Below are 54,401 nucleotides of genomic sequence, written 5' to 3' on the forward strand. Positions count from 1 at the left end.
TTCAGGGCGACGTCAGCAGCAGGGTCAGGGTCAGCCGCTGCTGGCGCAGTTGCAAGCGCGCTCCGGCCAGGTTCACCCGCCACCCCAGTTGCTCGAAGCCCTCGGCTTCCAGGGGGGTGTGCGCAGCCTGCGCCCAAGGCTGGCCACGCAGCCAATCGAACAGGGCTGCCAAGGGCAAGGGCGCGCCGCCCAGGCGTTCGCCCAGGGCGGCGCCCAGGTCGGCCAGGCTGGGGTACGCCCAGTGCTGCTGGCCGTCGAAGAGGCGCAAGCCGTCGGGCCCCCAGCGGGCCGAGGCCAAGGTCGTGCCCAGGGGGCTGGTGAGGTCGAGTTGTCCCGCGCTGGCGTTGCCCTGCAACTCAAAGCTGGCCGATCCGGCCTGGGCGCGTTCGCCCTCGGCGGCTTCCAGCCGGTAGCCCAGCTTCCCCGTCCAGGTGTCGGCGGCGGCCGGGCGGCTCGGCGGCAAGGGCGCGCAGCCGCCCAGAGCGGCCAGCCCGACCAGGGCCAGTCGGCGCTTCAACGCAGTCCCAGGCGCTGGCGCAGCGCCCGCAGGGGGGCGTTGCTGCGGTCGCGTGCCCAAGCCTCGTCGAGCACGCGGCGGGCTTCGTCGCGTTCGCCGCGCACCCAGAGCACCTCGCCCAGGTGGGCGGCGATTTCGGCATCGGGCCGGCCGCGCCAGGCCTGGCGCAACCACTGCTCGGCCTCGTCCAACTTGCCCTCGCGGAAGGCCAACCAGCCCAGGCTGTCGACCAGGAAGGGCTCGTGGCCGCCCAGCTCGATGGCGCGCTCGATCAGCTCGCGGGCCTCGGGCAGGCGCAAGTTGCGGTCGGCCAGGGAGTAGCCCAAGGCGTTGTGCGCGTGCGCGTGCCGCGGGTCGCGGGCCATGACGCGACGCAGCTGCTGCTCCATCAGGTCCCACTGGCCCAGGCGCTCGGCGCTCATCGCGTGCTCGTACAGCAAGGCCAGGCTCGGCTCGTCGCCTTCCTCTTTGAGGGCTGCACTGAGCACCGCGTGGGCCGCGGGCCAGTCGTTGATTTCGCGCAGCAGCTGCGTTTCGGCCAGCAAGCGGCGCTGCGCGGCCTCCGGGGTGTCGCCCGGCAGGGCCCGCAAGCGGGCGCGCGCTGCGGCCACGCGGCCCTGGCGGGCGTCCAGCACCGCCAGCCGGTAGCTGCGCTCGAACTGGCGGCTTTCGTCGTCGACCGCCTCGGCGCTGGCGCGCGCGGCGGCGTAATCGCCCAGCTGCTCTTGGGCTTGCGCCTGCAGCAGACGCGCCGCGTTGCGGCCGGCTTGGTCATCGGGGGCGAGCCGCGCCAGGTAAGCGGCCGCGGCCTCCAAGGCGGCCTGGGGCTGGCGCAACTCCAGCTGCAGGCTTGCCACGGCGTAGCGGTGGGCCGCCTCGTCCGGCTGCAAGACGGCCAAGCGCTCGAACTGGGCCAGGGATTCGGCGGCGCGGTGGTCGCGCGCCAGGGCGCGGGCGTAGGCGGCCAGCAGCGCCGGGTCGCGCGTCAGCGCGTCGGTGACCAGGCCTTCGACCGACGGCTGGTGGCGCATCAGTTCCAGGGCCTGCCAGCGCGGCAGGTCGTGCTCGGGGGCCTCGCTCAAGGCTTGGCGCAACTGGTTGGCGGCCAGCTGCGTGTTGCCGGCCATTTGCGCCAATTGGGCCAGGGTGCTGGCGGCCAAGCTGCGGCGCAAGGGCGGGGCCTTGGCATCGTCGCGCACCGCCGTCAGGCCCGGGCCCAGCAAGTTCAAGCCCTCCGAAGCCTGCGCTCGCAGGAGCCGCGGCAGCATGTCCAGGGCGGCGTCTTGTTGCGAGGTTGACGCGGCTTCGAGCCAGGCCAGCAGGGGCTCGACCATCTCGGGCCATTGCGTCAAGGCGGCGTGCAACTGCACCTGCGTTTGGCGCGCCTCCTGCGAGGTGGGCAGGGCCAAGCGCCAGGCCTTCACGGCGGCCACGGCCTCGCTGCCAGCGCGGGCTTGCAAGGCGATGGACACGCAGCGGCGGAACAGCGACTCGTCGCCGGTGCGGCGGGCCCCGTCCAGCAGCAGTTGGTAGGCGGTGCCGAGTTCGCCGCGCTGCAACTCCAGCTCGCCGATCAAGAGCTGGTACAGGAGCGGCGCGTCGAGCCCGCCCTCGGCCGCGGACCGGGGGGCCGTGGGCTGCGCCAGGGCGGGCGTGCCGGACCACAGGCCGCAGGCCAGGCTCAAGGTGGCGAGGAGGGGGCGAAGGGGACGTGGCATACGGTCTTTCATGGGCGCGAGGCATTGTGCCGCTGCCCTCCTTCCTATGATCGCGCCGCCATGCCCGAGCTTCCCGAAGTCGAAATCACCCGCCGCAGCTTTGCCGAGGCCCTGGACGGCGCGACCGTGACGGGGGTGCAGCTTGGCAAGCCGCTGCGCTGGCCGCTCGGGGTGCCGATCGCCAGCTTGGTTGGGGCCACGCTGGGGCTGGCCACGCGGCGGGCCAAGTACCTGTGGTTGCCGATGTCGGGGCCCGACGGCGGCCTGCTGCTACACCTGGGCATGTCGGGCTCGCTGGCCTTGGGCGAGGAGCGCATGCTGGGCCCGCACCAGCACTTCGCCCTGCACACCAGCCGCGGCAGCCTGGTGCTGACGGACCCGCGACGCTTCGGTGCGGTGGTTTGGTCGGCCGGGCTGGCGGTGGACCCCGCCCGCAAGCTGTTGGCCGGTCTCGGGGCGGAGCCCTTCGACCCCGCGCTGACCGGCGCGACCCTGCGCGCGGCATGGCGCAAGCGGCGCACGCCCATCAAGCAGTTGCTGCTGGCCGGCGAGGGCGTGGTGGGGGCCGGCAACATCTACGCCTGCGAGGCCTTGTGGCGCGCGGGCATTCGGCCCAGCACCCCGGGCGCCCGCCTGAGCGAGGCACGCTGCGAGCGCCTGCGCCTGGCCGTGCGCGAGGTGCTGGGGCAGGCGCTGGCCCTGGGTGGCAGCACCCTGCGCGACTTTTCCGACGCGCACGGCGTGGCCGGGGCGTACCAAACCCAGGCGGCGGTGTACGACCGCGAGGGGCAGCCCTGCCCCCGGTGTGCGGCGCCCATCCAGCGGGTGGTGCAGGCCGCGCGCAGCACCTACTTCTGCGCGCGCTGCCAACGCCCATGAACGAGGACTTCGCCCCCCTGCTGGTGGCGTGGCAGCGCCAGCACGGACGCCACGGGCTGCCCTGGCATGGCACGCGCGACCCCTACCGCGTGTGGCTCAGCGAAATCATGCTGCAGCAAACCCAGGTGGCCACGGTGCGGGCCTACTACCTGCGCTTTCTGGCGCGCTTCCCAACGGTGGGCGAACTCGCCGCCGCGCCGCTGGACGAGGTGCTGGCCCTGTGGGCCGGGCTGGGCTACTACAGCCGGGCGCGCAACCTGCACGCCTGCGCGCAAGCCGTGGCCGCCCTGGGCGGATTCCCGCGCACGGCGGCGGCCTTGGCCGAGTTGCCGGGCATCGGTCCCAGCACGGCGCGGGCCATCGCGGCCTTTTGCTTCGACGAGCGCCTGTCCATCTTCGACGGCAACGTGCAGCGCGTGCTCGCGCGGCTGCTGGCCTTTGACGAGGACTTGAGCGGCACGAGGGCCGTCAGGGCCCTGTGGGCGCAGGCCGACGCCCTGGTGCCGGCGCGCGCCGCCGACATGCCGGCCTACACGCAGGGCTTGATGGACCTGGGCGCGGGCCTGTGCACGCCGCGCTCGCCCGATTGCGCGGCGTGCCCGGTGGCGTCCTTGTGCCAGGCGCGCGCGCAGGGTCGGGTGGGCGAGTTGCCGCGCAAGACCAAGAAGCTCAAGCGCGGTCGCCGCGAGAGTTGGTGGCTGTGGTTGCGGCGCGAGCCCGACGGCGCCTTGTGGCTGCAGCAGCGTGCCGCCACCGGCATCTGGGCCGGCCTGTGGACCCTGCCGCTGTTCGACACGGAGGCCGACCTGCAGGCCGTGGTGCCGGGTGCGGTGCTGGAGCCCTTGCCGCAGATCCAGCACGCACTGACCCACTTGGACTGGTGCCTGCACCCGCGCCGCGCGGCCTGGCAGGGCCAAGCCGCGCCGCTGCCCGAAGGCCGTTGGGTCGCCCCGGCCGATTGGCCGGCCTACGGCATGCCGGCGCCCTTGCAAAAGCTCCTGGCCTAGCGCGCGCCCAGCTGGGAGGCCAAGAACTCTGCCACCCGCGTCCAGTAGTCCAGGCGGTTGGCCTCGCCTGCAATGCCATGGCCTTCGTCGGCGTAGACCTTGCGCTGCACCTGCGCGTTGTGCTTGGCGAGGGCGGCGTGCATGCGGTCGCCGTGCTCGATGGGCACGCGGCGGTCTTGGCGACCATGCAGCATCAGCAGGGGCTGCTTGATCTGCTCGGCGCGGTTGACGGGCGAGTCGGCGGCCAGCATGGCGGCGTCTTTGACACGGTCGCCCATGCGCTCGGGCAGGTAGTGCTGGCGGATGCCGGCGGTCGCATCGCTCCAGGCGCTGGTGTAGAGCAGGTTGAGGTCGGTCACGCCGAAGGATTCGACCCCGCAGCGGAACAGATCGGGGTAGCGCGCCAGGCCCATCAGCGTGGCGTAGCCGCCGTAGCTGCCGCCCATGATGCAAATGCGCTTGGGATCGGTGTGCCCCTGGGCGATGGCCCAGCGGGTGACGTCGGCGAGGTCGTCGATCATGCCCTGGCCCCATTGCTTGAAGCCGGCCTTGGCCAGCCGCGCACCGTAGCCCAGGCTGCCGCGGAACTCGGGCTGCAGGACCGCGTAGCCCTGGGCAGCCAGGTACTGCGCTTCGGCGTCCCAGGCCCACTCGGCGCCGCGCACGAAGGGGCCGCCGTGCACCAGCACCACGGTGGGGGCAGGGCCTTTGGCCTGGCGGGGCAGGGTCAGGTAGAGGGGGATGGGCAAGCCGTCGCGCGCGGGCACGCGCTCGACGCCCATGGCGGCCATGTCCTGGGGCTTGATCCAGGGCCGGGTGGCCGACACAGGCTCGATCTTTTGCGAGGCCACGTCGTACAGGTAATACACGCCGGGCTGGCGGTCGGAGAAGGCCCACACGAGCACGCGCTTGGGGTCGACGCAGGCGCCACAGTCCAGCACGTTGACGGTGCTGCTCAGCAGTTGGTCCACCTTCTGTTGCGCGGCCTTCATCGTGGGGTCGAACCAGTGGCTGCCCCAGGTTTCGGTCAGGTGGTGCAGGCCCACGACCCGGTCGCCGCTGCGCACGAGGCGGCCTTGGAAGTCGTACCCCGGGGCCGAGAGGATGACCTGCGACTTGGCATTGGCCTCGCCCGCCCGCTGGGTGGCCAACACGGTGTGCTCGGCTGGGCCCGCGGCGGCTTGGCGGATGAAGAGCTGCTCGCCCTCGCCCACGGCCAGCACTTCGTAGCCTTCCAAGTCCAGGCCGTACGCGGGCGAGTCGTGCAACACGCGCCATTCGGCCTCGGCGTTGGGTCGGTAGTAGGTCAGGCTGCGATCGCCTTGCGTGCCCACGGCCACGCGCGGCGTGCCCGTGGCGTCGCTCAGCCATTCGGTCACCCGCTCCGGCGCGCCCTTGCTGACCACTTCGCTGCGACCGCTCACGGTGTCCATGCGCATCAGCACGGTGCTGGTCAGCTCTTCGCCCGTGAAGTTGCCGCGCACCACCAGCACCTTGCCCGAGCCGTCGCGCACCACGCTGTGGAAGCGGTGGGTCGGGTCCAGTGCCGTGTCGCGCACCTTGGCGTGCACCGCCTGGCCGGTGACGTTGGCCTCGCCAAACTCGTCCCAGCGCCGCTTGATCAGCACCTTGGCGCTGGCGTTGGGCTCGATGCCGATGGCGTACAGGCCAGCCCCTTCGGTGTGGAACTCGGAGGCCTTTCGGTCGCCCAAGGTGTAGACCAGGCGCTCGCCGCCGACCCAATGGAAGCTGCGCACATCGGCGTCGCGGTGGGCGGCGATCACGCGCGCTTGGCGCTCGCCTTCCAGGTTGACCAGCACCAGCGCATGGCGTTGGATCGACTCGACGTAGCGGGTGGCCGCCATGTGTCGCCCCGTGGGCGACAGCTTGGCCGCCTCCAGCGTGGGTGCGCGGAAGAACTCGGCCGCTGCCGGCGTTTGGGCCGAGGCGAGCGGGAGGCCGCCCGCGCCCAAAAGCAGGCCGGTCAAGCAGGTGGCGATGCGCCAGGCCCAGGTTGGCATCGGGCGTCCTTTCACAATGGGTGGATGTCAGAAGGCCGCGAATCTTCGGTGCGTTGCTTCGCCGTGGGCGAGGCTGCGGCGTGTTTGCAACTTCCGCCCTCGATCCAGGGGGAAGGGCAAGCCCGGCTGCTGGCCTTGGCGCAGCGCTTGCGCGCCGAAGGCGGCTTCGTGGACGTGGTGCCCGGCTGGGGCAACCTCACGGTGCTGGGCGACCCCGCTCGGCACAGCGCAGACCGCCTGCAGGCCGCGGTGCTGGCGGGCTGGCGGGCGCAGGCTGCCCAGGCGCTGGCGCCACCGCGCGAGCGCGTGCTGCGCGTTCGCTACGGGGGCGACCACGGCCCCGACCTGACCGCGGTGGCCGCGGCGGCGGGCCTGAGCGAGGCCCAGGTGGTGCGGGCGCACAGCGAGGCGGTCTACACCGTGGCCTTTTTGGGCTTCCAGCCTGGCTTCGCCTACCTGATGGGCCTGCCGCCGACCCTGCACATGCCCCGGCGCGCCGAGCCGCGGCTGCGCGTGCCGCCGGGCAGCGTGGCCATCGGCGGGGCGCAGACGGGCGTGTACCCCGCGGCCAGTCCCGGGGGGTGGCAACTCATCGGGCGCACCGACCAGGTGCTGTTCGACGCCTCGGCCGCTGGGCCCGAGCAGGCCTGCTGGCTGCAGCCCGGCGATCGGGTGCGCTTCGTGGTGGAGGCGGGGGGTGATTGAGGTGCTGCAGGCGGGGGTGCAAACCACGGTGCAGGACCGGGGCCGGCCCGGCCTGCGGCACTGGGGAGTGGCCCAGGGCGGGGCGGCCGACGCCGAGGCCCTGGCCCTGGCCAACGCCTTGGTGGGCAACCCGCCCGACGCGGCGGGGTTGGAGGTCTGGCAAGGCCCGGTGCGCCTGCGCTTGCACGGACAAGGCACGCTCGCCGTGGCCGGGGCCGATTTCGCGGCCACGCTGGCCGGCCGCGCGCTACGGCCCGGCTGGCGGGCGCCGTGGCGGCCGGGCGACGAGCTGGTGCTGGCCGCGCGGCCTCGGCATGGCGCTTGCGCCGTCCTGGCCGTGGCAGGGGGCGTCGACGTGCCGCTGTGCTTGGGGGCGCGGGGCACGGACCTGGCCGGCGGCTGGGGCGGCTGGCAGGGGCGGGCGCTGCGCGCCGGCGACCGCCTCCCGCTGGCGCCGGGCCGGGTGCTCGCCGGTCACCGGGGGGTGGCGCCACTGCCATGGCGCACCTCGCTGCGCGCACTGCCCGGCCCGGAGCACGACAGCCACTTCGACGCCCGCACGCAGGCCGCGTTCTGGGCCGGCGTCTGGCGCGTCAGCCCCCAAAGCAACCGCATGGGCGCCCGATTGAGCGGTCCGGTGCTGCAGGGCCTGGCGCGCGACGAGATGCCCTCGCAGGCGGTGATGCCCGGCGTCGTGCAAGTGCCCGGCGGCGGCCAACCCATCGCGCTGCGGGTGGACGCGCAGAGCACCGGCGGCTACCCGCGCATCGCCGTGGTGATCGCGGCCGATGCCGCCGCCCTCGCGCAATGGCCTGCCGGCGCCGAGTTGCGTTTCGAGCGGGTGGACGCGTCGACCGCGCAGCGCGCGGCGGCGCAGCGCGAGGCCGAGCACCACGCCTTGCTGCAAGCCTGCCAGCGTTGGCTGCGCTGAGGGACTGACGCGGTCGGTTCCGGCCGCGGTGCAGGCCACGCCGCGGCGGCGACGGCCTGTCGCATCCCGCGTGCGCGCGGCCCCGGTCCTGGGCACATTGGCGCCATCGACGACCCTTTCGGGAGACCGCCATGCACCGCCCTTCGATCCCTGCTCTGCTGTTTTGCGCCAGCCTCGCCGCCGCCACGCCGTGGGCCCAGGCGGCGCCCGCGGAGCGCTCCAAATCCCTCGATGCCGGCCTGCAAGTTCGAGAGGCCGCCAACGAGCAGGCCCTGGGCCTGCCCATCTACCCCGGCGCCAAGGCGCAACGCGACGACGAGGATGACAAGGCCGAGGTCAGCCTGGGCCTGTGGGGCGGGCCCTTCGGGGTGTCGATCGCCGTGCGCAAGCTGCGCAGCAGCGACTCCATGGCCCAGGTGGTCGCCTTCTACCGCCAGCAACTGGCGGCCCACGGCGCCGTCTTGGAGTGCCTGCCTGGCAGCAAGCCGCCGCCGGCCGATGCCCGCAACAAGGCCAGCTTGCAGTGCGACGACGGCCCCACCCAGCCCGGCGGCCTGGTGCTGAAGGTCGGCACGCCGCGCAACCAGCGCGTGGTGGCCTTGCAGCCTCAGGGGCGGGAGGTGCACTTTCAGCTCGTGCGCATCGAGGTGAAGGGCGACTGAGCCTGGGCATACTGCCCGCATGGCCGCGCTCTCGCAGATCGATCTGAACGCCGATTTGGGCGAAGGCGGCGCGGTGGACGCCGAGCTCCTCGCCCTCGTCAGCAGCGCCAACATCGCTTGCGGCGGGCATGCGGGCGACGAGGCCTCCATGCGCCGCACCGTGGCCTTGGCCTTGCAACATGGCGTGGCCTTGGGGGCGCACCCCAGCCACCCCGACCGCGAGCACTTCGGCCGCCGCGCCCTGGACCGCTCACCCGCCCAGGTGCGGGACGACGTGCTGGCGCAAGTGCAGGCCCTGGCGGCGATCGCGCAAGCCCAAGGCGCGCGCTTGCGCCACGTCAAACCCCACGGGGCGCTCTACAACCAGGCGGCGACCGACCCTGCCCTGGCCGATGCCGTGGCGCAGGCGGTGCGAGAGGCCGACCCGTCGCTGGCCTTGATGGGCCTGGCGGGCGGCGCGATGGCCCAGGCCGCGCAGCGCCAAGGCCTGGTCTTCATCGCCGAAGCGTTTGCCGACCGCGGCTACCTGCCTTCGGGGCGCTTGATGCCGCGCGGACAGGCCGGCGCGGTGCTGGGCTTGCGGGAAGCCGTGGCGCAGGCGCAGTCGGTGGTTTTGCACGGACGGGTGCCCTTGCCCGAGGGCGGTTTCTGGCCCGTGCGGGCGCACAGCCTGTGCGTGCACGGCGATGGCGCCGAGGCCTTGCCCTTGATGCAGGCCCTGCGTGCGGCCCTGGCCGGCTGGGGCGTGGCGGTGCGGCCGGCGGCCGGTTTCGGTCGATGATGTTGCCCTGTGCTTACGACCGGCGGATCCCGATGACCCCTCGCATTCGAACCCTCGTTGGCCTGGCCTTGTGCTGGGGCGCGGCGGCCCAGGCCCAGGTGGCCGACAGCGAATTGCTGCGCTGCGCGTCCCTGAGCGACCCGGCGGCCCGCCTGGCCTGCTTCGACGAGCTGGCCGCCGGCGCAAAGGTCCGTCAAACCCCGCAAGGGCGCAGCGCCGCCATCGTGGCCGCGTTCGGGGCCCCCACGGCGGCCGACCAAACGCAAAGCATCGACAGCGAGATCGAGGGCCTCGTCGAAGGCTGGGGCCCCAACACCCAGTTCCGCCTGAAGAACGGGCAGGTCTGGCGCGTCAGCGACAACAGCAGCGCCACGCTGTACCTCAAGAGCCCCAAGGTCACGGTGCGACGCGGGGCGCTGGGCAGCTTCTTGCTGGAGTTCGAGGGCTCGAAGGAAACGGCCCGCGTTCGCCGGGTGCAGTGAGCCTCAGCGGGCGTCCAGCTCGCGGTGCCGCTTGAGCACCTGGCCGTGGTGCGCGAAGAGCTGCGCCAAGGTCTCGACCAAGTAAACCGAGCGGTGCTGGCCGCCGGTGCAGCCGATGGCCACCGTGAGGTAGCTGCGGTGGTCGGCGATGAAGTTCGGCAACCACTGCTGCAAGAAGGCCGCGATCTGGCTTTGCATGAGCTGCACCTCGGGCTGGGCGCGCAAGTAGGCAGCCACCGGCTCGTCGCGGCCGGTTTGCGCCCGCAGCTCATGCACGTAGTACGGGTTGGGCAGCACGCGCACGTCGAAAACGAAGTCGGCGTCGCTGGGCACGCCGGCCTTGAAGGCAAAGCTCTCGAACACCAGGGTCAGGCTGCCGCCTTTGACGCTGACCAGGTCGCGCACCCACGCGCGCAGCTGGGCAGGGCGCAGCAGGCTGGTGTCGATGACGGTGCTCTCGACCTTGATCGCGGCCAGCAGCTCGCGCTCGATCTCGATCGCGTCGACCAGGCCGCGGGTGTTGGCGGCCGCACCGCGCTCCAGCTCCTCGCCGCTGACCGCCCGCAAGGGGTGGGGCCGCCGGGTTTCGCTGAAGCGGCGCATCAGGGCGTCGGTGTTGGCGTCGAGAAAGATCGACCGCACCGGCTGGCCTTGGGCACGCAGTTGCTTGATCAGCGGCAGCAGGTGCGGCAACGAGCCCTTGCTGCGCACGTCCACGCCAATGGCCACGCGGCGCTCGCCGCGGTGGGTCTCGACCTTGAGGAAGTCCAGCAGCAGCTCGGGTGGCAGGTTGTCGATGCAGAAGTAGCCGGCGTCTTCCAGCGCGTGCAAGGCGATGCTCTTGCCGCCGCCGCTGACGCCCGTGACCAGCACCAGGTCGTGAACGATGGTTCCCGTCATGCCGCGCTCCCCAAAAGTTCTTCCGCGTGCGCCACGCTGGCCTGCGAGGGGCTGCCGCCGAGCATCCGGGCCACCTCGGTCACGCGCTCGGCGCCTTGAACGGCCTGCACGCGGCTGACGACGCCCGCGTCGCCGGCCGGCTGCTTGACCACCACCCAGTGGTGGTCGGCGCAAGCCGCCACCTGCGCCAAGTGGGTGACGGCCAGCACCTGGCGCTCGCGGCCGAGCTGCTTCATCAAGCGCCCCACGGTGTGCGCCACGGCGCCGCCCACGCCACTGTCGATCTCGTCGAACACCAGGGTGGGCGCCCCGTGCGTGTCGGCCTGGGCCGTGCACACGGCGATGGCCAGGGCGATGCGGCTGAGTTCGCCTCCCGAGGCGACCTTGGCCAGGGGGCGCGGCGTGGCGCCGGCGTGGCCGGCCACCAGCAGTTCGGCGCTTTCCAGGCCGAAGCTTTGCGGTTCTTCCTGCGGCAGCAGGGCCAGTTCCAGTCGGCCGCCGGGCATGCCCAGCTGCTGCATGGCCTCGGTGACGGCGACGGCCAGCGCGGGCGCGGCTTTGGCGCGCAGCTTGCTGGCCTTTTTGGCCTCGGTGTCGAAGGCCTTGCGGGCGGCGGTCACGGCGGCCTCCAGCGCGGCGAGGTCGCTGCGGGCGTCCAGCTCGCCCAGCTCGCGCTGCCACTGGGCGTGCAGGGCGGGCAGCTCGGCCGGCGGCTGGCGGTAGCGGCGGGCCAGCTGCAGCCAGCTGGAGAGGCGCTCGTCCAGCTCGCCCAAACGGTTGGCGCTCTGCCCGGTGTCGGCCTCGGCGCGGTGCAGGTAGCTGCGCAGGGTGTGGGCGGCGTCGTCGGCCTGGGCCTGCGCGCCAGCGATCGCGTCCACCGCGGCTTGCAGCGCGGGGTCGTAGTCGACGACCTCGCGCAGCGCCTGCTCGGCCGCGCCCAGGCGGGCCAAGGCCGTGCCCTCGCCTTCGCTCAGGGCGTCCAAGGCCAGGCGGCCGGCGTCGATCAGCGCCTGGGCGTGGCTCAGGCGCTGGTGCTCGGCGTTCAACTCGGGCCACTCGTCGGTGCCTGGGGCCAGCTTGCCGATTTCGTCCAGCTGCCACTGCAGTCGCTCGCGCTCGCGGCCCAGGGTGGCCTGGGCCTCGCGGGCCTCGGCCAGGGCCTGCACCGCCTGGCGCCAGCGCGCGTGGGCGGTGGCCAAGGTGGGAGCGTCCACCCCGGCGTGGTCGTCCAGCAGGGCGCGCACGCTCGCTGGGCGGGTGAGCTTTTGCCAGGCGTGCTGGCCGTGGATGTCGACCAGGTGCTCTGCCGCCTGCGCCAGCTGCGCCACAGTGGCGGGGCTGCCGTTGACCCAGGCGCGGCTCTTGCCCTGGGCGTCGATCACGCGGCGCAGCAGCAGGGTGTCGCCCTCGTCGAAGCCCGATTCCTGCAACCACGGGCGCAGGGCGGCGGGCAAGTCGAACTCGCCGCTCAATTCGGCGCGCGGCGCGCCTTCGCGCACCACGCCGCCGTCGCCCCGGCCGCCCAGCAGCAGTTGCAAGGCATCCAGCAGGATGGACTTGCCCGCGCCGGTTTCGCCCGTCAGGGCCGAAAAGCCGGGTTGCCAGTCGAGTTCAAGGCTGGGGACGATGACGAAGTCCCGCAGGGAAAGCCGTCGCAGCATGCCGGAGGAGGGTCAGGAAAAGGGAAGGGCGCGATTGTCGGCGGCCCATGACGCGCTCGGCGACGGTCGGGTCAATTGCCTTCGTACCAACGGAGTTTGCGCCGCAAGGTCGCGTAATAGCTCCAGCCGGTGGGGTGCAAGAACAGGCTCTTGTGCGCGCTGCGCTGCACGGTCACCCGGTCGCCGTGCTGCACCTGGCTCAGGGTCTGCATGTCGAAGTTCACGCTGGCGTCGCGGCCGGCCACGATTTCCAGGCTGACCACGCCACGGTCGGGCAGCACGATGGGCCGGTTGGACAGGCCGTGCGAGGCGATGGGCACCATCACCCAGCCCTCGATGCTCGGGTGCAGCAGCGGGCCGCCGGCGCTCAGCGCGTAGGCCGAGCTGCCGGTGGGGCTGGAGACGATCACGCCGTCGGCGCGCAGGTTGGCGACGAACTCCTCGCCCACGTGGATGCGCAGCTCCACCATGCCGGCGGCGGCGCCGCGGGCCACCACCACGTCGTTCAGGGCCAGGCCGCTGAAGATGCTTTCCCCGTCGCGCCACACGTTGCCTTCCAGCATCGCGCGCTCTTCGGTCTCGCAGTCGCCGGCCAGGATGGGCGTCAGCGCCTCGCGGAACTGCTCGAAGGAGATGTCGGTGATGAAGCCCAGGCGCCCCTGGTTGATGCCCACCAGCGGCGTCCCGTGCTGCGCCACCTCGCGGGCGAAGCCGAGCATGGTGCCGTCCCCGCCCACGACCACGGCCAGGTCGCACTGCCGGCCGATTTCGTCGGGCTCCAGCACCGGGTAGCCGACGATGCCGGCGGCCTCGGCGCCCCGCCGCTCCAGGCTGACTTGGCAGCCCTGCTGCCGCAGGAAGTCGCGGATTTGCTCGATGACCGGGCCGATGCCCGCCGCCGGCTTGCCCACCAGTGCCACGTGTTGAAAGCGATTGCGACCCATGCTTGGGATGTTCTCACAGGGGTTTTTGCCCCGCGGCAGGCGGCAACCCTCATAGAAAATGGCGCCATGCTGGACGACCGATCCCGATCCCTGCTCAAAACCCTGGTGGAGCGCTACATCGCCGACGGCCAGCCCGTGGGCTCGCGCACGCTCAGCAAGGCCTCGGGCCTGGAGCTCAGCCCAGCCACCATCCGCAACGTGATGGCCGACTTGGAAGAGCTCGGTCTGATCGCCAGCCCGCACACCAGCGCCGGGCGCGTGCCCACCGCGCTGGGCTACCGCCTGTTCGTGGACACCATGATCACGGCCAAGCCGGCGTTGTTCGAGACCGAGGTGCGCCAGCTGGAAGGCCAGTTGCAGCCCGACCAGCCCCAGCGCGTCATCGCGCACGCGGCCCAGGTGCTCAGCAACCTTAGCAGCTTCGTCGGCGTGATCACCGCCCCGCGCAAGCCCTCGGTGTTCCGGCACATCGAGTTCCTCCGACTGTCCGAGCGGCGCGTGCTCGTCATCCTGGTCAGTCCCGACGGCGACGTGCAAAACCGCGTCATCGTCACGGCGCAAGACCACAGCCAGGCCGAGTTGGCCGAGGCCGCCAACCGGCTCAACGCCCAGTACACGGGCCTGACGCTCGAGGTCGTGCGCGAGCGCCTGCGCGGCGAGGTGGAGCAACTGCGCGGCGAGATCGCCACCCTGATGAGTGCGGCCGTGCAGGTGGCGGCCGACGACGCCCCCGAGCAGGTCGTCATCAGCGGCGAGCGCAACCTGCTGTCGGTGCAGGACTTCGGACAGGACCTCGGCAGCCTGCGCAAGATGTTCGGCCTGTTCGAGGAAAAGACGGCGCTGATGCGCCTGCTGGACACCAGCAGCCGCGCCGAGGGCGTGCGCATCTTCATCGGCGGCGAGAGCCAGGTCGTGCCTTTCGAAGAGCTGAGCATCGTCAGCGCGCCCTACGAGGTGGATGGGCAGGTCGTGGGCACGCTCGGGGTCATCGGCCCCACGCGCATGGCCTACGAGCGCATGATCCAGATCGTGGACGTGACCTCGCGCATGGTGGGCCAGGCGCTTTCGCAACGCTGACCGCCGGTCGCCCCGGGTATTCGGGGCGGGTTTGCGGCCGGTCAAGCCCGGACGCAGGCCGGGCGCCTAGGCTGGGTGCATGGATGCCTCCCCGCCCGAGCACGACACCGTCCCAGCCGCCCTGGATGCCCTGAGCCCGGCCCGCGCGGGCGCGACGCCCCGCTCTCCGGTGCCCCTGTGTGGCGACCCGGAAAGCCTGTGGGGCGCCTTGCAACGGGCGCCGGAACGGCACGCGCCGCACTTGGGCGAGGCCCTGGTCGAGGCGGGCGTGTTGGGGCGACCACAGCTCTACGAGGCCCTGCGCTACCAAGCCGCGCAACCGACGCCGATGCCCATCGGCGAGGTCTTGGTGCAGCTGGGCCTGCTCACCCCGGCCCAACTGCGCGTGCTTTTGGCGCATTGGATGGGCGTCCCCGCCCTGGACTTGGGTGCTTTCCAGCCCGAGGCGGAAGCCTTGTCGCGGGTGAACGTGCTCATGGCCACCCGCGAGGGCGTGTTGCCCCTGATGGTGCGCGGCGACACCCTGGTGGTGGCGATGAACGACCCCTGGGACCAGCGCCTGCTGGACATGCTGCGCTTCAGCACCGAGCTGCGCGTGCGACCGGTGCTGCCCCAGCCGGGCACCCTGGGCCCCGCCTTGGCCCGCGCCTACCGCACGACGCCCCACGGCGGCGCCTCGCGTGAGGGGACCCGCGACGCCAGTGCGCCTCCGGCCGCCAGCAGCCTGTTCGAGCTCACGGAGGAGCTCAAGCGCTTGAGCGCGGAGTCTGGCGACGCGGTGGTGGATGTCGTGTCCGAGTCGGACAACACCTTGGTGCGCCTGGTCAACCGGCTGATCGCCGACGCCATCGACCTGCGGGCCTCGGACATCCACATCGAGACTTACGAAGCCCCGCAGCCGGTGCGCGTTCGCATGCGCGTGGACGGCGAACTGCGCCGCTACCTCGAGCTGCCGGCGCGTGTGCGCTACGCCCTGGTGGCCCGCTTGAAGATCATGGCCGACCTGGACATCTCCGAGCACCGCCGCCCCCAGGACGGCAAGGTCGACTTCGCCCGCTTTGGCGGCCAGCGCATGGAGCTGCGCATGGTCACCGTCCCCACCCACGGTGGCCTGGAGGACGTGGTGCTGCGCTTGCTGGGGGGCATCAAGCCCTTGCCCCTGGAGAGCATCGGGCTGAGTCCTGCCAACTTGGCGGCCTTGCGCCAGCTGATGGCCAAGCCCCACGGGCTGCTGCTGATCTGTGGGCCCACGGGCTGCGGCAAGACCACCACCCTGCATTCGGTGATGCGGGAGCTCAACCAGGACCAACGCAAGATTTGGACGGCCGAGGACCCGGTGGAGATCACGCAAGCGGGCCTGCGCCAAGTGCAGGTCAATCCGCGCATCGGCTGGACCTTCGCAGCCGCCATGCGAACCTTTCTGCGCGCCGACCCGGACATCATCATGATCGGCGAGATGCGCGACGAGGAAACCGCGCGCATCGCGGTGGAGGCCTCCCTCACCGGGCACCTGGTGATGTCCACCCTGCACACCAATTCGGCCCCCGAGTCGGTCACCCGGCTGCTGGAGATCGGCCTCGACCCCTTCATGTTTTCCGACTCCTTGCTCGGGGTGCTGGCCCAGCGCCTGGTGCGCCGCCTTTGCCCGGACTGCTCGGTGGCCCAGCCGATGGACCAGCGCGCGGAGCGCTCCTTGGCGCGGCTGTACCTGCAGGCCGAGCCCGAGCGCAATGACGACGCCATCGACGAGCTGGTGGCCGACTGGCGTGCCCGCCTGGGTCAGCACGGCGTGCTGCACACCCGGCAGCGGCACGGATGCCAAGCCTGCGCGGGCACCGGCTACCGCGGCCGCCTGGGCATCCACGAGCTGGCCGTGGCCAGCGACCCCCTGCGCGAGCTCATCCGGCATCGCGCCAGCGCCCAGGCCATGTTCGGCGCCGCCCGCGCCGGCGGCATGCGCACCCTGCGCCAGGACGGGGTGGAGAAGGTTTTGCTAGGCCTGACCGATTTGCCCGAAGTGCTGGCCGCGACCAGCAGTTGATGTTGTTCATCCCTCACGGAGACGCTCATGCTCACCCCTTGGACCCAATTGCCCCCCACCGTGCTCGGTCGGCTCGGTGAGGACTTGAGCGTCAGCGCTCAGCGCCTCATGCAGGAGCGCGGCCTGTCCGACCTTGCGCGGGCCGAGCTTCAACGCTGGGAGTCCTTGGGCTTGGAGCTGCAAACCCTGGTGCACGCCCTGGGCGCCAGCGCCCGACCCGACGACGAGTCGCTGCCCTTGCTGGAGGCCGCGCAGGCCGTGCGCCGCCAGTGGTTGCCGGAGCTGGCGCGGCGGGGGCTGCGCCTGACCGTCGAAGGCGAGGCCGTCGCGGTGAACGGGCAAGCGGCCCAACTGCAACACGCGTTGGACCTGATGGTGGCGCACGGCTTGGCGGCGGGCAGCGCGCTGACCTTGCAGGTGAGCGCCGAGCCCGAGGGGCCCCCCGCCCTGACCTTGCGGGGCCCCGGCAGCCCCCCGGACAGCGCCGAGGTGCACGGGCAACTGCTGCAATGGCTGGCCCGGGCCCTGCAATGGCCCTTGGACCGGCCGCGGCTGCGCGAGGGCGAGTGGGCACTCCGCCTGCGCCTGGGCAGCCCGGACGCTCCGGCGCCCGCGGACGCGGACGCGGACGATGCGTTGCCGCGGCGCCATTGGACGACGCAGGACCGCGTGCTCGTGATCGATCCCGACGACCGCACGCGCAGCGTGGCCGCGGCGTTGCTGCGCGGCGCGGGCCTGCGGGGCGACTGCGTGGCCAGCCTGGGCCAGGCCGAGGACGCGCTGCGCGATGGGGTGCCCAGCACCGTGGTTTGTGGCTACCCCTTGGAGCAGGCCGGGGTTCAAGCCCTGCGGGCCTTGATGGAGGCAACGCGGCCGGGCCTGCGCTGGGTGGAGTTGGTGGACGCCCCCTTTGTGTTCGCCGCCGGAAGCGCCGACGGGCGCCTGCCGGCCCGCATCTCGCGCAACGACTTGGCCAACACCTTGCTCCCTTCGCTGGCCGACTGAGCGAGGTCGACCGCCGCCACCCGCGGCACGACGCCGGACTGGCGCCAGGCGGGACGGCGCCCGTTGGGGCCCTTGCGCGGGCGGGGGGCGCCGCTGCCCTGACAATAGGCGCCCCCGGGCCGCTAGCTCATGCTTGGTTAGAGCAGCAGACTCATAATCTGTTGGTGCCGTGTTCGACTCACGGGCGGCCTACCAAAATCACTCACAGCGACAAGGACTTACGTCTCTTTCGGCGTTTCCACTTCAGCGATCGACCCTGTAGGCGACCCTGTATGCGCGGGGCGACCCTGCGCTAGCGGGCTTCTCGCTGTAGGAAGGCGCGAATGGCGCCCCAATCGCTCAACCGATCCTTGAAGCCTGGGATGCGGCCAAGGGGCAGCTTGCCCCAAGCGTTTTGGTACGCCGCTGAGGCTGCTCGCACCTCTTCCGCCGGAAGGACGTAGAACTCGGGGGGAGCAATCTCCCGTTTGCCGTCCTTAGATCCCCGATTCAACAGTGCGACCACGACGAAATCGGTGTCGAAGTTTTTGATGATGAAGCCCTCGGCGCCTGTGCGCCAGCGGCTCTTCACCTGGATTCGGGCTGAGGTGCCGCGCTCCGGGTCGATCGCCACGAGGTCGTAGCCTGGGTTGTTCGTGTACGTCTTGTGCGCGACGATTCCCTCGACCAGCAGGTTGCCGAGCACAAGGAACTCGGCGCCTTCTGACTCAAGGCTCGTGTCTTGGCGCCGCGCTTTCCTCGGCGTCTCAGATGCAGAAGGGTCCATAGCTTCAGCGGGCAAGTTGAGTGCTCCCTTCGTCAAGTTGCCTGGCACAGTGCCGCTCGCAAGTCCTCGACCGACGCCCATCCACGCCGCGTCTGCATGAGTCGGTGGATGAGTCGGTGACAGCTCGCGCACAGTAGCGCCACATCGCTGGCTTTCGTCTTCGTCGCGTTGGTTTGCGACAGCGGCAGCTTGTGATGGCACTCAAACTCGGCTTCCGCGATCGAGGCATCAGCGGTGAGTGGCGGCCGGGCGCAGCATTCGCATACGAGTGGTCCGATCGCGCGCCGAGCCTTCAGGACCTTCCGCCTGAGAGCTGGACTGCGCTCGCGGACCTTGTGTGCCGCCGTTAGGACGCGTCCCTCGGAGAACTCTTCGTCGTCCTCCGCGGTCGCCGCTTCGGCCGCCACGGAGGCATCGCCGGCCTGCGCTCTGATTTGAGTTGCTAGTTGCCGCACCAAATCGGGCTTATGACCGAAGTCCTCCCAAACGGCCTTGTCTGTTGAGGAGAAGTTGTCCAAGCCCTTGCCAGTCGCCACTTGGTGGATGTTCTGCAATTTGAAGGCGACCCCGGCTGCATTCCGGAAGCGATCATTCTTCTTGGCGTCCGCATGGATCGGAAGCTTTCGAAGCTCTTCCGACAGTGCCACAACGCGGTTGTCACTCGGCCCCGGAATGGTGTCGCCGAGGGTGAGGTACAGGTCGAGCGCGAGTAGAACCTCGTCGCGCCCCCACTTCGGATTTCCGTGCCCTTGAGTTACAGCCATCGAATCAACGCCTCCATTTGCCAGGTTCTTGTCGGATCACAGGGGCAGCAGTGTTGGGCTGCCAAGCTTGACTTAGCTACACGACCCTTGGATGCCGGTTCAGCAGGCCTCGTTGAGCGCGCCACCGAAGGAACTCCTCAACGTCCTTCGCGTGCTTGGCGAGGTTGCATTTCTCGCAGGCAAGGGTGATGTTGGCGGGCTCGTCGCGGCCACCTTTGGCGATCGGGGTCTTGTGGTCGACATGTCCGCTGCCGTTCAGTTCATCGGCACAGTAAGCGCATCGGTCGCCAAGCGCATTGCGAATTCGCTCGACGTCGGCGTCGGTGTATCCGCGTCCTCCGGCTGCCGCTATCCGCTGGCGGCGCAACTCCGCTCGCTCGGATGCTGCGCCGACGTTCGCCGCGCTATGAGCCGCAACGTGCGCCCGAACACAAGCTCGGCACTTCGTTCGGAAGTTCCCGTTTGGCGTATTGCCAAAGTGTTCCCGCGTCATGGGGTAGACGTTTCCGCAGCCGCTGCACTTCTGCGTTTGCATATCGGAGCTCTCCCTATCGGTTGTTCTTTAGGCATTCTCTTCGGGCACACGCTCCGTGCTTCAATAACGAATGGACATTACGACCATCGCAACACTCCTTGGCAACGTAAAGACTGCAACCGAGATTGCTAAGGCCATCAAGGACAGCGGCGCTACCCTCGAAGGAGCGGAGGCCAAGTTCAGGCTCGCGGAGCTCATTTCTGCGCTGGCAGATGTGAAGATTGAGGCTGCGACAGTGCAGGAGCAACTGCTGTCGGCTCAACTTCGTATCCGCGAACTGGAAGATGCCGCAACAACCCACGCGGTGATGCGGTGGCAGCAGCCCTGCTACTGGAAGCCTGCGGGGGAAGGTCACCCCGACTTGCCTTACTGCCAGCCTTGTTACGACGAGCACCGCCGCCTGTCTCTGCTTAACGACTGGGGCGAAGGGCAGTTTCGTTGCATGGTCTGCGGCAAGACTTTTGAGACACCAGAGCGCATCGAACGACGGCGCCAGCAGAACGCCGCTCAGATTGCCACTCGGTCTCGAACCATCTAAGCAGAAAGTTGTCTGCGCTCCACCAGTCGCACCACATGCCCCTCCAACTCACAGCACCCACCTGAGGCATGCAGCCTGCGGCGTAGGCCTGTGCTGAGCTGGCGACTGAGCGCCGTACTGGCCCCTAGCGCCCTCAGTGCCGCGGCGAGCGAGGGGTAGCTCACCCCATCGACCACGGCCATGTGGCGACGCTTGCGGCGAGCGGCTATCTGCGGGTCGCGCCATGTCTGAGCCGTGGCCTCGCTAATAGCGCGCCGCCTGGGCTCGTCGAGGATGCCTGCGAGGGGCTGCGGCTGGCTCAATGCGCTCAGCGGCTGGGCCTCTGGCTGGCGACAGGAGCGTCGTGAGGGCGGCACGCGAGGCTCGACCAGCTCACCGATGAGGTGCCGCCGCGCGCTCTTCGATTCAGCAATGAACATCGCCCGCGCCTCGGGCTCGAAAGCCGAAGCGCGGGCGATGACGTAGAAGCCGGGCGCGGTGGCTGCGCTCATGCTCCTACGAGGGCCTTAGAACAAGCCGCGGGCGATGGCGTTGGGGCGGGCGATGGTGAACGCCGCGCGTGCCTCGGCCAGCATCGCCACCGTGTTCTTCACGAAGAAATCGGCGTGCGAGTCGGTCACCAGCAATTGGGCCTCCTGGCGCATCCATAGCGTTGCCGACTGCGCCAGCGCGCCGACCGTCAGCGTGCCTTCGGGCTGGTACTCGTGGGCGTACACCGGCACGCCCCACAAGCTGGCGGCATTGACGCCGCGAGGTACGCCGGCCAAGAACTCTTCGCTGCCGCCCGCCGACTTCTGCAGCTCAATGTCTGCCCAGTCCAGCGGGTTCAGGAAGATCGCGTCCGGCGTGTAGCCCAGTGCTTGCAGCTTGGCGATGGTGCGACGGATGCGCTCGATGCGCCCTTCGCCCGACACCACATCGGCCAGCGTCGTGAAGTTGCCCGGCTTGGCGAAGCCTTCCAGCTCGGCGTCGTCGCCATCACTGACGAGGATCTGTCGGATCAGCTCGCGCCGCACGCCGTCGAACAGCTCAGCGCGCAGGAACTCGGCAAGGCCGCTCACATCGTCCATGGCTTGCCGGCTGACCGGCGTCCAGTGAGCGATGGTGCTCACATCGGCGCGTTGCAGCGAGAACGTGAACCCGCTCTCCTTCTTCGCCACGCCCTCACGATCCGGCGAACCGTACTGCGAGGCGGCGAGCTGCTTTGCCGCGGTCATCTTCACCCACTCGACCGAGGACGAGGTGGCGATGCCGCGCGGGATGGCCTGCAGGATGGCGAGGTTCACATCGACCGCCGTGGGCACGACGATGCCGATGCGCTGGGCCTGCGACATGGGCGTGTCGGCGCCGGTGGACTGGTTGGTGATCGTGGCCTTGGTCTGGAACAGATCGGCGGCCTTGAACTCGATGCCGGCTTTGCTGCCGCGGCCCGAGAACACATCGCGCATGGCGTCGCTGTCCTTGAGCTTCTTGGCGAGTGCGGCCAGGGGGTCGGCGGCGCCGCGCAGCTCTTCGACGCCGGCCGCAGTCTTGCGCTCCAGCTTGAGCAGCTTTTCCTTCAGCTCGGCCAAGTCTTCCTGGCTGGCTTCTTGGGATGCGTTCACCTTGGTGACGAGCGCCTTGACTTCGGCGGCGATGGCTTCGATGGTGACTTGAGACATTGGGGAACCTTTCAGAGCTTGAGAGTGGCGAGCGCCGCGCGCACTTCTTCCAGAGCAGCGGCGGCGCGGTGTTCATCGGCTTCGGCAGCGTCGGCTTCGGCTAGTGCAGGGAATCCCTTCTGCACGATGGCTGCGGCTTGGCGGCGCGAGTAGCCGAGGTCTTGCAAGGCCCGTTGCAGCTCCTGCGCAGTGGCAGGCTTGCTGGCAGCCTTGATGGAATCGACGCGGGCAGCGGGATCGGCCGGGATGGTCACGACGCTGATCTCTGCGAGGTCGATGGTCTTGAGGACACGGAGGTCGCCGCGCTGTTCGGCGCCGCCGCTGGGCACGCGGAACCCAATGGACAGGCCATTGAGGTCGCCTGCGCGCAGCGACTCGAAGGCGTCACGCCCTGCGGCTGTGCGTAGGTTCAGCTCCCCTTGCACGCGCAGGCCGCGTGAGTCTTCTCGGACTTCGATCCAGCGCCCAATGGGCGCATCGGCGCGGTGAGCCCAGAGCATCACGGGCAGGCCCTTGGCGAGCGATGCCGCAAAGGCACCGGGCTGGATGGTGTCGCCGTAGCTGTCGATGCCGTTGAAGGTGCTGGCATAGCCGGCGATGACGCCTTGGGCGTCGGCGCGAACTTCCAGCAGGGGTGCAGAGCGGTGCGTAGTCATCGTGTCCTCGTTGATGCCGCGAGCACTCGCGGTCGCCGGTCACGAACACGGCCCGCGGTAACAACTCGCTGCGTTCGGAATCCTCTTCGTTATCGGTTCACAAAGGGGACACTCCCGCGCCTTCCTTCAGCAGCTCGCGCAGCATGGTCAGCCGCCAGCAGTGGGACTGCGGTGCGAGCAGATCGAAGCCGCCGGCCTCTGCGTCCTGCAACACAGAGCGCTCGGTTGGCGTGAGCTTGCGCCTGCGGGTGCGGAACACCGCCAGCGCGAGGGCCGCGCGGTGCGATAGCCGGGCCGCCTGGGCGCTGCCGCTGGGCGGGGTAGGGGGTAGGGTGGTCGATGGCATCGGATGGCTCCTGTGGGCCGCAGTTCCGGGTTTGCGATGGAGAAAGGGCGACCCCTCGGTTTCCATTTCTGTGGGTCGCCGGGTTTTCACCCGCCCCCAGGCCTTCAGTGATGCCGCATGGGCTCGACGTTCACCGTCGCCAGCTCGATGCGCTGACCGTCCGGCAGCAGCAGATCGAACGCCGCATCGGGCAGTGCATGGCCCACGGGCAGCACGAGCCGCATGTGGACAGTGGCGCCGCCCTCGATGGCGCTTGCGAGCTGCTTGTGCTTCTGGGCTGGTAGCTCGCTGACCAGTTGCTCCAGCATCCGCATGGCGGCCCGGAACAGCGCTGTGGAGTCCTGCGTTTCGTTGGGTTGGTTGTTCGGCATAACTTTTCCTGTGGTGGGTTGGTCTGCGAGCCGCGGGCGGGAGGCCGGGATTTCCCTCGCTGGGATAACTGGGTTTCCCTGGGATTCCTGTACTGGCTCTAAGGAACGATTTCGTAGTGGTCCCCGCGGGGGGGTTAGGAATCCCAGCGATTCCCAAGAATCCCAGCGAGGGAATTCCCTGCTACGGTCTGCAGGGCTGCGGCTTCCTTGCTCGCTGCTGACCGCATATGCGCGTCGCTCTCATGGGCAAGCGACCGCGGCAGGCATGGGGTGTCAGAAGCCCTCACAGCTAGCCTCCCGCTCTTCGTCTGTTGCGGCGGTTGGCGCACCGACTGATGCCACCCGGAACGTCGTAGAGCTACCCGGCTTGGCCAGGACGCGCAGCACCATGCCCGCGGCAATCTGGTCTCGTCGCCGTCCCATTGCGCGGCCTAGCTGCACGGCGGTCAGTGACTCCTCACGCCCGTAGCCGAAGGCATCCAGCACCGCGGCTCCGAACTTGCCCTCCCAACGCCAGCCGTCTCCCTCGGCCTTGGCGGCGGCCACAACACTGGCGGCAGTGAATGACGAGCCCCCGAACTTCTCTCGCAGCGCGGTCAGCGCCCCGGCCAGAGCCTCCAGCTCTGGGTTGGCCTGCTCGAAGTCGAGCGCTGCACGCGCCACAAAGTCGTTGAAGCCGAGCCACACAACCGCATCGCGCACGACTGCCGCCCATCGCTGGTAGCTGGCGAAGGGCACCACTCCCTTGGGCCTCTCCGCCGCAGGCACGGCCGCATACGACACCAAGATGCTCGCCAGGAGGCGCAGCAATTTCGGGCGGCGCTCGGCCAACGTACGGTGCAGATCGGGGTACGCATAGCGCCGAGTCATGGTGTTCTCGACTTGGGGGTCGAGCCTGATACGCACGGCCCGCCGCGCAAAGTCAATGTCCGTCGCCGCGTTGTTGGCGGTGATGAGCACCATGCAGCTCACGTCCAGGCTGGCCGTTTCATTCGAGCCCAACTTGCGATCCGAGAACTTTTCGCTCGTCACCAGGGCTGCCAAGGTCGGGCCGCCAATCGTGCTCTTCACGTTGTCGAACAGCACGAACGGATCGGCGGCCAGCAGCAGCGACATCACAACCTTGCGCCGCTCTTCCTCGTCGGTGCTCAGCGGATTGGCCGCGATGGGCTCGCCGTTGTAGATCGTGCCAATGGCCTGCGCGGTCAGCGTCTTGCCCGAGCCCACGGTCGGCGCATCGAAGATGAACGCTGGGCGCGTAGGACAAGCGGCCAGCACCATTGGCGTTAGCAACGCAGCGAGGTAGGCAGCAAAGTCGTCGTCTGTGGAGAAGGCGAAGTCCCTCAGCTCGTCGGCGCGCATAGCCAGTACCTGGCGGCGCAGCTCTTCGCGTGGCAACACCTCCACGCGCTCCAGGCCAGCGGCGTCAGCGATGTAGTAACGGGTGGGGAAGTCATAGCCCTCTTTGGCATTGAGGGTTCCGTCCGCCGCCAGCAAGGGCCAACGGCTGATGCCGCGGAGCGGACGAACGTGCCTCCACGACCCCAACTCACGGAATGCAGCCGCGGCTTCCTTGGGCGCGTCCGTCAGCACGGCAGCAGTCTCCCGGTTCGGGCCCACGCGCACTGTGCGCAGCTTGTACATGGCGAACGTGGTGAGGAAGGCGTACCGCTCTGGCCTGGAACGACCATGGGCATCTAGGCCTTGGGCTTGCTGGCCGAACAGCGTGCGGATCGTCGCCACGCTGGCCTGCACGGCGATCATCGACCGCGCGGCTCGCACCACGCCGTCGCTCCGGGCCTGCTCGGCGGGTACGACGCGCACCAGCGTCGCCCCACGCGAGAAGAGGTAGTGGCCCTGGCCCAGCGAGAGATCCAGCCACTCGACTTGCCGCTCCAGATTGCCGGAGGTCAGGACGAGGTCGTAGCCGTCCCGTAGGCCATCGATGCCTTTGCGGCGCTCGCCGGTCTCTGGGTCAAAGGCGCCGAGCAACTCCGCGACAGCCTGCTCGTGCTGCGGCGATCTAGCGCGTTGCAGCACCGCCTCCGCAGCAGCAGAGATCGCATCGTTCTGCGCATCCAGCTCTGCCTGAAGCTTCTGCAAAGAGGCGGCTTCGAGTTGGTCAAGTGGGTCCACGATCACAGCGCACCCCCGGTCTTGCTCAGCGGATCGATGAACAGCGCGTCGGCGATGGTCTGCATGTCCGTGCCGGTCACGTTCCAGCGGTCGATGGTCAGGGCTTCGTCCTGCCAGCCCGCCAACATCGCTGCTTCTTGCAGTGCGTCCAAGTACCTGCGCACGCGGAGAGGCTTCACCACGCCTGTGTCGATGTGGTTGAAGATGGCCTCTCGACGGTGGCGGGCAGCGACCGTTGCAAGTTCCGCCCAGCGTGCAAGATCGACCGGGCGGCGAGGGGCGCATGGCCTCTGCTGGCGTAGTTCCTTCGCAATGCGAAGGGCGGTGTTGATGAGCGCCTGGGTGCGCTCTGGGTCGCCGCGCAGCGGCCTGTTCCAGTAATGAAAGGGGTCCATGACGGCTCCAGTTGTGGTCGAGAGCCGGCGTGCTTGAGCAGCAGCGGGGAAGTTTGGGGCTGACGGTGTTGGGGTTGCCGCCCCGACTTGGCCCGGCGCTGACTCCTGGCGCCGGGCTTTTTTATGCGTGCTGCGCGGCCGAGGTGTTGCCCCGGAGCGCATCGATGAAGGCATCGAACTCGGCACGCGTGGCGTACCACTTGTTGCCCCGGCGCAGCGCGCGCGGAAACAAGTCAGGGTGGTCGCGGCGAAGCGCGTTGAGGGTCTTGGGCTTTAGGTCGCGCTCGTGAGCCCACTGTGCGTGGGAAACGATGCCGAGCGGGTTCAGCGACGCGGAAGGGTTGGGCGCGTTTGTGGGCATGGTGGGTCAGTACTCAGAAGGGAGAGGCCTAGTTCTGAGTTCTGACCCTGTCGTGCAGTTCAGCCGATAGTCTGCACAGGGCCGCGCTTTCCCCCGTGATCACCACGGTAACCGGAGCGCATTTGGTCTTGGTCGCAGTCGAGCCGACTACGCCGCAATTCGGACATTTTCGCTCAACGGAGGCGAAGCAGGCAACACTCCACGCGTTGCGTATAGGCGCCAAGTCTCAAGCATGGCCGCTTTCTGCGCCACACGCTGCGCCTTGTCGTAGTGCGCGCGGACAAGGGCTGACCGCTCCAGTCCATGGCTAAGCAAGAAGCCGCGTGCCTCGCCGCTGTACCCAAGCTCCGACAAGAAGGTTTCTGCTGTGCGGCGAATGTCCGTTGCGCGCAGCTTGCGCGGACCAAGAACATCGCGCAGCCGGTCGGCTCCCGCAGGCAGCTCCAGTGCACCAGCATCCAGTTCCGCGCGCATGGCTGCGGTGATGGGCAATACGTTCACCTTCTCGCGTGCGCCGCGGCCCTTGGTGTCGATGATGACCAGCGTGTCGCCGTCAACGGTGGCTCTGGCGAGCTGTGCGATGCGCTGCAAGGTGAGGACGGCAAGCCTGCCGAAAGCGCCAACGGGGCCGAGCCGTTGAAGTTCGCCCCAGAGCTGTTGGAGCGCCTCCGGCTCGATGACAACTGCCCGCGGCTGCTCGAACTCCGCGATGCGCGGAATGAGTGTGACCGGGTTGATCTTGATCCCGAAGCGCGGCGAGCCCAGAGGGCGTCGCGGATCGAGGTCATGCCTGGCGCCGAAGTTGTAGGCAGCGCTCAGTGCCGCGCGTCCTCTGTTGACCGACGTTGTCTTGCCAGCCAAGACCTTCTCTCGCAACAGCTCGGCCAGCTCCTCTGACTCAACCAAGTTGGCCTGCTTGGCCGCAAGTGCGTGGCTCTGATCTTTGCCGAGCAGCCACCTCGTCAGGTTGCGCGTTTCCCTCGCGCTCGGCCGCTCGCCAAGTGACGCTGTGTAGGCCTCCATCAGCTCCCACAGAGTGCCGCCCTTCTGCCGGACGTCAGGGCGGCGACCCTCGGCCATGTCCTGGGCGAGCCTACGCGCTTCGGCCAGCGACAGTGCCGGGTAGTGGCCGATGGTGGCTGTTGAGTCACGCCCGTTCGACTGAGTGCGCAGCACCCAAGTCTTGGTCCGCGCCCGGACGATCAGCATCAGCCGCCCACCTCCGGCAAGCTGCGTGTCATCGGTCAGTTTTGCCGGCGCTTTGGCCGCCTCGATTGCTCGCGTTGTGAGCTTCGCCATGTGCTCTCCTGTGCCTCAACTCGACCCTGAATCCGGCCCTGGAAGCAAGCCGGTTGAACAAGGCGAAGTTTCGCTGAAGAGCGGCGAAAGAAGTTGTCTAAGTTGTTGATTGCAAAGGAGAAAATGGCGTCAACGAGGTCGATAGAAGGCGAAGGTGGGCGATGCAGGGCGAACGACCGGCGCGACTCATAATCTGTTGGTGCCGTGTTCGACTCACGGGCGGCCTACCAAATTCCCGACCGTCACCCGCCTTTTCGGCGGGTTTTTTGTGGCCGCGCCACGTTGGTGCGCGGTACACGCGGTTACCTGCCTAGAGTCGCAGTCCCCCGTTTCCCGGCAAGCCCATGACCGCTGCGTCCCCCGAGGCCTTCGTGCACCTGTTCGACTGGCCCTTTGCCCGCTGCGAGGCCGAGCTGCCGGCCTTGGTGGCCGAGGGGTTCACCGGCATCCAGGTGTCGCCGCCCCAGCGCAGCATCGACAACCCCATTTGGTGGGGGCGCTACCAGCCGGTGGACCACACGGTCTTGGACGGTCCGCTGGGCAACGAAGCAGCGCTGCGCCGCCTGATCCAAACGGCGCACCGGCTGGGGCTCAAGGTGCTGGTGGACGTGGTGCTGAACCACATGGCCGGCGGCCCCTACGCCCAGACCCTGCGCTACCCGCGCTTCGGCCCCGAGCACTTCCGGCCGCGCAGCACCATCGACTACAACGACCTGCGGTCCATTCGCGAGGGCTGGTTGGTGGGGATGCCCGACCTGGACACCGCCCATCCGCACGTGCGGGCCGAGGCGCGCCGCTACCTGGACTTGCTGATCGACTGCGGCGCCGACGGCTTTCGCTTCGACGCTGTCAAGCACATGGAACCCGAGTACTTCGACGCCGTGCTGGACGGGCTGCCCTCGCACCTCTTCCTGTACGGCGAGTACATCCAGCAGCCCGGGCATTTCCCGGTGATGTTGGAATTCTTGCGCACCATGCGCCTGATGGACTTCCCGCTGTACCAAAGCCTGGCCCACGCGCTCGGGCCGGACGGCGACTGGGCGGCCCTGGACCGCCTGGACGCGGCCGAGGCGGCCCTGCCCTCGGGCAAGGGCGTGGCCTTCGTGACCAACCACGACTTGGAGCTCGAGCAGTACGGCGGCTTCGCCTTGCCGAGCGATGGCTTGGCGTTGGCGCACGCGCACACCACCTGCCGCCTGGACGCCGTGCCGCTGGTGTGGATGGACCACCGCCACGATCCGGTGCTGCGCGCGGCCCTGCGCGTGCGACGCGTGGCCTCGGCCAGTGCTTGGGAGACCGTGCACGCCAGCCGGCAGTTGCTGGTCTGGCGCTGTCGCCAAAACAAGGCCTTGGTGGTGTTCAACGCCGCCCACTCACCTCGGCACATCGAGTCCGCTTGGCTGGCAGGCCAAGACGGTTGGCGCGATGCCGTGACCGGCGAGGGCCCGCACGCCGTGGCGCCGCGGCAGCCGGGCCTGTTTCTGCGCGGGGATTGACCCGCGTCAGCACGCCGAAAGCCAGGCTGCCTAGACTGGTTCGGTGCTGACCGCCTACATCACCCACCCCAGCTGCGAGCGCCACGAGATGGGCGCCGACCACCCCGAGTGCCCCGAGCGCCTGGGGGCCATCCAGGACCACCTGCTGATCAAGGGCCTGATGGACTGCATGCAGCCCTACACGGCGCCCGCCGCGACGCACGAGCAGCTGCTGCGGGTGCACACCGGCATGTGGGTGGACACGCTGACGGCGCTGTCGCCACCCGACGGCTACGTGCGGGTCGACGCCGACACGGCGATGAACGCGCACACGCTGGAGGCCGCCCGCCATGCCGCCGGCGCCGCCGTGCTGGCGGTGGACTTGGTGATGCGGGGGGAGGTGCCCAATGCCTTCTGCGCGGTGCGTCCGCCCGGCCACCACGCGGCGCGCGGTCAAGGCGCGGGCTTCTGCTTCTTCAACAACGCCAGCGTGGCCGTGGCGCATGCGCTGACGCAGCACGGTCTGCAGCGCGTGGCGCTGGTGGACTTCGACGTGCACCACGGCGACGGCAGCGAAGACATCTGGGCCGGCGACGAGCGCGTGCTGCTGTGCTCCAGCTACCAGCAGGGGCTGTACCCCTTCCGCGACGAGGCGCCGGCGGCGGCCAACGTCGTGCTGGCGCCCTTGCCGGCGCGCAGCGGGGGCAGCGCGATGCGCGAAGCGATCGCCGCCCATTGGCAGCCGGCGCTGGCCGCGTTCCGGCCGGAACTGATCGTCGTCAGCGCCGGCTTCGATGCCCACCGCGAGGACGACATGGGCAACCTCGGTTGGGTAGAGGCCGACTACGCCTGGGTCACCCAGCTCATCGTGGCGCAGGCCCAGGCCTCGGCGCGGGGGCGCATCGTGTCTTTGCTCGAAGGGGGCTACGCGCTGAGTGCGTTGGCGCGCAGCGTGGCCGCTCACCTCAAGCCCCTGGTGGAATAGGCTGCGGCATGGACCAACACCCGCTCACGCCCCTGCTGGCGCCGCGTTCGCTCATCGTGCTCACCCAGCCCGAGGGCCAGCGCAGCCCGCAGGCCCAGCGTCTGCTGGCCGCCTTGAAGGCCCAGCGTTACTTGGGAGAACTGGCCGTGGCCGACGTGCAGCGCAGCGGCACCTTGGCCGAGCTGGCGCGCACCCGGGCCGACCTGGCCCTGCTCGCCCTGCCGCCCGACGAGCTGCCGGGCGGCGTCGAACTGGCCGCCCGCATGGGATGCCGGGCGGCTTTGGCCCTGGGGGGCGGCATCAAGGGCGAGGCGGCGACGCAGTTGCGTGACATCGCCGCGCGCGAAGGCCTGCACCTGCTGGGCCCCAACACCTTGGGCCTGCAGAACCCGGCCCTGGGGTTGAACGCCAGCGTGCTCGGCCCCCTGGCCAAACCCGGCAGCTTGGCCCTGGTCTCGCAATCGGGGGCGCTGACGGCCACCCTGCTCGATTGGGCCGCGGGCAACAACGTGGGCTTCTCTCAGGTGGTGTCGGTGGGGCCGCATTCGCCCGTCGACGTGGCCGAGTTGCTCATGGTGCTGGCGGACGACCCACGCACGCACAGCATCGTGCTGCACGTGGAGGCCGTGGTGCAGGCCCGGGCCTTCATGAGCGCGCTGCGCGTGGCCGCCAGCGTCAAGCCGGTGCTGGTGCTCAAGACCGGCCGGCGCGACCCCCGCCGCGACAGCGCACAAACCCACAGCGCCGTGCTGGCCGAGCGCGACGCGGTGTTCGACGCCGCGCTGCGCCGCGTGGGCGCGGTGCGCGTGGACAGCTTCGTCGAGCTGTTCGCGGCCGCGCGGGTGCTGGGCAGCCCCTTGGCCGTCGGGCGCACCGTCGGTCGGCGCTTGGCCTTGGTCAGCAACGGCGGCGGCCCGGGCGTGCTGGCGGCCGATCAGGCCGAGCGCGTGGGCCTGAGCCTGAGCCGCTGGGTGGACGTGCCCCAGCCGCCCGAGGGCGCGGTGGACTTCGCCACGCCCGTACAGGCGCTGCAGAACGACACCGACGCCGACGCGGTGCTGGTCGTGCACGCGCCCCTGCCCGGGGCCGACCCGGAAGCGAGTGCCCAAGCCCTGGTGGCGCTGCGGCCCCAATTGGCCAAGCCCCTGCTCACCTGCTGGCTGGGCGAGGGCAGCGCCGAGGCCGCCCGGGCCACGCTGGGCGAGGTGGGCATCCCGAGCTTTCGCACGCCCGAGTCGGCGGTGAGCGCTTTCGCGCACCTGGCGGCCTACCACGCCAACCAACGCCTGTTGCAGCAAACCCCGTACCCCATGGGCGCCAGCGCCCCGGCCGACGTGGCCGGCGCCCGCCTCTTGGTCGACAACGTGCTGGCGCAGCGGCGCACGGTCCTGACCGAGATGGAAAGCAAGGCCCTGTTGGCGGCCTTCCACATCCCGGTCACGGCCACCCTGCGCGCCCGCAGCGCGCACGAGGCCATGATGATCGCGACGCAGATCGGGTTCCCGGTGGCGTTGAAGATCGACGCCGAGGGCGTGACCCACAAGAGCGACGTCGATGGGGTGGTGCTGGGCTTGCGCGACGCCGCCGCGGTGCGCGACGCCTACGACGCTTTGCTCGCCCGCGTGCGCCACACCTGCCCCGGCGTGCCCGTGCACGGCGCCACCGTGCAGCCCATGGCCGGCCAGCGCCATGCGCGCGAGCTGCACATCGGGCTCAAGCACGAGCCGCCCTTTGGGCCCGTCATCGTGTTCGGGGCCGGCGGCACCGAGGTCGAGCTCATGGCCGACGTGGCGATGGAGTTGCCACCGCTGAACCGCTTCCTGGCGCAACAGCTGGTGCAGCGGGCGCGCGTGGCGCGGGCGCTGGGCGCTTGGCGCGGCGCCGCGCCCGTGGCCATGGACGCCCTCGAAGCCCTGCTGCTGCGCGTCAGTGAAATGGCCTGCGAGTTGCCCCAGCTGCGCGAGATGGACATCAATCCCGTGCTGGCCGACGAGCGCGGGGTCGTGGCCGTCGACGCGCGCATCGTGCTCGCGCCCGAGGTGCAAGCCCCGGGCAGCCACGGCCACCAGCACCTGGCCATTCGCCCTTACCCGGCGGACGTGGCCCAGTGGTTGAGCCTGCGCGACGGCACCCTGTGCACGCTGCGCGCCATCCGTCCCGACGACGCGCCCCTGCTGCAAGCGCTGGTCGCCAGCCTCAGCCCGGAGAGCCGCTACAACCGCTTCGCCGCCACGCTCACCGAGTTGTCGCCCGCCATGCTGGCGCGCTTCACCCTCATCGACTACGACCGCGAAATGGCCTTGGTCGCGGTGCGCGCTGCCGCCCCCGACGGCAGCGAGCCCGAGCGCATCGTGGGCGTGTCGCGCTACACGCTGAACCCCGGCGGTCGCAGCGCCGAGTTTGCGTTGCTGGTGAGCGATGCCTTCAGCGGCCAAGGCCTGGGCAAGCGCCTGATGGAGAGCTTGATCGCCCTGGCCCGCGAGCAAGGCCTGGCCCGATTGGACGGCCTGGTGCTGTGCAAGAACAGCGCCATGCTCAAGCTGGTGCGCGCCTTGGGCTTCAGCGTGAAGCCCTTCGACGAGGACGAGGACTTCAAGTTCGTCAGCAAGCCCTTGGGGCCATGAGCGAAGCCGATTCGGCGACGGTGCCAGGCGATGCACCGCCTTGGTCGGTGGCCCTCGTGGACGCGGAGCTGACGGCGGTGTCGGTGCACGATGGGGTGCTGTGCATCGACTTGGCGGCACTTCCACGGCCGGGCGCGGCGGGTGCAGCGACCTTGGTGGTGTCCCAGGCTCGGCTTGAGCTGGGTCAGGCGCGCTGGCAGGGCGATCCCTTCGCATGCCTCGGTCGGATCGCCGCGGCCGAGGCGGTCACCAGCGACGGGAAAACTTGGCCCTTGCAGTTGCCCCAGACCCTGGAACAGGCCGTGAATCTGGTGCTCGAGTCGGCCCATGGCGGCCGCCTGTCGATCCAAGCGGCGTCTTGGTCCTTGCGGCCCCGAGGGGCAATGCGCGCGGTCGAAATCTACCCCTGCTGAGTCCTGGGACACTGCGGCGCGTCGCGGCTTTGCTGGATCGCCATGCGCCACTTGCTCATCCTGTTGATCGTCCTTCCCCTGGGCCTGGGCCTGTGGCACCTTGGCAGCCGCCCCACACAACGCCGGGCCGCACGGCTGCTGCTGCGCGTGGGGGCTCTGGCCCTCGTGCTCTTGGCCCTCTTGGTCCTTGCTTACCAAACCCCTGCCCTGAAATTGCTATGACGCTCCGCACCCCCCTTCTGTTGGTCCTGGCCGCTTCCTTGGCCGCGTGCACGCAAATCGACACCGGCAACGTCGGTGTCGAGCGCACTTTGGGCAAGGTCAGCCCCGAGCCGCTGCCGCCGGGCGTGTACTTCACGCTGTTCAAGACGGTGGACGAGTTCAGCGCCAAAGAGGTGAGCTTCCAGCTCAACGACATGACGCCCAAGAGCCGCGACAACCTGACCATGAAGGACGTCGACATCGACATCTACTTCAAGGTCAACCCCGCGGCCGTGCCGGGTCTCTACACGAAGTACCAAGGCGATGTGGTGCGCCACAAGGACGTGGTGTCCAGCGGTGGCACGAAGGACCTGGTGATCGCCTACAGCCGCGTTTCCCGCGAGGCCCGCGAAAGCGTCTACAAGGCCGTGGCGCAGCTCGATGCCACCACCATGCACACCAAGCGCACCGAGCTGTCGGAGATGGTGCGCGCCGGCCTGCAGCAAGAGCTGGATGCGAACGACAAGGGCGCGTTCGTGGTCACGGCGGTGAACGTGCGCAACCTGCTGACCGACCCGGCCATCGAGGCCGCCATCCGCCAGCGCGCCGAAACCGACCAGGCCATCGAGAAGAAGCGCAAAGAGGTGGAGTTGGCCAAGGCCGAGGCCGAGCGCCTGATCGTCGAGGCCGAAGGCCAGGCCAAGGCCAACCAGATCCTCAGTGCGTCGCTCACGCCCGCGCTGAAGGAGATCAAGCTGGCCGAGCTTCAGCGCGACACGGCCCTGGCCATTGCCAGCAAGCAAGGCAACACGGTGCTCTTGGGCGGCGGGGCGCAGCCCTTGGTCAACGTGGGCAAGTGAGGCGCGGCGGCGCTCAGTCGCGCCGCCCCAAGCACTGCAGCAGGGCCTGTTCGCACAGCTTGAACAGCAAGTAGCCCAGGGTCGCGGCCCAAGCGCGCAGCACCAGGCCCCCAAGTTGCCACAGTGCGTCGTCTTGGATGGCGAGCCAGCCGTGCTCGGCGATGAAAGCGAGGTTGGCGCTGAGCAAGCGAACCAGGTCCACGCTCAGTGCCCCCGACACCAGGAAGGCCAGCGTCATGAGGCCCAGCGTCCGCAGTGGGCGTTGCGCCAGCCAGGGCAAGGGGCGAAAGTGCCGCGCCGTGCCCATGGCAGCTCAGGGCAAGGCCGCCAGCCGGCGCCGAACCGAGGTGGCCTGGGGGAAGTCGCTGCCGGAGGCCAAGGCCTTTTGGTACGCCGCCTTGGCCTGCGCCTTCTGGCCCATCGCTTCGTGCAACTCGCCCAGGCGGGCTTGGATTTCCGGCAGGCCCGGTCCCAACTGGGCCGCCTTTTCCAGGGCCGCCAAGGCCGGTCCGGTTTGCCCGCTGCGCCACAGTGCCCAGCCCAAGGTGCTTTGGAACTGCGGCACCTGGGGTGCCAGGGCCACCGCCCGCTGCGCCGAGGCCAGGGCTTGGGCCGGCGGTTCCTGGCGTTCCAGCGCCATCGAGGCGAGGTTGTTGTGCGCCACCGCCAAGCCGTCGTTCAGTTTCAAGGCCTGGGTGTAACTGCTGCGGGCGTCGTCGAGGCGGCCCGAGCGCTGTGCCACCATGCCCCGCTTGACCCAGGCCGTGGGGTTGTCGGCTTGCAACTGGGTCAGCCGCGTCAGGTCGGCCAGCGCGGCCTTGTCGTCGCGCAACTCTGCTAGCACGTCGGCGCGGTCGCTCAGCGCAGGCAGGAACTGGGGGTCCAGCGCCAAGGCTTGGGAGAACTGTTGGGCCGCGGCCTTGAGTTGTTGCTGGCTGGCGAGCACACGACCGGCCATGTGGGGCAGCGCAGGGTCCTTGGGGGCCAGTTTGGCGGCAGCCTGCAACTCCACGAGCGCGGCGTCCTTTTTGTCTTGCGCCAGCAGGGCCATGGCGATGCCAAAGCGCGCCGCAGCGGCGCGGGGTTGCAGTTGGGCGGCCCGTTGGTAGGCGCGCAAGGCGGGTTCGGGCTTCTTGAGGCCGTGCAGGAACAGGTCGCCGAGTTCACGCTGTGCCGTGTAGGCCAATGGGTGGCGTTCGGGCACGGCCCGAAACACCGGTTCGGCCTCGGCGAAGCGGCCCTGCGTCACGAGCCAGCGGGCCAAAGCCAGTTGCACCGCCAGGTCTTGGGGGGCAACCTGTGCGGCCTGCTGCAAATGGCGGCCGGCCTCGGCGGGCTGCCCGCGTTGCTGGGCCAATTCGCCCAGGCCCATCAAGGCCCGGGGGTGCTGGGGCACCCGTTGCAAAAGCCGCCGAAACGCGTCCTCGGCACGGTCCCATTGCTGGGCTTGCAGGTGAGCCACCGCTTCGGCCAGTTCGGGCTCGCGGCCCGCGGGCGTGGCGCTGGCGGGCGGCGCGGCCCCCGGGACGGTCACGGGACCGGCGAGGACATGAGGGGGGGCGACCCAGGTCGCGGCGAGGGCGAGGGACAGCGCGGTGGCGCGCAGGCCAGAGTGAATCGATACGGGCATGCGCAGATTGGATTCCTAAAACTGGGGATGGCACCCTTGGAGTTTCAGAAACCCCCCAATACTCGGGGTGTCGCTCCTTTTGACAAAACAGGCTGTTAATAAATGTTTCGGCCGCCAAGTTGTTGATAGAAGGGCATTTGGTGGCCGCGGTGCGATTCTTGCCATAGCAGGTTCTGTTTCAATCCTCTGACCGAAGGAGCTTTTGTGAAATCCATCGTTTCCCGCACCAAACTCGCCGCGCTGGCCGCGGGCTTGGCCATGGGCCTGGCCGGTACCGCCCAGGCCACCGACCTGACCTTTTTCAAGACCGTGTTCAACACGGACTTCAAGTCCGCCGGTTACGGCGGCATGCGTGACAACGGCACCGGCAGCATCAGCCTGACGGGCGTCACGGGCACCGTCAAAGAGGCCTACCTCTTCTGGCATGGCCCGAGCAACGCTGCAGCGACCAGCGCTGCGACGGCCAATGCCAGCGTCAACTTCAATGGCACCGACATCGTCGGCAGCTTCCTGGGCATTTCCAGCGACAACTGCTGGGGCTATGAGAACAGCTTGGCCTACCGTGCGAATGTCACCAGCCTGGTGACCGGCAGCGGCGACTACTCGCTGGCCAACTTCACCAAGGACAGCAACCGCATCAATGTCAACGGCGTGTCGCTGATCGTCTTCTTTGACGATGGCAACGGCAGCAACAACCGCGACGTGGTCATGTTCAACGGCAACGATTCGAACATCTCGAATCCCTACGACGCCGACGGCTGGAACATCACGCTGAACAACATCAACTACAGCTCGGGCACGGCCAGCGCGCAGTTCCACGTGGCTGACGGCCAAGCCTTCCCGGACGCTGCGGTTATCGCCAATGGCAACACCATCGGCGCGGCCGGCGGCTTGTTCGATGGCAACACGGTGCCCAACGGCCCGGGCAACTTCAGCGGCGGCCTCTGGGACATCCGCGACTTCTCGGTCACGAGCTTGCTGAACCCGGGTCTGAACAACCTGAACATCACGTCCGGCGTGTCGAGCGACTGCTTGGCCTGCGTGATGATCGCCATCGACCTGCCGGCCGGTGCCGCCGACAACCAGCCCGATCCGGTGTCCCTGCCTGGCAGCCTGGCGCTGGCGGGCTTGGGCTTGGTGGGCATGGGCGCTTCGCGCCGTCGCAAAACGGCCTGAGGTCCGAAGACTCCGCTGTCATGGCCCCTCGGGGGCCTTGGCAGTCGGGGCGATGCGCCCCGATGCGAGGCACCCTGCGGGGTGCCTCTTTTTTTGCACTCATGTGCCGCGATGCCTGACGGGCGGCGGGCTAGAGCTGCTTGAAGCGGTGCGCGTACGTGGGGCTGACTTCGAGCGATTCGGGCCGGCTCTTGAGGGCGATGCTGAGCTTGCCGCTCAGGCTGCGGCTGACCGACTTGATCGCTTGCACGTTGACGATGGTGCTGCGGTGCACTTGCCAGAATCGCTCCCCGTCGAGGCGCGCTGCCAGTTCCTTCAGTGGCAGTGAAATCAAGGCCTCGCTGTCGGCCGTGACCACGGCCACGTACTTGTGATCGGCGCGGAAGTACACGACGTCGTCCACCGTGATGAGTTGCAACTCGCGACCGCGTTGCACCGTGATCCAGCGCAGGGGCTCCACGCTGGGGGCGGCCTGCAGCCGCTCCACCAGGCGACCGAGGTCGGCGGGCGGTTGGTCCAGGCGCTCTTTCACACGCGACAGGGTCCGCGCCAGCTTGACGACGTCCAGCGGCTTGACGAGGTAGCCCAAGGCGCCTTCGTCGAAGGCCTGGACCGCGTACTGATCGAAGGCCGTGATGAACACGATGTGCGCGCGGCCCGCTGCCAAGCGGGCCACCTCCAGGCCGGACAGGCCGGGCATTTGCACGTCCAGGAAGCACACGGCGGGGCGCTCCCGCTCCAAGGCTTGCAAGGCGGCGTGGCCATCGTGCACCAAGGCGACGACCTCGGCCTCGGGCCACAAGCGCAGCAGTTCTTCTCGGATCTCCGCGGCCAGCAGAGGCTCGTCTTCGGCAATCAGGATGCGGGTCATGGCGTCGGGGTCTCTTGCGGCCATTGCAGCACGAAGGCGGGCAGGGGCCCGTCGCGGTCCAGCACCAGCGCGGCTCCCGGCCCGTGCACCGCTTGCAGCCGTTCGTTGAGCAAGGCCAGCGGCACCTGGGCGGCGGCATGGAAGGCCGTGTCGGGGTCGGGCCCCAGGGCCTGGAGGCGCAAGGCCAGCTGCCCCGGAGCACTGGGGGTGGGGGTGAGCTGCCACAGCCCCGGCAGAGCCAAGAGCGGGCGCACCAAGGGCAGCAGCACCAGGGGCGCGATGGGATGTTCGCTCCAGGCTTCGAGCGGGGCCAGGTGCAGTCGCTCGGTGTGGTGGCCGTCTTGGCTTTGCAGCCGGGCGTAGGCATCCACGGCCTCCAACTCCCGACCCAAGGTGGAGCGCGCGGCGTCCAGGTGGGGCTGCTGCGCGCGCAGCAGGGCGATCAGCGCGGCCAGGCGGTGTCGGGCGCGCTCGGGTCGGTCGCGCAGCTCGCCGTCGATGCGCTGCAAGCGCTCGAACAGCAGCAGCGGCTCGACCCGGGCTTGCAGGGCCAACAAGCGCGTCGCGGCCAGGGCTTGCTCGTGCGCTTGCTGCGCGCGCTGCGCCTGCTCCAGGCGGCGCTGTGCCCGTTGGCTGAAGCGCCGCTGCGCGTACACGGCCACGCCCAAGGCGTGCCAGCCCAGGGTGGTGGCGGCCAGCACCCAGTCGTTGAGCGAGGTCCACCAGGGCGCCTTGCCCAGCAAGGGCCACAGCGCAGGGGCCACGCCCCACACGCCGAGCACGACCGTGCCCAGCGTCGCCAATCCATAGGCCAGCATGGGCGGCGCGCACCGGGCGTCGACGGCGGCATCGGCCAATTGGACCGCGAGCACCAGCGGCACGCCGAACTGCAAGACGTTGTAGACCAAGGCGTTGAACCAACCGGCGCCGGGGTCGTTGCCGAAAGGCGTGCCGTTCGCGAACAAGGTGCCAGCGCCGATGAACAAGGCCCACCGGGCCTGTGCCCAGCCCCATTGCAAAGGCGTTGCGGTCGGGGTCATCGCGGCAGCCGCAAGGTGGCCACGAGCCCCTGCGGTTGGTTCAGGTGGAGGGTCAAGGAGGCGGCATCCCCGTGCTGGGCTTGGAGGCGTGCGCGCAAGGTGGCCAACCCCGTGCCGTGCCCGCTGCTCGCGCCCATGCCGCGGCCGGTGTCGGCCACGGTGAGCACCAGTTGCTCGCCGTCGAGGGCGGCCGTCACTTGCACGTCGCCCCCGCCGACCAGCGGCGCGATGCCGTGTTTGAGCGCGTTTTCCACCAGGGTCAACAGGCTGTTGGCGGGCACGGCGATGCCGCGCACGCCCGGGGCGACGTCCATGTGCCAGCGAAGCCGGGCTTGCCCCAGGCGTCGCTGGTGCAGGGCGAGGTAGGCGCTGACGAGGGTCAGTTCGCTGCCCAGGGTGGTGCGGTCGCTGCGCAGGCTCGGCAGGGCCTCTTGGAGGTAGCGCAGCAGGTCGGCCAGCATGGCGCGCGCTTCAGCCGGGTCGGTTTGGGCGAGGCGGCGCAGGTGGGCCAGTGTGTTGAACAGGAAGTGGGGCTCGACCTGGGCCTGCAAGAGCTGCAGGCGGGCCTCGGCCAGCTCCCGCTGCCGCGCGCTGGGATCGCCATGCAGGCGGGCGGCGCTGGCCGCCTGCTCGCGGCCCCGCAGCAGGAAGTCCAGCGCCAGCACCAAGCACAGGGCTTGCGTGATCAGCAGTTGGACGAGGTAGAGCGGGGGCCAGGACTGCCAGAGCGCGCCACTGATGGCGCCCTTGAACACCAAGGTGGCCCCGGCCACAGCAACCGTTTGGAGTGCCATCGAGCGCCCCCAGCCTGCCTCCGGGCGGTGCAACCAGCGGCGCGCCACCAGCACGCCGAGCAGGGTCACGAGCAGGGAGGCAACGTTGATGGCCCAGCCTGGCAGTTGATCGGCAAGGCAGTGCCAGGGGGCTGCGTCGCTGCTGGCCAAGCATTGAACGGCACCGGGCACCTGCCCGCTGGTGGCGAGCAGGAGCAACAGCAACGCGGCCGGCGGCGCGTCGGTGCGCCGCAGGGCCGCGGGAAAAAGCATGGGGCCGAGCATCAGGCGCGCACCTTAGCGCGCCTTGGGCAGGGCGCTCACAGGGCCGCGAGCTGGCGGACCGTGGCGGCCTTGGGCGGCGTGTCGTCGGCAAAGCGCACGGTCAGGCTGTAGCGCTCGGCGGCTGCGGTCGGGCATTGCAAGGCCTGCACGGCTTGACGGGTGGCGACCAAGTAGGCGCGGGTGCCGTTCAGCCGCTCCACGCTCAGCTGGCCTTGGGGCGAGACGCGCAACTCCAATTGCACGCTGCCTTGACGGTCCACCTGTTGCTTGGTGCTGGCCAGCAACTCGGGCAGTTGTTCGCCCAGGGCCGGGCATTGGGCCAGGATGTCGTCGCGCAAGGGCGTGCTTTGGGCTTGCGCCACAGCGGTGGCGCTCAGCAGGGTGGCGACGGCGGCGAAAGAGGTGATGCGGCGCATGGTGAACTCCAAACTGCGAGTGAAGGGACGGGATGAAGCCTAGGGATCGCGCCGCCACCGCGCACCTCCGGGCCGACGAGCCCGGCGTTGCGCCGACGAACCCCCCGTGGCGGGCGACGAAACTGGGGGTTGTCGACAACGAGAGGACGCTGGCATGCGCGTGGGGGTTCTGACCGGAGGGGGCGATTGCCCCGGCTTGAATGCGGTGATCCGCGCGGTGACGCTGGCCCTCGTTCAGCACGACCCGCGCGTCGAGGTCCTGGGGGTGGAGCGTGGCTTTTTGGGCCTCGTGGAGGGTCACCTGCGCCCCGTGCTGCCCGAGCAAGTGCGCGACCTGCTCGACGAAGGGGGCACCCTGCTGGGCACCCACAACCGGGCCAACCCCTTCGACTACCAAGGCCGCGATGCCTCGGCCGAGGCCCTGTCCGTGGCCCGGCGGGCCGGTTTGGATTGCCTGGTGGCCATCGGGGGCGACGGCACTTTGACCTTGGCCGCCCGCTTCGCCGAGCTCGGCCTGCCCGTGGTGGGGGTGCCCAAGACCATCGACAACGACATCGCTGGCAACGAGCGCAGCTTCGGCTTCGATTCGGCCGTGGCGGTGGTGGCCGATGCGCTCAACCGACTCAAGACCACGGCGGCCAGCCACCACCGCATCATGGTGGTTGAGACCATGGGTCGCGACGCCGGCTGGATTGCGCTGGAGGGTGGGCTGGCGGGCGGGGCCGACGCGATCGTGATCCCGGAGCAGCCCTTCGCCCTCGAAGCCCTGGCCCGGCGCCTGGAAGCCTGCGTGGCCCGCCAAGGCCATGGCTTGGTTTGCGTGGCCGAAGGCGCGGGCCTGGGCGATGGAGCGCAACTGTGGCAACAGCTGCCCGACGGTGTGAGTCGGCTGGGCGGCATCGGCAACGCCTTGGTGCACGCGCTGGCGGGGCGATGGCCCGACGTGGAAGTGCGTGCCACCGTGCTGGGCCACCTGCAGCGGGGTGGCGCCCCCACCGCCTTCGACCGCGTGTTGGCGACCCGGTTTGGCGTGGCCGCAGCCCAGGCGGTGGTGGACGGGCAATTTGGCATCACGGTGGCCTTGCAAGGCGACCGTTGTGTGCACGTGCCCCTGAGCGCCGTGGCGGGGCAAAACCGCCGGGTGCCTGCCGGGCACGAATTGCTGCGCTGCGCCCAGGCCTTGGGGGCCTTGCCCGAGTAGAGTCCGCCGATGTTTGCTTACCGTCACGCCTTCCACGCCGGCAACCACGCCGACGTACTCAAGCACCTGGTCCTCGTTCAACTGCTCCAGCACCTGGGGCAGAAGGACAAGGGCTTTCGCGTCATCGACACGCACGCCGGGGCCGGGGCCTACTCCTTGCGCACCGAAGCGGCCAACAAAAAGCTCGAGTGGTTGGACGGCATCGGCCGCCTGTGGGAAAGGACCGACCTGCCACCGGGTGTGGCGGCTTACCTGGACCAGGTCGAGGTCTTCAACGGCCCCGGGGTGCTAAAGAACGTGCCGGGCTCGCCGTCGCTGATCCGGCAAATGCTGCGACCGCAGGACGAGTTGCACGCGTTCGAGATGCACCCCACCGACCTGCGAGCGCTTGAAAAGCTCATGGCCGGTACCAAAGGGGTGAAGGTGCACCTGAGCGACGGCTTTGCTGGACTCAACGCGCTGCTGCCGCCGCCCACGCGCCGCGGTCTGGTGCTGATCGACCCGCCCTACGAGATGAAAACCGACTACGGTCGGGTTCTGAGCACCGTGCGCGAGGCGCTGGCCAAGTTCCCCGACGCGGTCATTGCGGTCTGGATTCCCCAGGTTCAGCTCTTGGACGCCCAACAACTGCCGCAGCGATTGCGCAACGCGGTCAAGGGCGTGGCCAAGAAGGGCTGGCTGGACGCTTCCTTGAGCGTGGTCGCCCCGCAAGACGGCGGCTTTGGCCTGTTGGGCAGCCACATGTTCGTGGCCAACCCGCCGCACACCTTGCACACCTTGTTGGCCACCGAATTGGCCTGGTTGGCCGAGGTGCTCGGGCAACACCCGGGCGCCAAGGGCCAGTTGTCAGCGGGGAGTTGAGCCCTCGGGCTCGTTCGCGCCGCGGGTGGCCGAAGGCGGCACCGGCGGCAGCGCCCGGCTGACGCGCGCACTGCGCCCTTGGCTGATGATCATCACGGCGTCCCCGGGGCGGAAGTCTTCCTGGCCTTGGGCTTGCACCACGGCCACCCGCTCGCCGTTGCGCAACTGGATGATCATTTCCAGGGCGTCGGCGCGGCCGGCATCGCGCTCGACCGCGTGCCCGATCACGCCTCCGAGCACGGCGCCCAAGAAGGCAAACACCGGCGCCTCGCGCTGACCGCCCACGTGGCTGCCCGCCACCGCGCCGCCCACCATGCCCAGGGCGCCGCCCACCCCGCTGTCGCGGCCTTCCAGCCGCACGCTGCGCACGCTGACCACGGTGCCCTCTTGCACCTGCGCCAGGCGTTGGCTGTCGGCGCGGTGGCGGACGTTCGGGTCGTGCGTCGCGCAGCCGACCAGGCCGGCGGCCACCACGGTGGCGAGGAGAAGCTTGTGCATGGCGAACCTTTCAGGCGATCAGCCCGGGCAACGCGGCACCTCGCGCCCGGGTTGACCCGATCAGGTTCGCAGGCGGCTGTTGCGCGGCACGCTGGCCAGCAGGAATTCCATTTGGTCGGCCAGGATGCGGCGGCCGCGCAAGATCATGTCCTCGTGCAAGCTGGGCACGTAGGGCAGGTAGGCCAAGTCCATGCCCATTTCGTGGCACAGGCGGTTGCCCTTGTGGGCGTTGCAACTGCGGCAGGCGGTGATGCAGTTCATCCAGCTGTCGGCCCCGCCCCGGGACGTGGGCACGATGTGCTCGCGCGTCAGGTCGTCCTCGCCGAAGGCCTTGGCGCAGTAGGCGCACACGTGCCGGTCGCGGGCGAAAAGCTTGGGGTTGGTCAGCGCCGGTGCCTGCCGCCAGGCGCGCGTGGGGATGGCGCCGCGGGCGGCCACGATGGGGTGCACCTCGATGACGGACTGCCGCCCCGTGACGCGCTGGATGCCGCCCCGGAGGACGGCGCACGGCTCACCGAGGGTCCACGCGATGGCGTCGCAGGCCACCATCACCGCCGCTTCTTTGGCGCTGATCCAAGCCTGAGGCCGGCCGGAAATGTCGAGCTGCAGCACGTCCAAGGGGGAGCCCTCCTTGAGGTCCGAGCTTAAACCTTCCCCGGTGACGTCCTCGTGAAGCGTGGGGGATTGCACGGAAAAGCAGCGCTTCGGGGGCTTACCCGTAGTGGGTTTAGAAGCGCTTCCCTACGCATCGCAGGGATTTGGGCTTGCCGTGGCGGTCGAATGCGGCGAAAAATAGAACGACCGTTCGTTTTATTTCGACTTCCTGACACGCCCCCGCCATGGCCCGCTCTCCCGCCCTCGCCCCCGCCCTCGCCGCGCCCCGCGCGGCCGGGGGACGTGCGCCGGCCAAGTCGGCCCTTCAAAAGGGCCAGCTGACGCGGGCCACCATCTTGGAAGCGGCCCTGGCCCAGGCCTCGCACATGGGCTTGGAAGGCCTGTCCATCGGCGCCCTGGCCGACCAGACCGGCATGAGCAAGTCGGGCGTGTTCGCCCACTTCGGGTCCCGAGAAGAGCTGCAGATCGCTGTGGTGGCCGAGTACCACCGCCGCTTCGAGGAAGAGGTGTTCTTCTCGGCCCTGCGCGAGCCCCGCGGCCTACCCCGATTGCGCGCCCTGTTCGAGCACTGGGTCCGCCAAGTGGCCGTGGAGCTGGAGAGCGGCTGCATCTACATCAGCGGCGCCGTCGAGTTCGACGACCGCCCAGGCCCCGTGCGGGACGCCTTGGTGACCATGGTCAAGGCCTGGCACGCGGCGCTTCACAAGGCCATCCGCCTGGCCGTGGACGAGGGTCACCTGCGGGCCGACGCCCCCATCGACCAGGTGCTGTTCGAACTGCACGGCCTGATCCTGTCCTTGCACCACGACGCGCGCTTCCTGCGCAGCGCCGGGGCGCTGGAGCACGCGCGGCGCGGCTTCGACCGCGTCGTGGCCCCCGACCTGACCCCGGCCGGCCGCGAGGCCGAGCAGGCCCCCAAGGCGCGCAAGCCCCGGGCCACCCGTTCGGGCCCAACGGCCCGTTGATCGTTTCTTTCCCGCTGTACCCCCCCGTTCCAAGGAGACCTCGATGCCCACGTACAACCCGCCGCTCCGCGACATGCAGTTCGTGCTGCACGAGCTCTTCAACGTCGTCGACGAGCTGAAGATGCTGCCCGCCCACCAGGACATCGACGCCGACACGATCAACGCCGTGTTGGAAGAGGGCGGCAAGTTCTGCTCGCAGGTCATCGCCCCGCTGAACCTCAGCGGCGACAGCGAAGGCTGCCAACTGAACCGTGACACCCACGAGGTGCAAACGCCCAAGGGCTTCAAGGAGGCCTACCAGCAGTACGTGGAAGGCGGCTGGCCCGCGCTGAGCTGCGACCCGGCCTACGGCGGCCAGGGCCTGCCGTTCACGGTGAACCAGTTCTTCTACGAGATGCTGAACAGCGCCAACCAGGCCTGGACCATGTACCCGGGCCTGAGCCACGGCGCCTACGAGTGCCTGCACGCCCACGGCACCGACGATCAGAAGAAGCTCTACCTGCCCAAGCTGACGACCGGCGAGTGGACCGGCACCATGTGCCTGACCGAGCCGCACTGCGGCACCGACTTGGGCATGCTGCGCACCAAGGCCGAGCCCCAGGCCGACGGCAGCTACAAGATCACGGGCCAGAAGATCTTCATCTCGGCCGGCGAGCACGACTTCGTCGAGAACATCGTCCACCTGGTGTTGGCCCGCCTGCCGGACGCCCCGCAGGGCAGCAAGGGCATCTCGCTCTTCATCGTGCCCAAGTTCAAGGTCAACGCCGACGGCAGCATCGGCGAGCGCAACGCCATCTTCTGCTCGGGCCTCGAGCACAAGATGGGCATCCACGGCAACAGCACCTGCCAGATGACCCTGGACGGCGCCGTGGGCACCCTGGTGGGCCAGCCGCACAAGGGCTTGCAGGCCATGTTCGTGATGATGAACGCCGCGCGCTTGGGCGTGGGCAACCAGTCCCTGGGCCTGACGGAAGTGGCGTACCAAAACGCCGTGACCTACGCCAAGGACCGCCTGCAAATGCGCGCCTTGAGCGGCCCCAAGGCCCCGGACAAGCCGGCCGACCCGATCATTCACCACCCCGACGTGCGCAAGATGCTGCTCACGGCCCGCGCCTTTGCCGAAGGTGCGCGCATGCTGCAGGCCTACACGGTGCTGCAACTGGACAAGGCCTTCTACAGCGACGACGAGGACGAGAAGAAGGACGCCGAGGCCGAGCTGGCCCTGCTGACGCCCATCATCAAGGCCTTCATCACCGACAACGGCTGGATCGCCACGAGCCACTGCCTGCAGGTGTACGGCGGCCACGGCTACATCCACGAGTGGGGCATGGAGCAGTTCGTCCGCGACGCGCGCATCAACATGATCTACGAAGGCACGAACACCGTGCAGTCGCTGGACCTGTTGGGGCGCAAGGTGCTGCAGAACAACGGTGCCACCCTGAAGAAGTTCGGCAAGAAGATCGCCGAATTCATCGAAGAGGAAGGCACCAACGAGGCCATGCAAGAGTTCGTGAACCCGTTGGCCGACATCGGCGACAAGGTCACGAAGTTGACGCAGGAAATCGGCATGAAGGCCTTTGCCAACCCCGACGAAGTCGGTGCGGCGGCCGTCGACTACCTGCGCGTGGTCGGCCACCTGACCTTCGCGTACTTTTTCGCACGCGCCGCCAAGATCGCACTGGCCCAAGAGGCTTCCGGCGACCCGTTCTACCGTGCCAAACTGGCCACGGCTCGCTTCTACTTTGCCAAGTTGCTGCCCGAGACGGCCACGCTGATCCGCACCGCGCGTGCCGGCCTCAAGCCGCTGATGGAGATGGACGAAGCCTTGTTCTGACCCCCTCAATCGCCCCGCCAGCCGGGGCCCGCCACCAGGAGATGCCATGAAATCGTTGATCGCTGCAGCAGTGCTGGGTTGGGTTGCCACCGTCGCTCAGGCGCAGATGGTGCCCACGGGTTTGTGGAGGACCATCGACGACGAGACCAAGCAGCCCAAAGCCTTGGTCCGCATCTCCGAGTCGGGTGGGGTGGTCACCGGCAAGATCGAAAAGCTGTTCGACGCGGCCAAGCAAGACTCGGTGTGCGACCTGTGCACCGACGACCGCAAGAACCAGAAGGTCGTGGGCCTCACCATCATTCGCAATGTCAAACAAGACAGCGATGACAAGGGCCTGTGGGGCGGCGGCGAGATCCTCGACGCCGCGAAGGGCAAGACCTACAAAACCCGCCTCAAGCCCGTTGAGGGCGGCAAGAAGATGGAAGTGCGCGGTTACATCGGCTTCTTCTATCGCACCCAAGTCTGGGAGCGCGTCGAGTAACGCGCCCCTCCCTCAAGCCCGGCGATCCGACACAGCCGCCGGGCTTGATCACCCTCCGTTAGGAGCATTCCCGTGAGTCGATTCCAAGTTCGCAAAGTGGCCGTGCTCGGCGCCGGCGTGATGGGGGCGCAGATCGCTGCGCACCTGGTCAACGTCAAGGTGCCCGTGGTGTTGTTCGACCTGCCGGCCAAAGAAGGCCCGAAGAACGGCATCGTGACCAAGGCCGTCGAAGGCCTCAAGAAGCTCAAGCCCTCGCCCCTGGGCGACGCTGCCGAAGCCGCGCTGATCCAGCAGGCCAACTACGAAGAGCACCTCGAGCTGCTCAAGGGCTGCGACCTGATCATCGAGGCCATCGCCGAGCGCATGGACTGGAAGCTCGACCTGTACACCAAGATCGCCCCGTACGTGGCCGAGCACGCCATCGTGGCGTCCAACACCTCGGGCTTGAGCATCACCAAGCTGAGTGAGGTGCTGCCGGAGTCGATCAAGCCGCGCTTCTGCGGCATCCACTTCTTCAACCCGCCGCGCTACATGTACCTGGTGGAGTTGATCAACACGCCGACCACGCGTCCGGAAGTGATCGATCAGCTGGAGGCCTTCGTCACCACCAGCGTGGGCAAGGGCGTCGTGCGCGCCAAGGACACGCCGAACTTCGTCGCCAACCGCGTTGGCATCGCCGGCATGATGGCCACCATGATCGAGGCCGAGAAGTTCGGCCTGACCGTGGACGTCGTCGACGACCTGACCGGCAAGAAGCTGGGACGCGCCAGCTCGGGCACCTTCCGCACCGCCGACGTGGTGGGCCTGGACACCATGGCCCACGTCGTCAAGACGATGCAGGACAACCTGAAGGACGACCCGTTCTACAGCACCTACGCCACGCCCAAGGTGCTGGCCGGTCTGATCGAGAAGGGCGCGCTGGGCCAGAAGGCCGGCGGCGGCTTCTACAAAAAGGTGGGCAAGGAGATCCAGCGCCTGGACTTCGCCACCGGCGAGTACGTGGCCGGCGGCAAGAAGGCCGACGACATCGTGGCCCGCATGCTCAAAAAGCCCGCGGCCGACCGCATCAAGCTGCTGCGTGAATCGAGCAACCCCCAGGCCCAGTTCCTGTGGAGCATCCTGCGCGACTCGTTCCACTACGTGGCCGTGCACCTGGCCGACATCGCCGACACCGCGCGCGAGATCGACTTCGCCATGCGCTGGGGCTTCGGCAGCAGCCAGGGCCCGTTCGAGCTGTGGCAATCGGCCGGCTGGACCCAAGTGGCCCAATGGATCGCCGACGACATCGCCGCGGGCAAGACCTTGAGCAGCGCTCCGCTGCCCGCGTGGGTGACCGAAGGCCCCGTGGCCGCGGCCGGTGGCGTGCACACGCCCGAAGGCTCGTGGAGCGCCGCCGAGGGCAAGTTCAAGCCCCGCGCCAAGCTGCCGGTGTACGCACGCCAACCCTTCCCCGAGTCCCTGGTGGGCGAGGGCGCGGCCGACCCGCTCAAGAGCGGCACCGAGCTGTTCAAGAACGACGAGATCCGCGTCTGGACGCTGGATGGCGAGGTGGTCATCGCCTCCATCACCGCCAAGCTGCACCTGATCAGCCCCCTGGTGACCGAAGGCCTGATCAAGGCCGTCGAGATCGCTGAAGCCGATTACAAGGGCCTCGTGGTGTGGAGCCCGGACGACGTGTTCAGCGCCGGCGCCAACCTCGAAAGCCTGATGCCCGTCTTCATGAAGATGGGCAGCAAGGGCATCGCGCCGGAAGAGAAGAAGCTGCAGGACGCGATGCTGCGCATCCGTTACGCCAACGTGCCGGTCGTGGCGGCCATGCGCGGCCTGGCCCTGGGCGGCGGCTGCGAGCTGGCCATCCACTGCGCCCGCCGCGTGGCGCACGTCGAAAGCTACGTGGGCCTGGTCGAAGTTGGCGTGGGCCTGGTGCCCGGCGCGGGCGGCCTGACCTACATCGCCCGCCGTGCCGCTGAAATGGCCGCGGCCGGCAATTCCGGTGCCGACGTCTTCACCTTCTTGAAGGACGGCTTCCTGAGCGCGGCCACCGCCAAGGTCGCCACCAGCGCCCACGAGGCCAAAAAGCTCGGCTACCTGCTCGAGAGCGACGTCATCGTCCCGAACAAGGACGAGCTCTTGCACGTGGCCACGGCCACCGCCAAGGGCATGGCCGAAGCCGGCTACCGCCCGCCGCACAAGGCCGTGTTCCCCGTGGCTGGCCGCAGCGGCATTGCCAGCATCAAGGGCCAAGTGGCCAACATGCGCGACGGCGGTTTCGTCAGCGCCCACGACTACCACCTGGCGGCCGCGATCGCCGACGTGGTGTGCGGGGGCGAGGTCGAAGCCGGCTCCTTGGTCACCGAGGAGTACCTGATGGCGCTGGAGCGCAAGCACTTCTGCTCGCTGCTCGACAACCCCAAGACCCAAGAACGGATCATGGGCATGTTGCAGACCGGCAAGCCGGTTCGCAACTGAGGCTTCGGATCCCCCGGTCATGGCCAACCCCAACCGCCTGCAGCGCACCCTGGGCAAGCTCGACGGCTTGCCCGGACCGCTGCGCCGCGCGGCGCGCAACCTCGCGTTGCGCCGTGCCGTGCCCTTCACGGGCACGGCCGGGCTGGACTTCGTGGCGCTCACCCCCGAGCGCAGCGAGATCCACATCGCCAACCGCGGCAAGGTGCAGAACCACATCGGCGGCGTTCACGCTGCCGCCATGGGCCTGCTGGCGGAAACGGCCACCGGCATGGTCGTCGGCATGAACGTGCGCGACGACTGCCTGCCCCTGTGCAAGACGATGAAGGTGGCGTTCAAGAAGCGCGCCACCGGGGCCCTGACGGCCCAAGCCCACCTGACGGACGACCAGCGGCACCTGCTGGCCACGCAGACCAAGGGCGAAGTCATCGTGGCCGTGACCGTGACCGACGAAGCCGGCGTGCAGCCGATCGAATGTGAATTTGTCTGGGCCTGGATCCCGAAGGATCAGAAGCCCGCAAACGGAAGGAATCCATCATGAGCAAGCAAGTGCAAGACGCCTACATCGTCAGCGCCACCCGTCTTCCCATCGGCAAGAGCGGCCGTGGGTACTTCAAGAACACCCGCCCCGACGAGATGCTCGTCAAGGTGATGCAAGCCGCCCTGGCCCAGGCGCCGGGCCTGGAGGCCTCGGCCATCGAAGACGCCATCGTGGGCTGCTCTTTCCCCGAAGGCGAGCAGGGCATGAACATCGCCCGCGTGGCCAGCGTGCTGGCCGGTTGGGGCAACGGCGTCGGTGGCGTCACCATCAACCGCTACTGCGCTTCGGGCATCACCGCCGTCCAGATGGCGGCCGACCGCATCCGCGTCGGTGAAGCCGACGTCATGTTCGCCGGCGGCGTCGAGTCCATGTCCATGATCCCCATGGGCGGCAACAAGCCGTCGCTGAGCCCGCTGATCTTCGAGAAGGACGAGAACATCGGCATCGCCTACGGCATGGGCCTGACCGCCGAGAAGGTGGCCGCGCAGTGGAAGATCAGCCGCGAAGACCAAGACGCCTTCGCCTACGAGTCGCACCGCCGCGCCGTGGCCGCCATGCAGGCCGGTTACTTCGACGCCGAGATGACCCCGTTCGACGTGGTTGAGCGCACGCCCAACCTGGCCGATGGCAGCATCAACACCAAGACCCGCACCGTGAAGCTGGACGAAGGCGCCCGCCCCGACACCAGCGTCGAAGGCCTGGCCAAGTTGAAGCCGGTGTTCGCCGCCAAGGGCAGCGTGACGGCCGGCAACAGCTCGCAGACCAGCGACGGCTCGGGCGGCTTGCTCATCGTCAGCGAGGCCGCGCTCAAGCGCTACAACCTGACGCCGCTGGCCCGTTTCGTGTCCTTCGCCGTCAAGGGCGTGCCGCCGGAAATCATGGGCATCGGCCCCATCGAAGCCATCCCCGCCGCGCTGAAGATGGCCGGCCTGAAGGCCTCGGACCTCGGCTGGATCGAGCTGAACGAAGCCTTCGCTGCGCAGTCGCTGGCCGTGTTGAACGACCTCGACAGCAAGGGCATCGAACTGGACCGTGCCAAGGTCAACCCCAACGGTGGCGCCATCGCCCTGGGTCACCCCTTGGGCGCCACGGGTGCCATTCGCGCCGCGTCGGTCATCCATGGCCTGCGCCGCACCAAGCAGAAGTACGGCATGGTGACGATGTGCGTCGGCGCCGGCCAAGGTGCCGCCGGCATTTTTGAGGCGCTTTGACCTGAGGGATTGACCATGGACCGACGGCACTTCGTGTTGACGGGGGCCGTCGCGTCCACGGCCTCCCTGAGCGCCTGCAGCGGCAAGCTGGAGGCCTTCGCCACCTTGAAAGAAGCCCGCGAGCGCGTGCTCGACCTGCGCTTCAACACGCCCACCCACGACAGCCCGTGGAGTTTGAGCGAGCTGCTGCAGCACCTGGCCCAAAGCATCGAGTTTTCGATGAAGGGCTACCCCGAGATGAAGAGCGCGGCCTTTCGCGCCGTGGTGGGCAACGCCGCCTTCGCGGTGTTCAACGCCCGCGGCTCGATGAGTCACGGCCTGACCGAGCCCATCCCCGGCGCCCCGGCGCTGGACGCCAAAGTGGCCCTCAAGGACAGCGTGCAACGCCTGCTGGACGCCCTGGCCGCCTTCGAGGCCTGGGGCGGCCCCTTGAAGCCGCACTTCGCCTATGGCGAGCTGGACAAGGCGCAGTACACCCGCGCTCACCTGATGCACTTGGTCAACCATTGGCAGCAATTGCGCTTCGCCCCCCGGCCGAGCTGACCGACCTGTTCATGCACCCCACCGTTCTGCGTGCCGGCTTCAACTGCTGGCCGCCTTTCCTGTTCGCCGGCGTGCACGTCACGCACCTGTCCCGCGACTGGCGCCACGCCCGGGTCGAGCTGCGCGCGCGGCCCTGGAACCGCAACTACGTCGGCACCCACTTTGGCGGCAGCCTGTTCGCCATGACCGACCCGTTCTGGATGATCCTCATCCTGCGCGCGCTGGGCCGCGACTACTTCGTGTGGGACAAGGCCGCCGCGATCGAGTTCGTCAAGCCCGGCCGCGGCACGGTGCACGCCGCCTTCGACCTGGACGACGCCACGCTGGACGCCATCCGCCAGGCCACCGCCGACGGCAGCAAGCACCTGGTGTGGCTGCCGGTGGAGGTGAAGGACGCCGATGGCGAGACCGTGGCGCGCGTGCGCAAGCAGGTCTACATTCGCCGCAAACCCGCCGCCCGCGGCACCACCCCTGAATCGGCCCCCGCATGAGCATCAAAACCGCCACCTTGAACGGCGTCGCGACGATCGAGATCGCCCGCCCCGAAAAGAAGAACGCCATCACCTCGGCCATGTACGAGGCCATGGCCGAAGCGCTGAACGCCGCCAACGCCGACCCGAAGGTGCGCGCCGTGCTGATCACCGGCCAGCCCGGCCTGTTCACCTCGGGCAACGACCTCGAAGACTTCATGGCCCGCCCGCCGCGCGACGCCGACGCGCCGGTCTTCCAGTTCATGCAGGCCCTGCTGGGTTGCGAGAAGCCCGTGGTGGCCGCCGTCACCGGCGCGGCCATTGGCATCGGCACCACCTTGCTGTTGCACTGCGACCTCGTCTACGTGGCCGACGACAGCCGGCTGGCCATGCCCTTCGTGGCCCTGGGCCTGGTGCCGGAGTTCGGCTCCAGCCTGGTGGTGCCACGGCTCATGGGCCACGTGAAAGCGGCCGAGAAGCTCTTGCTGGGCGACCCGATGACCGGCGCCGAGGCCGTTGAGTTCGGCATCGCCAACGCCGTGCTTCCCTCGGGCGAGGTGGTGAACCACGCCCGCCGCATGGCCGAGCGCTTCAACACCTTGGCGCCCAGCGCGGTGCGCGCCAGCAAGAAGCTGATGCGCGGCCCCGGCCTGGCCGAGCTGCAGCGCGTGATTCAGGAAGAGGCCGAGATTTTTGCCGCGCGCCTGCGCAGCCCCGAGGCCATGGAGGCCTTTCAGGCCTTCTTCCAAAAGCGCGCGCCCGACTTCACGAAGTTCGAGTGATCGCCGCGTGATCGCTTCGGTGCCGCACCCCCGGGTGCTGACCGCCGCCAAGGTGGTCCTGTCGCCTTTGCTGCTCTTGCAGGCCGTGCGCGTGCGGGCCACGGCCCTGCAGTTGCCCGAGGCCGAAGGCCCCCGGCGAGGCCGGGTGCGCGCCCCTGCCGGCCGCGCGCGCAGCGACGCTCCCTTGCGCTTGTTGGTGGTGGGCGACTCGTCCGCGGCCGGCGTGGGCGTTGCGCACCAGCGCGAGGCCTTGGTGGGCCACCTGGCGCGCACCTTGGCCGACGAACTCGGCCGCCCCGTGCACTGGCAGCTGGTGGCACGCACGGGCGACACGACCGGCGAGGCCTTGGCCCACCTGCGCGAGCACCAGGCCCGCGGCGACCTCGACCCCGCCGACCTGCTGGTCACGGCGCTGGGCGTGAACGACGTGGTGCAGCAGGTGCCCGTGGCACGCAGCCTGCAGCAGCTGCAGGCCCTGCACACGCTGGCCAGCGAGGCGGCCGGCGTGCGCTACTGGTTGCACAGCGGCCTGCCGCCCATGCACCAGTTCCCGCTGCTGCCCAAGCCCTTGCGCTGGGTGTTGGGCAGCCAGGCCGAGCTGCTCAACCGCCACTTGCAAGCCAGCCTGGGCGACCAGCGCGACCGCGCGCTGCGCCGCCTGCCACCGGCCCTGCGCGTCGATGCCGACCGCGGCTTGATGGCCGCCGACGGCTTCCACCCCGGGCCCCAGGGCTATGCGGTGTGGGGCCGAGCGCTGGGGCAGTTCGCCGCGTCGCGCTGGCGCCGGCAGCAGCGCGCCCACTGAGCCTTCGGCCGAGGCGCCGCGGCCTTCGCGGGGAAGGATCGGTGCCTCGGTTCCAATCGGCGCATGAACTCGCGCCAAGGCTGGGGCGTCGGGATGGCCGCGCTCGGTGCCGTGGGCTTCTCGGGCAAGGCCATCATCGTCAAGCTGGCGTACCGCCATGGGGTCGACGCCGTCACCCTGCTGATGTGGCGCATGCTGCTGGCGCTGCCGCTGTTCCTGGCGCTGGCCTGGTGGGCAGGCCGCGGCCGACCCGCCTTGAGTGCCCGCGACTGGCGCGACATCGGCGTGCTCGGCTTCACCGGCTACTACCTCGCCAGCTTCCTGGACTTCGCCGGCTTGCAGTACATCAGCGCCGGCCTGGAGCGCCTGATCCTCTACCTGAACCCGACCCTGGTGCTGCTGCTGGGGGTGCTGTTCCTGGGACAGCGCGTGGGGCGGCGCCAAGCCGTGGCCCTGGCCCTGAGCTACGCCGGGGTGCTGCTGGTGTTCGCGCACGAGGTGCGCTACGACGGGGTGGCGACCTGGATCGGCAGCGCCCTGGTGCTGGGCAGTGCGCTGAGCTACGCCGTGTACTTGGCCCTCAGCGGCCAGGTGGTGAAGCGCTTGGGGGCGCTGCGCCTGACCGGGCTGGCCACCACGGTGGCCTGTGGCTTGTGCCTGCTGCAGTTCGCTTGGCTGCGCCCGCTGGACGCGGCCTGGGTGCCGCCGGCCGTCGTGGGCCTGTCGGTCGTCAACGCCACGGCCTGCACGTTCGCCCCGGTGTTGCTGGTCATGCTGGCCATCGAGCGCGTGGGCGCCCCGGTGGCCGCGCAGGTGGGCATGGTGGGCCCGATGAGCACCTTGCTGCTGGCCGCCTGGTTGCTGGGCGAGCCGCTCACGGCCTGGGTGGCGGTGGGCACCGGTCTGGTGTTGGCCGGCGTTGCGGCGCTGGCGCGCCGAAGTTGATCAGGTGCCGCTGACGGCCGGGCCCACCTGGAAGGGCCGGGACTTGCCCTCGTCGTCGATGGCCACGTAGGTCAGCTCCGCCTCCGTCACCTTCACCACCTGCGGGTTCTTCGGGTTGCGCTCGGCGTACACCTCGACCTTCACGGTGATGGACGTGCGGCCGACGCGGGTCACGTGGGAGTAGAAGCTCAGCAGGTCGCCCACGGTCACGGGCTGCTTGAAGATGAACTCCTTCACCGCCACGGTGGCGATGCGCCCCCGTGTGATGCGCGAGG

General features: G+C 69.2%; 57 protein-coding genes and 1 tRNA gene (1 of these 58 only partly in view). 32 read left to right on the forward strand and 26 right to left on the reverse strand.

What is annotated here, in order from left to right; translation table 11 throughout:
• Nucleotide 1 precedes the first annotated feature (1 nt).
• Nucleotides 2-517 (reverse strand): lipoprotein insertase outer membrane protein LolB, encoded by a 516-nt coding sequence (locus tag EOD73_RS09330; RefSeq protein ID WP_164846012.1) that lies wholly within the window; start codon nt 515-517, stop codon nt 2-4.
• A complete protein-coding gene (locus EOD73_RS17945; RefSeq protein WP_127682721.1) occupies nt 514-2,235 on the reverse strand; it encodes a tetratricopeptide repeat protein in 1,722 nt (573 codons plus the stop codon). Before EOD73_RS17945 ends, EOD73_RS09330 begins: the two co-directional genes overlap by 4 nt.
• 60 nt (nt 2,236-2,295) lie before the next feature.
• Between EOD73_RS17945 and mutM the strand changes: the two genes are divergently transcribed.
• Both mutM and mutY read left to right on the forward strand, forming a co-directional pair.
• Nucleotides 2,296-3,114, forward strand: a complete 819-nt coding sequence (gene mutM / locus EOD73_RS09340) for a bifunctional DNA-formamidopyrimidine glycosylase/DNA-(apurinic or apyrimidinic site) lyase (protein ID WP_127682722.1) — start codon at nt 2,296-2,298, stop codon at nt 3,112-3,114.
• On the forward strand, nt 3,111-4,121 hold the full coding sequence (mutY, locus tag EOD73_RS09345; protein ID WP_127682723.1) for an A/G-specific adenine glycosylase: 1,011 nt from the start codon (nt 3,111-3,113) through the stop codon (nt 4,119-4,121). The genes mutM and mutY overlap by 4 nt, the downstream gene beginning before the upstream one ends.
• Here the strand turns inward: mutY and EOD73_RS09350 are convergent.
• Entirely contained in the window at nt 4,118-6,142 is a 2,025-nt protein-coding gene (locus EOD73_RS09350; RefSeq protein ID WP_127682724.1) for an alpha/beta hydrolase family protein, read from the reverse strand. The two genes, mutY and EOD73_RS09350, sit on opposite strands and share 4 nt — an antisense overlap.
• A 24-nt stretch (nt 6,143-6,166) precedes the next feature.
• On the opposite strand from EOD73_RS09350, the gene pxpB reads away from it, so the two are divergent.
• From pxpB to EOD73_RS09375, 5 genes are all read left to right on the forward strand, one after another.
• Nucleotides 6,167-6,847 (forward strand): 5-oxoprolinase subunit PxpB, encoded by a 681-nt coding sequence (gene pxpB / locus EOD73_RS09355; protein WP_127682725.1) that lies wholly within the window; start codon nt 6,167-6,169, stop codon nt 6,845-6,847.
• Nucleotides 6,840-7,778 (forward strand): 5-oxoprolinase subunit C family protein, encoded by a 939-nt coding sequence (locus EOD73_RS09360; RefSeq protein ID WP_164846013.1) that lies wholly within the window; start codon nt 6,840-6,842, stop codon nt 7,776-7,778. The genes pxpB and EOD73_RS09360 overlap by 8 nt, the downstream gene beginning before the upstream one ends.
• A gap of 131 nt (nt 7,779-7,909) precedes the next feature.
• Nucleotides 7,910-8,440, forward strand: coding sequence for a hypothetical protein (locus EOD73_RS09365; protein WP_127682727.1), 531 nt, complete (start codon nt 7,910-7,912; stop codon nt 8,438-8,440).
• A 19-nt stretch (nt 8,441-8,459) separates the two neighbouring features.
• On the forward strand, nt 8,460-9,221 hold the full coding sequence (locus EOD73_RS09370; protein ID WP_127682728.1) for a 5-oxoprolinase subunit PxpA: 762 nt from the start codon (nt 8,460-8,462) through the stop codon (nt 9,219-9,221).
• A 32-nt stretch (nt 9,222-9,253) separates the two neighbouring features.
• Entirely contained in the window at nt 9,254-9,703 is a 450-nt protein-coding gene (locus EOD73_RS09375; protein WP_127682729.1) for a hypothetical protein, read from the forward strand.
• Between the two features lie 3 nt (nt 9,704-9,706).
• Here EOD73_RS09375 and rapZ read toward each other — a convergent pair whose 3' ends face one another.
• From rapZ to EOD73_RS09390, 3 genes are all read right to left on the reverse strand, one after another.
• The gene (rapZ, locus tag EOD73_RS09380) at nt 9,707-10,603 is read right to left on the reverse strand and encodes an RNase adapter RapZ (protein ID WP_127682730.1); all 897 of its coding nucleotides are present in this window, start codon (nt 10,601-10,603) and stop codon (nt 9,707-9,709) included.
• Nucleotides 10,600-12,264 carry a DNA repair protein RecN gene (gene recN / locus EOD73_RS09385; RefSeq protein ID WP_127682731.1) on the reverse strand — a complete coding sequence of 555 codons (1,665 nt, stop codon included), beginning with the start codon at nt 12,262-12,264 and terminating at the stop codon, nt 10,600-10,602. The genes rapZ and recN overlap by 4 nt, the downstream gene beginning before the upstream one ends.
• A 71-nt stretch (nt 12,265-12,335) precedes the next feature.
• Nucleotides 12,336-13,208, reverse strand: a complete 873-nt coding sequence (locus tag EOD73_RS09390; protein ID WP_127682732.1) for an NAD kinase — start codon at nt 13,206-13,208, stop codon at nt 12,336-12,338.
• A 66-nt stretch (nt 13,209-13,274) separates the two neighbouring features.
• Between EOD73_RS09390 and hrcA the strand changes: the two genes are divergently transcribed.
• From hrcA to EOD73_RS09410, 4 genes are all read left to right on the forward strand, one after another.
• Entirely contained in the window at nt 13,275-14,285 is a 1,011-nt protein-coding gene (gene hrcA / locus EOD73_RS09395; RefSeq protein WP_127682733.1) for a heat-inducible transcriptional repressor HrcA, read from the forward strand.
• 79 nt (nt 14,286-14,364) lie between these two features.
• Nucleotides 14,365-16,326: a GspE/PulE family protein gene (locus EOD73_RS09400; RefSeq protein ID WP_127682734.1), complete on the forward strand. Its 1,962-nt coding sequence runs from the start codon at nt 14,365-14,367 to the stop codon at nt 16,324-16,326.
• A gap of 27 nt (nt 16,327-16,353) precedes the next feature.
• Nucleotides 16,354-17,331, forward strand: coding sequence for a hypothetical protein (locus EOD73_RS09405; protein WP_127682735.1), 978 nt, complete (start codon nt 16,354-16,356; stop codon nt 17,329-17,331).
• 116 nt (nt 17,332-17,447) lie between these two features.
• Nucleotides 17,448-17,526 (forward strand) — tRNA-Ile (locus EOD73_RS09410).
• 97 nt (nt 17,527-17,623) lie between these two features.
• Here EOD73_RS09410 and EOD73_RS09415 read toward each other — a convergent pair.
• The 3 genes from EOD73_RS09415 to EOD73_RS18005 form a co-directional block, all read right to left on the reverse strand.
• Entirely contained in the window at nt 17,624-18,097 is a 474-nt protein-coding gene (locus EOD73_RS09415; protein WP_127682736.1) for a PDDEXK-like family protein, read from the reverse strand.
• A gap of 32 nt (nt 18,098-18,129) precedes the next feature.
• Nucleotides 18,130-18,861 (reverse strand): HNH endonuclease, encoded by a 732-nt coding sequence (locus EOD73_RS09420; protein WP_127682737.1) that lies wholly within the window; start codon nt 18,859-18,861, stop codon nt 18,130-18,132.
• A gap of 76 nt (nt 18,862-18,937) precedes the next feature.
• Nucleotides 18,938-19,396, reverse strand: a complete 459-nt coding sequence (locus EOD73_RS18005; RefSeq protein WP_127682738.1) for an HNH endonuclease — start codon at nt 19,394-19,396, stop codon at nt 18,938-18,940.
• Nucleotides 19,397-19,466: 70 nt separating this feature from the next.
• On the opposite strand from EOD73_RS18005, the gene EOD73_RS09430 reads away from it, so the two are divergent.
• A complete protein-coding gene (locus EOD73_RS09430; protein ID WP_127682739.1) occupies nt 19,467-19,934 on the forward strand; it encodes a hypothetical protein in 468 nt (155 codons plus the stop codon).
• 506 nt (nt 19,935-20,440) lie between these two features.
• On the opposite strand, the gene EOD73_RS09435 is transcribed toward EOD73_RS09430, so the two are convergent.
• From EOD73_RS09435 to EOD73_RS09470, 8 genes are all read right to left on the reverse strand, one after another.
• On the reverse strand, nt 20,441-21,595 hold the full coding sequence (locus tag EOD73_RS09435; RefSeq protein ID WP_127682740.1) for a phage major capsid protein: 1,155 nt from the start codon (nt 21,593-21,595) through the stop codon (nt 20,441-20,443).
• 11 nt (nt 21,596-21,606) lie between these two features.
• Nucleotides 21,607-22,251, reverse strand: coding sequence for an HK97 family phage prohead protease (locus EOD73_RS09440; protein WP_127682741.1), 645 nt, complete (start codon nt 22,249-22,251; stop codon nt 21,607-21,609).
• Between the two features lie 97 nt (nt 22,252-22,348).
• Nucleotides 22,349-22,597 (reverse strand): hypothetical protein, encoded by a 249-nt coding sequence (locus EOD73_RS09445; RefSeq protein WP_127682742.1) that lies wholly within the window; start codon nt 22,595-22,597, stop codon nt 22,349-22,351.
• 104 nt (nt 22,598-22,701) lie between these two features.
• The gene (locus EOD73_RS09450) at nt 22,702-22,968 is read right to left on the reverse strand and encodes a hypothetical protein (RefSeq protein WP_127682743.1); all 267 of its coding nucleotides are present in this window, start codon (nt 22,966-22,968) and stop codon (nt 22,702-22,704) included.
• Nucleotides 22,969-23,241: 273 nt separating this feature from the next.
• Nucleotides 23,242-25,104, reverse strand: a complete 1,863-nt coding sequence (locus EOD73_RS09455) for a hypothetical protein (protein WP_127682744.1) — start codon at nt 25,102-25,104, stop codon at nt 23,242-23,244.
• Between the two features lie 2 nt (nt 25,105-25,106).
• A complete protein-coding gene (locus EOD73_RS09460) occupies nt 25,107-25,499 on the reverse strand; it encodes a hypothetical protein (RefSeq protein ID WP_127682745.1) in 393 nt (130 codons plus the stop codon).
• Between the two features lie 121 nt (nt 25,500-25,620).
• Nucleotides 25,621-25,860 (reverse strand): hypothetical protein, encoded by a 240-nt coding sequence (locus EOD73_RS09465; RefSeq protein ID WP_127682746.1) that lies wholly within the window; start codon nt 25,858-25,860, stop codon nt 25,621-25,623.
• A gap of 147 nt (nt 25,861-26,007) precedes the next feature.
• Nucleotides 26,008-27,159, reverse strand: coding sequence for an integrase family protein (locus EOD73_RS09470; protein WP_127682747.1), 1,152 nt, complete (start codon nt 27,157-27,159; stop codon nt 26,008-26,010).
• Between the two features lie 344 nt (nt 27,160-27,503).
• On the opposite strand from EOD73_RS09470, the gene EOD73_RS09475 reads away from it, so the two are divergent.
• Genes EOD73_RS09475 through EOD73_RS09490 form a run of 6 tightly spaced genes read left to right on the forward strand, consistent with a single transcriptional unit; the run spans nt 27,504 to nt 33,717 of the window.
• Nucleotides 27,504-28,655, forward strand: coding sequence for an alpha-amylase family glycosyl hydrolase (locus EOD73_RS09475; protein ID WP_127682748.1), 1,152 nt, complete (start codon nt 27,504-27,506; stop codon nt 28,653-28,655).
• A 43-nt stretch (nt 28,656-28,698) separates the two neighbouring features.
• Nucleotides 28,699-29,619, forward strand: coding sequence for a histone deacetylase family protein (locus EOD73_RS09480; protein WP_127682749.1), 921 nt, complete (start codon nt 28,699-28,701; stop codon nt 29,617-29,619).
• Between the two features lie 8 nt (nt 29,620-29,627).
• Nucleotides 29,628-32,243 (forward strand): bifunctional acetate--CoA ligase family protein/GNAT family N-acetyltransferase, encoded by a 2,616-nt coding sequence (locus tag EOD73_RS09485; RefSeq protein ID WP_127682750.1) that lies wholly within the window; start codon nt 29,628-29,630, stop codon nt 32,241-32,243.
• Entirely contained in the window at nt 32,240-32,656 is a 417-nt protein-coding gene (locus tag EOD73_RS17550) for a hypothetical protein (protein WP_164846014.1), read from the forward strand. Before EOD73_RS09485 ends, EOD73_RS17550 begins: the two co-directional genes overlap by 4 nt.
• A gap of 42 nt (nt 32,657-32,698) precedes the next feature.
• On the forward strand, nt 32,699-32,878 hold the full coding sequence (locus EOD73_RS17555; protein ID WP_164846015.1) for a hypothetical protein: 180 nt from the start codon (nt 32,699-32,701) through the stop codon (nt 32,876-32,878).
• Entirely contained in the window at nt 32,875-33,717 is an 843-nt protein-coding gene (locus EOD73_RS09490; RefSeq protein WP_164846016.1) for an SPFH domain-containing protein, read from the forward strand. Before EOD73_RS17555 ends, EOD73_RS09490 begins: the two co-directional genes overlap by 4 nt.
• A 13-nt stretch (nt 33,718-33,730) precedes the next feature.
• Here the strand turns inward: EOD73_RS09490 and EOD73_RS09495 are convergent, their stop codons facing one another.
• Together EOD73_RS09495 and EOD73_RS09500 are read right to left on the reverse strand one after the other, a co-directional pair.
• Nucleotides 33,731-33,955 (reverse strand): hypothetical protein, encoded by a 225-nt coding sequence (locus tag EOD73_RS09495; RefSeq protein ID WP_127682752.1) that lies wholly within the window; start codon nt 33,953-33,955, stop codon nt 33,731-33,733.
• A gap of 75 nt (nt 33,956-34,030) precedes the next feature.
• On the reverse strand, nt 34,031-35,347 hold the full coding sequence (locus tag EOD73_RS09500; protein ID WP_127682753.1) for a tetratricopeptide repeat protein: 1,317 nt from the start codon (nt 35,345-35,347) through the stop codon (nt 34,031-34,033).
• Nucleotides 35,348-35,551: 204 nt separating this feature from the next.
• On the opposite strand from EOD73_RS09500, the gene EOD73_RS09505 reads away from it, so the two are divergent.
• Nucleotides 35,552-36,523 carry a PEP-CTERM sorting domain-containing protein gene (locus EOD73_RS09505; RefSeq protein WP_127682754.1) on the forward strand — a complete coding sequence of 324 codons (972 nt, stop codon included), beginning with the start codon at nt 35,552-35,554 and terminating at the stop codon, nt 36,521-36,523.
• A 130-nt stretch (nt 36,524-36,653) separates the two neighbouring features.
• Here EOD73_RS09505 and EOD73_RS09510 read toward each other — a convergent pair whose 3' ends face one another.
• Genes EOD73_RS09510 through EOD73_RS09525 form a run of 4 tightly spaced genes read right to left on the reverse strand, consistent with a single transcriptional unit; the run spans nt 36,654 to nt 39,908 of the window.
• Nucleotides 36,654-37,394: a LytR/AlgR family response regulator transcription factor gene (locus EOD73_RS09510; RefSeq protein WP_127682755.1), complete on the reverse strand. Its 741-nt coding sequence runs from the start codon at nt 37,392-37,394 to the stop codon at nt 36,654-36,656.
• The gene (locus EOD73_RS09515; protein WP_127682756.1) at nt 37,391-38,434 is read right to left on the reverse strand and encodes a histidine kinase; all 1,044 of its coding nucleotides are present in this window, start codon (nt 38,432-38,434) and stop codon (nt 37,391-37,393) included. Before EOD73_RS09515 ends, EOD73_RS09510 begins: the two co-directional genes overlap by 4 nt.
• Nucleotides 38,431-39,480, reverse strand: a complete 1,050-nt coding sequence (locus tag EOD73_RS09520; protein WP_127682757.1) for a sensor histidine kinase — start codon at nt 39,478-39,480, stop codon at nt 38,431-38,433. The genes EOD73_RS09515 and EOD73_RS09520 overlap by 4 nt, the downstream gene beginning before the upstream one ends.
• Nucleotides 39,481-39,527: 47 nt before the next feature.
• Nucleotides 39,528-39,908, reverse strand: coding sequence for a hypothetical protein (locus EOD73_RS09525; protein ID WP_127682758.1), 381 nt, complete (start codon nt 39,906-39,908; stop codon nt 39,528-39,530).
• Nucleotides 39,909-40,062: 154 nt separating this feature from the next.
• On the opposite strand from EOD73_RS09525, the gene EOD73_RS09530 reads away from it, so the two are divergent.
• Nucleotides 40,063-41,109 carry a 6-phosphofructokinase gene (locus EOD73_RS09530; RefSeq protein ID WP_127682759.1) on the forward strand — a complete coding sequence of 349 codons (1,047 nt, stop codon included), beginning with the start codon at nt 40,063-40,065 and terminating at the stop codon, nt 41,107-41,109.
• 9 nt (nt 41,110-41,118) lie between these two features.
• Nucleotides 41,119-41,970 (forward strand): 23S rRNA (adenine(2030)-N(6))-methyltransferase RlmJ, encoded by an 852-nt coding sequence (locus EOD73_RS09535; RefSeq protein WP_127682760.1) that lies wholly within the window; start codon nt 41,119-41,121, stop codon nt 41,968-41,970.
• Here the strand turns inward: EOD73_RS09535 and EOD73_RS09540 are convergent.
• On the reverse strand, nt 41,956-42,468 hold the full coding sequence (locus tag EOD73_RS09540; protein ID WP_205702443.1) for an outer membrane lipoprotein: 513 nt from the start codon (nt 42,466-42,468) through the stop codon (nt 41,956-41,958). The two genes, EOD73_RS09535 and EOD73_RS09540, sit on opposite strands and share 15 nt — an antisense overlap.
• A gap of 60 nt (nt 42,469-42,528) precedes the next feature.
• Nucleotides 42,529-43,086, reverse strand: coding sequence for an HNH endonuclease (locus EOD73_RS09545; RefSeq protein WP_127682761.1), 558 nt, complete (start codon nt 43,084-43,086; stop codon nt 42,529-42,531).
• 221 nt (nt 43,087-43,307) lie between these two features.
• Between EOD73_RS09545 and EOD73_RS09550 the strand changes: the two genes are divergently transcribed.
• The 11 genes from EOD73_RS09550 (at nt 43,308) to EOD73_RS09600 (ending at nt 54,126) form a co-directional block, all read left to right on the forward strand.
• A complete protein-coding gene (locus EOD73_RS09550) occupies nt 43,308-44,048 on the forward strand; it encodes a TetR/AcrR family transcriptional regulator (RefSeq protein WP_127682762.1) in 741 nt (246 codons plus the stop codon).
• A gap of 43 nt (nt 44,049-44,091) precedes the next feature.
• Complete coding sequence (locus tag EOD73_RS09555) at nt 44,092-45,882, forward strand: acyl-CoA dehydrogenase C-terminal domain-containing protein (protein WP_127682763.1); 1,791 nt, start codon at nt 44,092-44,094, stop codon at nt 45,880-45,882.
• 46 nt (nt 45,883-45,928) lie between these two features.
• Nucleotides 45,929-46,363 carry a DUF2147 domain-containing protein gene (locus EOD73_RS09560; RefSeq protein WP_127682764.1) on the forward strand — a complete coding sequence of 145 codons (435 nt, stop codon included), beginning with the start codon at nt 45,929-45,931 and terminating at the stop codon, nt 46,361-46,363.
• A 72-nt stretch (nt 46,364-46,435) separates the two neighbouring features.
• Entirely contained in the window at nt 46,436-48,832 is a 2,397-nt protein-coding gene (locus EOD73_RS09565) for a 3-hydroxyacyl-CoA dehydrogenase/enoyl-CoA hydratase family protein (protein WP_127682765.1), read from the forward strand.
• A gap of 19 nt (nt 48,833-48,851) precedes the next feature.
• Nucleotides 48,852-49,370 (forward strand): DUF4442 domain-containing protein, encoded by a 519-nt coding sequence (locus EOD73_RS09570; RefSeq protein WP_127682766.1) that lies wholly within the window; start codon nt 48,852-48,854, stop codon nt 49,368-49,370.
• A complete protein-coding gene (locus EOD73_RS09575) occupies nt 49,367-50,581 on the forward strand; it encodes an acetyl-CoA C-acyltransferase (RefSeq protein ID WP_205702444.1) in 1,215 nt (404 codons plus the stop codon). The genes EOD73_RS09570 and EOD73_RS09575 overlap by 4 nt, the downstream gene beginning before the upstream one ends.
• Before the next feature lie 15 nt (nt 50,582-50,596).
• Nucleotides 50,597-51,124 carry a DUF1569 domain-containing protein gene (locus EOD73_RS09580; RefSeq protein ID WP_127682768.1) on the forward strand — a complete coding sequence of 176 codons (528 nt, stop codon included), beginning with the start codon at nt 50,597-50,599 and terminating at the stop codon, nt 51,122-51,124.
• A gap of 11 nt (nt 51,125-51,135) precedes the next feature.
• A complete protein-coding gene (locus EOD73_RS09585) occupies nt 51,136-51,615 on the forward strand; it encodes a DUF4442 domain-containing protein (protein ID WP_127682769.1) in 480 nt (159 codons plus the stop codon).
• Nucleotides 51,612-52,376 (forward strand): enoyl-CoA hydratase, encoded by a 765-nt coding sequence (locus EOD73_RS09590; protein ID WP_127682770.1) that lies wholly within the window; start codon nt 51,612-51,614, stop codon nt 52,374-52,376. Before EOD73_RS09585 ends, EOD73_RS09590 begins: the two co-directional genes overlap by 4 nt.
• Nucleotides 52,377-52,383: 7 nt before the next feature.
• Nucleotides 52,384-53,181, forward strand: coding sequence for an SGNH/GDSL hydrolase family protein (locus EOD73_RS09595; protein ID WP_164846017.1), 798 nt, complete (start codon nt 52,384-52,386; stop codon nt 53,179-53,181).
• A 63-nt stretch (nt 53,182-53,244) separates the two neighbouring features.
• Nucleotides 53,245-54,126 carry a DMT family transporter gene (locus EOD73_RS09600; RefSeq protein WP_127682772.1) on the forward strand — a complete coding sequence of 294 codons (882 nt, stop codon included), beginning with the start codon at nt 53,245-53,247 and terminating at the stop codon, nt 54,124-54,126.
• Here EOD73_RS09600 and EOD73_RS09605 read toward each other — a convergent pair whose 3' ends face one another.
• A protein-coding gene (locus tag EOD73_RS09605; protein WP_127682773.1) for an acyl-CoA thioesterase crosses the window boundary here: on the reverse strand, nt 54,127-54,401 show its 3' portion. 160 nt of this gene lie beyond the right edge of the window; the window shows 275 of its 435 coding nt (coding positions 161-435); the start codon falls outside the window, past its right edge; it ends in the stop codon at nt 54,127-54,129. It lies immediately after the preceding gene.

Origin of the sequence: Inhella crocodyli (genome assembly GCF_004004565.1) — a bacterium.
GTDB classification, from domain to species: Bacteria; Pseudomonadota; Gammaproteobacteria; order Burkholderiales; family Burkholderiaceae_C; genus Inhella; species Inhella crocodyli.

Excerpts from the sequence above, each read along its gene's own strand:
- EOD73_RS09420 (WP_127682737.1), bottom strand. The coding sequence starts at position 18,861 with ATGGCTGTAACTCAAGGGCACGGAAATCCGAAGTGGGGGCGCGACGAG.
- EOD73_RS09435 (WP_127682740.1), bottom strand. The coding sequence starts at position 21,595 with ATGTCTCAAGTCACCATCGAAGCCATCGCCGCCGAAGTCAAGGCGCTC.
- EOD73_RS09415 (WP_127682736.1), bottom strand. The coding sequence starts at position 18,097 with ATGGACCCTTCTGCATCTGAGACGCCGAGGAAAGCGCGGCGCCAAGAC.
- EOD73_RS17945 (WP_127682721.1), bottom strand. The coding sequence starts at position 2,235 with ATGCCACGTCCCCTTCGCCCCCTCCTCGCCACCTTGAGCCTGGCCTGC.
- EOD73_RS09535 (WP_127682760.1), top strand. The coding sequence starts at position 41,119 with ATGTTTGCTTACCGTCACGCCTTCCACGCCGGCAACCACGCCGACGTA.
- EOD73_RS09460 (WP_127682745.1), bottom strand. The coding sequence starts at position 25,499 with ATGGACCCCTTTCATTACTGGAACAGGCCGCTGCGCGGCGACCCAGAG.
- EOD73_RS09495 (WP_127682752.1), bottom strand. The coding sequence starts at position 33,955 with ATGACGCTGGCCTTCCTGGTGTCGGGGGCACTGAGCGTGGACCTGGTT.
- EOD73_RS09580 (WP_127682768.1), top strand. The coding sequence starts at position 50,597 with ATGGACCGACGGCACTTCGTGTTGACGGGGGCCGTCGCGTCCACGGCC.
- EOD73_RS17550 (WP_164846014.1), top strand. The coding sequence starts at position 32,240 with ATGAGCGAAGCCGATTCGGCGACGGTGCCAGGCGATGCACCGCCTTGG.
- EOD73_RS09390 (WP_127682732.1), bottom strand. The coding sequence starts at position 13,208 with ATGGGTCGCAATCGCTTTCAACACGTGGCACTGGTGGGCAAGCCGGCG.
- EOD73_RS09400 (WP_127682734.1), top strand. The coding sequence starts at position 14,365 with ATGGATGCCTCCCCGCCCGAGCACGACACCGTCCCAGCCGCCCTGGAT.
- EOD73_RS09465 (WP_127682746.1), bottom strand. The coding sequence starts at position 25,860 with ATGCCCACAAACGCGCCCAACCCTTCCGCGTCGCTGAACCCGCTCGGC.
- EOD73_RS09450 (WP_127682743.1), bottom strand. The coding sequence starts at position 22,968 with ATGCCGAACAACCAACCCAACGAAACGCAGGACTCCACAGCGCTGTTC.
- EOD73_RS09475 (WP_127682748.1), top strand. The coding sequence starts at position 27,504 with ATGACCGCTGCGTCCCCCGAGGCCTTCGTGCACCTGTTCGACTGGCCC.
- recN (WP_127682731.1), bottom strand. The coding sequence starts at position 12,264 with ATGCTGCGACGGCTTTCCCTGCGGGACTTCGTCATCGTCCCCAGCCTT.
- pxpB (WP_127682725.1), top strand. The coding sequence starts at position 6,167 with ATGTCAGAAGGCCGCGAATCTTCGGTGCGTTGCTTCGCCGTGGGCGAG.
- EOD73_RS09550 (WP_127682762.1), top strand. The coding sequence starts at position 43,308 with ATGGCCCGCTCTCCCGCCCTCGCCCCCGCCCTCGCCGCGCCCCGCGCG.
- EOD73_RS09405 (WP_127682735.1), top strand. The coding sequence starts at position 16,354 with ATGCTCACCCCTTGGACCCAATTGCCCCCCACCGTGCTCGGTCGGCTC.
- EOD73_RS09575 (WP_205702444.1), top strand. The coding sequence starts at position 49,367 with ATGAGCAAGCAAGTGCAAGACGCCTACATCGTCAGCGCCACCCGTCTT.
- EOD73_RS09570 (WP_127682766.1), top strand. The coding sequence starts at position 48,852 with ATGGCCAACCCCAACCGCCTGCAGCGCACCCTGGGCAAGCTCGACGGC.
- EOD73_RS09510 (WP_127682755.1), bottom strand. The coding sequence starts at position 37,394 with ATGACCCGCATCCTGATTGCCGAAGACGAGCCTCTGCTGGCCGCGGAG.
- EOD73_RS09490 (WP_164846016.1), top strand. The coding sequence starts at position 32,875 with ATGACGCTCCGCACCCCCCTTCTGTTGGTCCTGGCCGCTTCCTTGGCC.
- EOD73_RS09530 (WP_127682759.1), top strand. The coding sequence starts at position 40,063 with ATGCGCGTGGGGGTTCTGACCGGAGGGGGCGATTGCCCCGGCTTGAAT.
- EOD73_RS09600 (WP_127682772.1), top strand. The coding sequence starts at position 53,245 with ATGAACTCGCGCCAAGGCTGGGGCGTCGGGATGGCCGCGCTCGGTGCC.
- EOD73_RS18005 (WP_127682738.1), bottom strand. The coding sequence starts at position 19,396 with ATGCAAACGCAGAAGTGCAGCGGCTGCGGAAACGTCTACCCCATGACG.
- EOD73_RS09440 (WP_127682741.1), bottom strand. The coding sequence starts at position 22,251 with ATGACTACGCACCGCTCTGCACCCCTGCTGGAAGTTCGCGCCGACGCC.
- EOD73_RS09540 (WP_205702443.1), bottom strand. The coding sequence starts at position 42,468 with ATGCACAAGCTTCTCCTCGCCACCGTGGTGGCCGCCGGCCTGGTCGGC.
- EOD73_RS09515 (WP_127682756.1), bottom strand. The coding sequence starts at position 38,434 with ATGACCCCGACCGCAACGCCTTTGCAATGGGGCTGGGCACAGGCCCGG.
- EOD73_RS09365 (WP_127682727.1), top strand. The coding sequence starts at position 7,910 with ATGCACCGCCCTTCGATCCCTGCTCTGCTGTTTTGCGCCAGCCTCGCC.
- EOD73_RS09350 (WP_127682724.1), bottom strand. The coding sequence starts at position 6,142 with ATGCCAACCTGGGCCTGGCGCATCGCCACCTGCTTGACCGGCCTGCTT.
- hrcA (WP_127682733.1), top strand. The coding sequence starts at position 13,275 with ATGCTGGACGACCGATCCCGATCCCTGCTCAAAACCCTGGTGGAGCGC.
- EOD73_RS09585 (WP_127682769.1), top strand. The coding sequence starts at position 51,136 with ATGCACCCCACCGTTCTGCGTGCCGGCTTCAACTGCTGGCCGCCTTTC.
- EOD73_RS09560 (WP_127682764.1), top strand. The coding sequence starts at position 45,929 with ATGAAATCGTTGATCGCTGCAGCAGTGCTGGGTTGGGTTGCCACCGTC.
- EOD73_RS09500 (WP_127682753.1), bottom strand. The coding sequence starts at position 35,347 with ATGCCCGTATCGATTCACTCTGGCCTGCGCGCCACCGCGCTGTCCCTC.
- EOD73_RS09470 (WP_127682747.1), bottom strand. The coding sequence starts at position 27,159 with ATGGCGAAGCTCACAACGCGAGCAATCGAGGCGGCCAAAGCGCCGGCA.
- EOD73_RS09555 (WP_127682763.1), top strand. The coding sequence starts at position 44,092 with ATGCCCACGTACAACCCGCCGCTCCGCGACATGCAGTTCGTGCTGCAC.
- rapZ (WP_127682730.1), bottom strand. The coding sequence starts at position 10,603 with ATGACGGGAACCATCGTTCACGACCTGGTGCTGGTCACGGGCGTCAGC.
- EOD73_RS09370 (WP_127682728.1), top strand. The coding sequence starts at position 8,460 with ATGGCCGCGCTCTCGCAGATCGATCTGAACGCCGATTTGGGCGAAGGC.
- EOD73_RS09430 (WP_127682739.1), top strand. The coding sequence starts at position 19,467 with ATGGACATTACGACCATCGCAACACTCCTTGGCAACGTAAAGACTGCA.
- EOD73_RS09375 (WP_127682729.1), top strand. The coding sequence starts at position 9,254 with ATGACCCCTCGCATTCGAACCCTCGTTGGCCTGGCCTTGTGCTGGGGC.
- EOD73_RS09485 (WP_127682750.1), top strand. The coding sequence starts at position 29,628 with ATGGACCAACACCCGCTCACGCCCCTGCTGGCGCCGCGTTCGCTCATC.
- mutY (WP_127682723.1), top strand. The coding sequence starts at position 3,111 with ATGAACGAGGACTTCGCCCCCCTGCTGGTGGCGTGGCAGCGCCAGCAC.
- EOD73_RS17555 (WP_164846015.1), top strand. The coding sequence starts at position 32,699 with ATGCGCCACTTGCTCATCCTGTTGATCGTCCTTCCCCTGGGCCTGGGC.
- EOD73_RS09590 (WP_127682770.1), top strand. The coding sequence starts at position 51,612 with ATGAGCATCAAAACCGCCACCTTGAACGGCGTCGCGACGATCGAGATC.
- EOD73_RS09525 (WP_127682758.1), bottom strand. The coding sequence starts at position 39,908 with ATGCGCCGCATCACCTCTTTCGCCGCCGTCGCCACCCTGCTGAGCGCC.
- EOD73_RS09520 (WP_127682757.1), bottom strand. The coding sequence starts at position 39,480 with ATGCTTTTTCCCGCGGCCCTGCGGCGCACCGACGCGCCGCCGGCCGCG.
- mutM (WP_127682722.1), top strand. The coding sequence starts at position 2,296 with ATGCCCGAGCTTCCCGAAGTCGAAATCACCCGCCGCAGCTTTGCCGAG.
- EOD73_RS09445 (WP_127682742.1), bottom strand. The coding sequence starts at position 22,597 with ATGCCATCGACCACCCTACCCCCTACCCCGCCCAGCGGCAGCGCCCAG.